The sequence below is a fragment of the Kluyvera genomosp. 1 genome, assembly GCF_001266615.1.
Lineage (GTDB): Bacteria > Pseudomonadota > Gammaproteobacteria > Enterobacterales > Enterobacteriaceae > Kluyvera > Kluyvera cryocrescens_A.
Genome location: NZ_LGHZ01000026.1, coordinates 1 through 42,023, shown reverse-complemented (window position 1 = coordinate 42,023; position 42,023 = coordinate 1). Strand labels below are relative to the sequence as shown.

The 42,023-nt window shown below is 54.5% G+C and carries 36 protein-coding genes and 1 pseudogene; 6 read left to right on the top strand and 31 right to left on the bottom strand.

All coding sequences use genetic code 11. From position 1 onward, the window contains the following. Positions 1-251: 251 nt before the first annotated feature. From cobB to lolC, 5 genes are all read right to left on the bottom strand, one after another. A complete protein-coding gene (gene cobB, locus KP80_RS15115) occupies positions 252-1,073 on the bottom strand; it encodes a Sir2 family NAD+-dependent deacetylase (protein ID WP_052284476.1) in 822 nt (273 codons plus the stop codon). A 12-nt stretch (positions 1,074-1,085) separates the two neighbouring features. After that, entirely contained in the window at positions 1,086-1,997 is a 912-nt protein-coding gene (nagK, locus tag KP80_RS15110) for an N-acetylglucosamine kinase (RefSeq protein ID WP_052284479.1), read from the bottom strand. Positions 1,998-2,136: 139 nt separating this feature from the next. Beyond that, on the bottom strand, positions 2,137-3,381 hold the full coding sequence (lolE, locus tag KP80_RS15105) for a lipoprotein-releasing ABC transporter permease subunit LolE (protein ID WP_052284475.1): 1,245 nt from the start codon (positions 3,379-3,381) through the stop codon (positions 2,137-2,139). Continuing rightward, entirely contained in the window at positions 3,381-4,082 is a 702-nt protein-coding gene (gene lolD / locus KP80_RS15100; protein ID WP_052284474.1) for a lipoprotein-releasing ABC transporter ATP-binding protein LolD, read from the bottom strand. The genes lolE and lolD overlap by 1 nt, the downstream gene beginning before the upstream one ends. Continuing rightward, positions 4,075-5,274 (bottom strand): lipoprotein-releasing ABC transporter permease subunit LolC, encoded by a 1,200-nt coding sequence (gene lolC / locus KP80_RS15095; RefSeq protein WP_072129134.1) that lies wholly within the window; start codon positions 5,272-5,274, stop codon positions 4,075-4,077. Before lolC ends, lolD begins: the two co-directional genes overlap by 8 nt. Before the next feature lie 172 nt (positions 5,275-5,446). Here lolC and KP80_RS15090 point away from each other — a divergent pair, with 172 nt between their 5' ends. Continuing rightward, positions 5,447-6,076, top strand: a complete 630-nt coding sequence (locus tag KP80_RS15090) for a DUF2238 domain-containing protein (RefSeq protein ID WP_052284472.1) — start codon at positions 5,447-5,449, stop codon at positions 6,074-6,076. Positions 6,077-6,135: 59 nt separating this feature from the next. On the opposite strand, the gene KP80_RS15085 is transcribed toward KP80_RS15090, so the two are convergent. From KP80_RS15085 to melA, 3 genes are all read right to left on the bottom strand, one after another. After that, positions 6,136-6,390, bottom strand: coding sequence for a SemiSWEET transporter (locus KP80_RS15085; protein ID WP_052284471.1), 255 nt, complete (start codon positions 6,388-6,390; stop codon positions 6,136-6,138). Between the two features lie 2 nt (positions 6,391-6,392). After that, a complete protein-coding gene (melB, locus tag KP80_RS15080; RefSeq protein ID WP_052284470.1) occupies positions 6,393-7,823 on the bottom strand; it encodes a melibiose:sodium transporter MelB in 1,431 nt (476 codons plus the stop codon). A gap of 85 nt (positions 7,824-7,908) precedes the next feature. Continuing rightward, a complete protein-coding gene (gene melA / locus KP80_RS15075; protein ID WP_156315673.1) occupies positions 7,909-9,264 on the bottom strand; it encodes an alpha-galactosidase in 1,356 nt (451 codons plus the stop codon). Positions 9,265-9,532: 268 nt separating this feature from the next. Here melA and melR point away from each other — a divergent pair, with 268 nt between their 5' ends. Together melR and mfd are read left to right on the top strand one after the other, a co-directional pair. Next, entirely contained in the window at positions 9,533-10,459 is a 927-nt protein-coding gene (gene melR, locus KP80_RS15070) for a transcriptional regulator MelR (RefSeq protein WP_052284469.1), read from the top strand. A 160-nt stretch (positions 10,460-10,619) separates the two neighbouring features. Then, a complete protein-coding gene (gene mfd / locus KP80_RS15065) occupies positions 10,620-14,066 on the top strand; it encodes a transcription-repair coupling factor (protein WP_052284468.1) in 3,447 nt (1,148 codons plus the stop codon). A gap of 44 nt (positions 14,067-14,110) precedes the next feature. On the opposite strand, the gene KP80_RS15060 is transcribed toward mfd, so the two are convergent. From KP80_RS15060 to KP80_RS15020, 9 genes are all read right to left on the bottom strand, one after another. After that, entirely contained in the window at positions 14,111-15,790 is a 1,680-nt protein-coding gene (locus tag KP80_RS15060) for a ShlB/FhaC/HecB family hemolysin secretion/activation protein (protein WP_052284467.1), read from the bottom strand. A 90-nt stretch (positions 15,791-15,880) separates the two neighbouring features. Then, positions 15,881-17,962, bottom strand: a complete 2,082-nt coding sequence (locus KP80_RS15055) for a filamentous hemagglutinin N-terminal domain-containing protein (protein WP_052284466.1) — start codon at positions 17,960-17,962, stop codon at positions 15,881-15,883. A 32-nt stretch (positions 17,963-17,994) separates the two neighbouring features. After that, the gene (locus KP80_RS15050) at positions 17,995-19,152 is read right to left on the bottom strand and encodes a fimbrial protein (RefSeq protein WP_052284465.1); all 1,158 of its coding nucleotides are present in this window, start codon (positions 19,150-19,152) and stop codon (positions 17,995-17,997) included. A gap of 17 nt (positions 19,153-19,169) precedes the next feature. Next, on the bottom strand, positions 19,170-19,745 hold the full coding sequence (locus KP80_RS15045) for a fimbrial protein (protein WP_052284464.1): 576 nt from the start codon (positions 19,743-19,745) through the stop codon (positions 19,170-19,172). A gap of 13 nt (positions 19,746-19,758) precedes the next feature. After that, positions 19,759-20,334 (bottom strand): fimbrial protein, encoded by a 576-nt coding sequence (locus KP80_RS15040; protein WP_197276163.1) that lies wholly within the window; start codon positions 20,332-20,334, stop codon positions 19,759-19,761. A gap of 15 nt (positions 20,335-20,349) precedes the next feature. After that, entirely contained in the window at positions 20,350-20,958 is a 609-nt protein-coding gene (locus tag KP80_RS15035) for a fimbrial protein (protein ID WP_052284462.1), read from the bottom strand. Then, the gene (locus KP80_RS15030) at positions 20,955-23,543 is read right to left on the bottom strand and encodes an outer membrane usher protein (RefSeq protein WP_072129133.1); all 2,589 of its coding nucleotides are present in this window, start codon (positions 23,541-23,543) and stop codon (positions 20,955-20,957) included. The genes KP80_RS15035 and KP80_RS15030 overlap by 4 nt, the downstream gene beginning before the upstream one ends. 36 nt (positions 23,544-23,579) lie before the next feature. Continuing rightward, the gene (locus tag KP80_RS15025) at positions 23,580-24,317 is read right to left on the bottom strand and encodes a fimbria/pilus periplasmic chaperone (protein ID WP_052284461.1); all 738 of its coding nucleotides are present in this window, start codon (positions 24,315-24,317) and stop codon (positions 23,580-23,582) included. An 82-nt stretch (positions 24,318-24,399) separates the two neighbouring features. Then, entirely contained in the window at positions 24,400-24,951 is a 552-nt protein-coding gene (locus tag KP80_RS15020) for a fimbrial protein (RefSeq protein WP_052284460.1), read from the bottom strand. Between the two features lie 908 nt (positions 24,952-25,859). Between KP80_RS15020 and fhuE the strand changes: the two genes are divergently transcribed. Continuing rightward, entirely contained in the window at positions 25,860-28,043 is a 2,184-nt protein-coding gene (gene fhuE, locus KP80_RS15015) for a ferric-rhodotorulic acid/ferric-coprogen receptor FhuE (RefSeq protein ID WP_052284459.1), read from the top strand. A 226-nt stretch (positions 28,044-28,269) separates the two neighbouring features. Here fhuE and ptsG read toward each other — a convergent pair whose 3' ends face one another. The 14 genes from ptsG to yceD form a co-directional block, all read right to left on the bottom strand. Then, positions 28,270-29,703, bottom strand: a complete 1,434-nt coding sequence (gene ptsG / locus KP80_RS15010) for a PTS glucose transporter subunit IIBC (protein WP_052284458.1) — start codon at positions 29,701-29,703, stop codon at positions 28,270-28,272. Between the two features lie 300 nt (positions 29,704-30,003). Then, complete coding sequence (locus KP80_RS15005; protein WP_052284457.1) at positions 30,004-30,798, bottom strand: metal-dependent hydrolase; 795 nt, start codon at positions 30,796-30,798, stop codon at positions 30,004-30,006. A 10-nt stretch (positions 30,799-30,808) separates the two neighbouring features. Beyond that, positions 30,809-31,813 carry a DNA polymerase III subunit delta' gene (gene holB / locus KP80_RS15000; protein ID WP_052284456.1) on the bottom strand — a complete coding sequence of 335 codons (1,005 nt, stop codon included), beginning with the start codon at positions 31,811-31,813 and terminating at the stop codon, positions 30,809-30,811. Continuing rightward, the gene (gene tmk / locus KP80_RS14995; RefSeq protein ID WP_052284455.1) at positions 31,810-32,451 is read right to left on the bottom strand and encodes a dTMP kinase; all 642 of its coding nucleotides are present in this window, start codon (positions 32,449-32,451) and stop codon (positions 31,810-31,812) included. The genes holB and tmk overlap by 4 nt, the downstream gene beginning before the upstream one ends. Then, a complete protein-coding gene (gene yceG / locus KP80_RS14990) occupies positions 32,441-33,463 on the bottom strand; it encodes a cell division protein YceG (protein ID WP_052284454.1) in 1,023 nt (340 codons plus the stop codon). The genes tmk and yceG overlap by 11 nt, the downstream gene beginning before the upstream one ends. A 1-nt stretch (position 33,464) precedes the next feature. Further along, positions 33,465-34,274 (bottom strand): aminodeoxychorismate lyase, encoded by an 810-nt coding sequence (gene pabC, locus KP80_RS14985; RefSeq protein ID WP_052284453.1) that lies wholly within the window; start codon positions 34,272-34,274, stop codon positions 33,465-33,467. Between the two features lie 140 nt (positions 34,275-34,414). Continuing rightward, entirely contained in the window at positions 34,415-35,656 is a 1,242-nt protein-coding gene (gene fabF, locus KP80_RS14980; RefSeq protein ID WP_052284452.1) for a beta-ketoacyl-ACP synthase II, read from the bottom strand. An 88-nt stretch (positions 35,657-35,744) separates the two neighbouring features. Beyond that, positions 35,745-35,981 carry an acyl carrier protein gene (acpP, locus tag KP80_RS14975; RefSeq protein WP_000103754.1) on the bottom strand — a complete coding sequence of 79 codons (237 nt, stop codon included), beginning with the start codon at positions 35,979-35,981 and terminating at the stop codon, positions 35,745-35,747. A 209-nt stretch (positions 35,982-36,190) separates the two neighbouring features. After that, positions 36,191-36,925, bottom strand: a complete 735-nt coding sequence (gene fabG / locus KP80_RS14970; RefSeq protein WP_052284451.1) for a 3-oxoacyl-ACP reductase FabG — start codon at positions 36,923-36,925, stop codon at positions 36,191-36,193. A gap of 11 nt (positions 36,926-36,936) precedes the next feature. After that, positions 36,937-37,866, bottom strand: coding sequence for an ACP S-malonyltransferase (fabD, locus tag KP80_RS14965; protein ID WP_052284450.1), 930 nt, complete (start codon positions 37,864-37,866; stop codon positions 36,937-36,939). A 16-nt stretch (positions 37,867-37,882) separates the two neighbouring features. Then, the gene (locus KP80_RS14960) at positions 37,883-38,836 is read right to left on the bottom strand and encodes a beta-ketoacyl-ACP synthase III (RefSeq protein WP_052284449.1); all 954 of its coding nucleotides are present in this window, start codon (positions 38,834-38,836) and stop codon (positions 37,883-37,885) included. Between the two features lie 59 nt (positions 38,837-38,895). Further along, positions 38,896-39,954: a phosphate acyltransferase PlsX gene (plsX, locus tag KP80_RS14955; RefSeq protein ID WP_072129132.1), complete on the bottom strand. Its 1,059-nt coding sequence runs from the start codon at positions 39,952-39,954 to the stop codon at positions 38,896-38,898. Positions 39,955-40,074: 120 nt separating this feature from the next. Then, positions 40,075-40,245, bottom strand: a complete 171-nt coding sequence (gene rpmF, locus KP80_RS14950) for a 50S ribosomal protein L32 (protein WP_052284447.1) — start codon at positions 40,243-40,245, stop codon at positions 40,075-40,077. 16 nt (positions 40,246-40,261) lie between these two features. Then, a complete protein-coding gene (gene yceD / locus KP80_RS14945) occupies positions 40,262-40,783 on the bottom strand; it encodes a 23S rRNA accumulation protein YceD (RefSeq protein ID WP_052284446.1) in 522 nt (173 codons plus the stop codon). Between the two features lie 142 nt (positions 40,784-40,925). Here yceD and KP80_RS14940 point away from each other — a divergent pair, with 142 nt between their 5' ends. Next, positions 40,926-41,510, top strand: a complete 585-nt coding sequence (locus tag KP80_RS14940) for a Maf family protein (RefSeq protein ID WP_052284445.1) — start codon at positions 40,926-40,928, stop codon at positions 41,508-41,510. Between the two features lie 170 nt (positions 41,511-41,680). Continuing rightward, positions 41,681-42,023 (top strand): annotated as a pseudogene (locus tag KP80_RS14935) (hydrolase); the annotation flags it as partial.

Genomic DNA, 42,023 nt, shown 5'->3' with positions numbered 1-42,023 from the left:
AGATGTGTATAAGAGACAGAGCTGAGGGTACCGCGAAGCGGCGATTCTGCCGCCAGAGCCTGGGGGTGCAGGGGGCGGCGGCGATTGGCCGCCCCCTGCGCGCTCCTTGCGCCATTCAGGTTATATGGCGAAAAATGATCGAGGAGCGCAATAGGCTGGAAAGCCTCGCATGACACCTTCTTACCTCACGAGTTAACTAGCATAAAAAAGCGGAGCAAAGACTCCGCTTTTCTATTTGCCAACACGCTAACTTACAGCCCTTTCAGCAGCTTCTCAACGTAGGCCGGCACCACTTCACTTGCCAAACCGTAATGCTTCTCCTCAAACTCGCTGCCCACCTGGCTCGGCTCGAGGTTAAGCTCGACGGTATGCGCGCCGTGCAGCTTCGCTTCATGGACAAAACCGGCGGCCGGATAGACGTGGCCGGAAGTGCCAATGGCAATGAAGATATCCGCCATCGACAGCGCCAGATAGATATGATCCATCTCGAACGGCATTTCGCCGAACCAAACGATATGTGGACGCAGCGGCGCCGGGAACTGGCAGCAGTGGCAGCGTTCATCGACCGACATGTCACCCGGCCAGTCAAAGACCTGACCGCTCTGAGTACAACGGACCTTCAGCAGCTCACCGTGCATATGCAGAACATCGCGGTTCCCCGCGCGTTCATGCAGATTATCGATGTTCTGCGTCACCAGCATAAAGCGATCGCCGAGCGCATCTTCCAGACGGGCTAGCGCCAGATGCGCCGCGTTTGGCGCAATCTCCGGCTGCTGCAGCTGACGTCGACGCTCATTATAGAATTTCTGCACCAGAGCAGGATCGCGCGCGTAGCCTTCCGGCGTCGCCACATCCTCAACCTTATGCTCTTCCCATAACCCATCCGCTGCGCGGAAGGTGCGAATCCCTGACTCCGCTGAAATCCCGGCACCGGTTAACACAAGTACCCTTGGTTTATCCATTTGCTCTGACATAGCCCTGTCCGTGAAAAAGGTTCGCTGGCGCAGACGCTGGCGCAGCTGACGTTTATTCCGACGAAAACGGCTCAATCGATGTAAGCGGCGCGACTGCATATCTACTCCACGTTAGTTAGTAAGATGAAGGAACGCAGCGCCGCGCATTCCCCCTGCATCTCCGTGGCGCGCGCGTTCAATTCGCGGCGGTCGGGCTACAGGCAATAAATGGCGCGGTAAGCGGTGCGCAAGTCCATCGGCGATCGCTGAAAAATTGGATAACCCACCGCCGAGAACCACTAAATCAGGATCAACGATGGTCAATATGTTGCCAAGACAGACGGCCAGCAGATCCAGATAACGCTCGACGTGTTCGCGGGCGTTAGGATCCTCTTGCTCCCACAGGGCAACGATTTCCGGTGAGGTAAGCGACTGCTGGTAAAAATGGTTATATAACCAGGCAAAACCGCGACCGGATAAATAGTTTTCAATACAACCAAGCTGGCCACAACCGCAGCGGGTCAGTGGGAAATCACGACCGACAACCTCAAGGGCGTCCACCGGCAGGCGAATATGGCCAAACTCACCGGTGATGTAACTGTGACCGGTAATCGATTTGCCGTTTTGCACAATGCCACCACCGACGCCGGTGCCCAGAATCAGCCCCATCACCAGCGGGTATTGGGTAAATTCCTCATCCCAGGCTTCTGAGATGGCAAAACAGTTGGCGTCGTTATCCAGGCGCACGTCGCGGTCTAGCAAACGACTCAGATCGGCACGCAGCGGTTTACCGCTAGCCGCCGGGACGTTGGCGGCGTACAGCAGGCCACCGTCCGTTTCCGGCATGCCGGGAATACCGATCCCGACGGTGCCACGACAATTAAAGCGTTCATCCGCCTCAACGACCAGTCCGATAACGGCCTCAAGAAAGTGCTCGTAGCCCTCTTTCGGCGTCGGAATGCGTTTTTCCCACTGAAGCTGGCGCGATGAATCAAATACGCCCAGCGCGATTTTGCTGCCGCCAATGTCAAATCCATAATGCATCATTGTCAATTCCTCTTATACTCGTCGTCTTTCAAGCAGCAGGAAGATGGCTTCACTCGTTCCCCCTCTTCCTGTAACTCGAAATCCATAGAGTAATCTGACGCGCGCAGCATCAAAGCCGCACGGTCAGGACGTCAAATTACTGGCCACTCAGCACCCTCGCAGGGTCAATACGGCTGGCGCGACGAGCGGGATACCAGCTCGCCAGCAGACTCAGCAACAGTGCCGTGACCAGCACATAAACGACATCCAGCCAGTGCAGTTCAGACGGCAGGAAGTCGATAAAATAAATGTCACCAGACAAGAACTGGTGACCAATAAGTTTTTCAATCACGTTAATAATGCCGGTCAGATACAAGGAGCCAAGCACCCCAATCACCACCCCGCATAGGCTGCCCAGGAGGCCCGCTAACAAACCATACCATACGAAAATTGCGCGGATCAGCCCGTCTTTGGCCCCCAATGTGCGCAGCACCGCAATATCGCTACTTTTGTCTTTGACCGCCATGACCAGCGTCGACACGATGTTAAAGCAGGCCACACCAATCACCAGTACCATCGCCAGATACATAATCGCGCGGATCATTTGAATATCGCGGTACATATAGCCGTAGGTGCCAATCCAGCTCTGGATAGTCACATAGCTGTTGGTCACAAGGCCTGCATCGCGCACCAGTTTATTGGCGTTAAAGACGTCCTGGACTTTGATAGCGATGCCGGTGATGCTCTCGCCCATATCCAGATACTGCTGGGCGTCCTGCATCGGGATCATGGCAAAGCTGTGATCGAGCTGGCCGCTCAGTTGCAGGATCCCGGTCACGTGCAGGCGCACGCGTTTCGGTTGCAATAGCTTATGCTCCGGATTGGAGTTCGGGATCATGATAGAGACCCAGTCCCCCGCCTTCACTTTCAACGCATCAGCCACGCCTTTGCCAAGGATAATTTGCTGCTCACCGGCTTTGAAATTAGCCCAGGCATCGGCCTGCACAAAGCTCGGCAGCGCACTCAGCTTGCTCTCCTGCAGAGGATCAACGCCTTTCACCTGGATGGCGCGCAAATTGCTGCCGCTCTCCACCAGACCGGTAAAGTTGATATAAGGCGCAGCGGCTTCAATGCCCTTCACCGCCTCCACTTTGGGCAGGATAGTGCGCCAATTGTTCCATGGCTGGTTAACCGCTTCAATTTCACCGTGCGGGACGACCGCCAGAATACGGTTGTTCAGCTCGCGCTCGAAGCCGTTCATCGCGCTCAGCCCGACGATCAGTACCGCCACGCCCAACGCGATACCGACGGTAGAAATCACCGAAATCAGTGAGACCATACCGCCGCGTCGACGCCCGCGACTAAAACGCAGGCCAATCAGTAACGATAGCGATGGAGCCATTACTGTGCTCCCATCAGGGTTAATTGATCGCTTAAGCGACCGTCACGCATCTCCAACTGGCGGCCCATACGTTTAGCGAGCTGCAGGTCGTGGGTGACCACTAAAAATGCGGTGCCCTGCGATTGATTTAGCTCACCGAGCAGCTTGAAGATACTGTCAGCATTTTTGGCATCGAGGTTACCGGTCGGTTCATCCGCCAGCACCAGACGCGGGTTATTCACCAGCGCACGGGCGATGGCAACACGCTGGCGTTCGCCGCCGGACAGCTCAGAAGGACGGTGGCTGGCACGGTGATCGAGCCCCACCGCTTTTAGCATCTCCAGCGCACGGCTGTTGATTTCCGCCGGTTTCTTCTTGCCAATCAGCAGCGGCATCGCCACGTTTTCCAGCGCGGTGAAGTCCGGCAGCAGATGATGGAACTGGTAGATAAAGCCCAGCTTCTGGTTACGCAGCTCCGCTTTCGCCGCCGACGAGAGCGAGCTCATCGGCTGGCCGCTGAATATCACATCGCCAGAGGTTGGCGTATCCAGACCGCCCAGCAGATGCAGCAAAGTACTCTTCCCCGAACCGGAAGTGCCGACGATAGCCATCATCTCCCCTTCGGCAATGCTGAAGCTAACATCGTGCAAAACGTCAGTTTGCACGTTGCCTTCCTGATAGCGTTTGCACAGGTTGTCGCATTGCAACAGGATCTTATTCATAACGTAAAGCCTCAGCGGGTTGAGTGGCGGCAGCGCGCCAGGAAGGGTACAGCGTTGACAGCAGCGCCAGGGCCATCGCCACCAGCGCAATCACAATAACCTGCAGCGGCTCGATGGCAACCGGCAGCGCCGCACCATCGAGGAACGCGCCGATAATCGGCATTAAATTGTTGAGCTGGCTGGCCAGCAGCACACCGAGCACCGCGCCCAGCAGCGCGCCGATAATCCCGGCGCTGGCACCTTGCACCATAAACACGGTCATGATCTGCCGGGGCGTTAGTCCCTGCGTTTGCAGAATCGCCACTTCGCCCTGCTTCTCCATCACCATCAGCCCAAGCGAAGTGATGATGTTAAACGCTGCCACGGCAACGATCAGGCTCAGCAGCAGCCCCATCATATTTTTTTCCATGCGCACGGCCTGGAACAGCTCGCCCTTACGATCGCGCCAGTCCTGCCATTTGGTGCCTTCCGGCAACGTTTGCTGGCTTAACGTGTCAACCTGCAGCGGTTTATCCAACCACAGACGCCAGCCGGTAATGTTACCCAGTGGGTAGAGCATCAGACGCGAGGCATCCTGAATGTTGACCAGCATCTGATAGCCATCCACTTCACTGCTGGCAGCAAAGGTGCCGATGACGGTGAACAGACGCTGGCTCGGCAGACGCCCCATCGGCGTAAACTGACTCGCCGACGGCACCATCACGCGGATTTGGTCGCCGCGATTGACGCCCAACTGCCCGGCAAGCTGCTCACCGAGTATGACGTTGTATTTCCCGGCCACCAGATCGGTTTGTTTGACGTTCACCAGATAAGGGGTCAGCGGGTCTTTTTGCGCCGGATCGATTCCCAGCATCACGCCAACCGAGACGCTGCGGGCGCTTTGCAGCACCACATCACCGGTGGTGAGCGGTGCAACGCGGGTCACGCCCTGGAGCTTCACGCTCTGCTCGGGGAATTTTTGCGGGTTCAGGGAGCCTTGTTCGGCGCTCAGAATGGCCTGCGGCATCAGCCCCAGGATGTTGTTTTGCAGCTCGCGTTCAAAGCCGTTCATCACCGACAGGACGGTGACCAGCGCCATGACGCCAAGCGTAATGCCGATGGTTGACAGCCAGGAAACAAAGCGACCGAAGCGGTCCGCTGCCCGCCCGCGCATGTAGCGCAGGCCAATAAATAGTGCGACAGGTTGGTACATGTAATCCGTCTGATTGCTGATAGCAGAAGCACGAGTATATAAGCGAATGCCGGATCGGTAAATGACTGAACCGTAAGCCAAGCCTGACAATCCGCTGACGATACAACACGAACATTGAATTTTTCACCGTTGCGGTCAATAGTGTTGTTTTCCCTTTATTTGCGAATTCATGATGATCCGCACCTTAAATCCGCTATTTTTACCCGCTGGCGCGCTGCTGCTGGCACTGTTTCTGGTTTACACCGGTGTTAGCGCCGCTGAAAAAGTGACCTGGGTGATGGAAGTGACGCCGGTGATTATCATCGTGCCTCTGTTGTTGCTCACCGCCAAACGTTACCCGCTCACCCCCCTGCTCTACGCGCTGATTTTCTTTCACGCCATTATTTTGATGGTCGGCGGCCAATATACCTATGCCAAAGTACCTATCGGTTTTGATGTGCAGGCGTGGTTGGATCTCAGCCGTAACCCGTACGACAAACTGGGACACTTCTTCCAGGGGCTAGTGCCGGCGCTGGCGGCTCGTGAAATTCTCGCCCGCGGGCAGTTTGTCCGTGGACGTAAAATGCTGGCGTTTCTGGTCTGCTGCGTGGCGTTAGCCATCAGCGCGACTTATGAACTCATCGAATGGTGGGCGGCGCTGGCGATGGGACAAGGCGCGGATGATTTCCTCGGCACTCAGGGTGACCCGTGGGATACCCAATCGGATATGTTCTGCGCCCTGCTCGGCGCGTTAACCACGGTGATTGTGCTGGCTGGCATACATTGTCGGCAGTTAAAACGGTATGGCTTGATTAGCGCCTGAAAACGCATTCTCCGGCCAACACCGCATTCGTGTTGGCCGGAAAAAATAGGATTCCCTTCCTATCCCCGACGCAGTTTGATAATCAGAATCGGCAAGGCAAACAGCAGCGTTAGCAGGTTTGCCACACTGACCGCCGTGTCTTCAATCATCACGCCATACACCAGCCACAGGGCCAAACCGCAAACAAACATTACGTACATCAGCCCGGATATTCCCTGGGTGTTGCGGGTGGTAATGACCTTAAACGCCTGCGGTAAAAAAGAGAGCGTCGTCAGGCATGCCGCCAGATAGCCAATCAGCGAGATCCACTCCATGATTACGCCTTCACTTCGCTGACAGCAGCAACAGTTTCTATCGGCGTATCCTCGACCACCACTGGCTGTGGCACTTTGCGATACTTATCCAGCAGGTGAATGTGAATCTTACGCAGCATGTCGCCATTTAAACGGTAGTAGCGGAAATAGAGCGCCAGCGTGATGACAAAGAACAGCGTCGGCAGCGCAATCATAATAAACTGCATGCCCAGTACCGTTTCGGCCGACTGCACACCGTTAGGCACATAGCCAATCACGCCCAGCACCACCGCAATAAAGAACGCCGCAAATGCCGAGCCCCCCTTCACGACCATGGTTTGCACCGCATAGGCGATGCTTTCACAGCGCACGTTAAACTTGTACTCGCCGTAGTCGACGGTGTCGGCCACCATAATGACCTGCAGCACCCAAAACAGCGCCGTGCCGATATTAAGAAATACCCCCGCCACGCAGATAATAAGCAGATTGTGGAACCCCGTCAGCGCCATCATAAGCAGCACGCCGGCGCTCAATATCGGCATCACTGACGCCCCCGACCACAGGATTCGCCGCGATAACGCTTTTGCCAGTCGTGGAAAGAGCACCAGCGTCAGTAGGTTTGCCGCGCCAGCGTAGGACAGGTAATACGGGAACAAATCGGCATCGCCGACGACATAGGTAAAGTAGTAGATAGCAAAGCCGGTAATGATATTCGACGCCACGTTATAGGCCAGCGCCATCCCCAGCAGGCACGATAGCTGATCGTTTTTGTAGATCAGCGCGAGAATGGATTTTAATGAAAGCCGCGAGCTGTCTGCCGTTGCCTCGCTATCGGACGAGAACACCTCATGCACGTTTTTCAGCGTGACAATCGTTGATGCGATAAAGAACGCAATCAGCACCAGCGTGAACATCTGAAAGCCAAAACCGCGATCCGCGCCGCCGACATAGTTCACAAACGGCAGCGTCACGCCGGCAGTCACAAACCCGGCGAGGCTGGCAAAAAAGCGCGGGAACGGCACCAGCTGTTCTCGCTCTTGTTTATCCAGCGTTATCGTCGGCACCAGCGACCAGAAGGGAATATCCATAATGGTGTAGGTCATCCCCCACAGAATGTAGGTCACACAGACGAAGACTATCTGCGCAGTCCCTTCAAAGAGGTGGGCGCTGAACAGTAAAAACAACACCAGCGAGTTGGCCAACGTGCCAAGTAGGATCCACGGCTTAAACTTCCCCCACCGTGAGCGCGTGGCATTGACAATCCAACCCATCACCGGGTCGTTAAAGGCGTTCCAGATCTTAGCCACCAGAAACAGCGAACCGACCACGCCAACCGAGAGACCCACGACGTCGGTGTAGTAATACATCAGATACATGTAAACGATGCCGATCGCGAAATCCTTACCAAATGCACCGAACCCGTAACTTAATTTTGTTTTCAGAGAGATGCTCATAGGGTACCGGGTCGCAGTTACCTGCGCCCGCCTGCTGTTATGTGCGAGGTAAAACGCCGGATACACCGCCCGGCGTCGTCAGGTATTAACGGTGCAGCCAGGCCGGTAGCCAGTCGCCGTGAGCGGCAATCAGGTCATCCACCAGCGCGTAAATCTCCTCAATGCCGAGTACGGCGGCAGTATGCGGGTCCATCATTGTCGCGTGATATACCCGACTGCGGTTTTCGGTCAAAATGGCTTCCGTCAGCAACGTCTGGACGTTGATGTTGGTTTGCATCATCGCCGCCAGGTGGGAAGGAATGGTCCCCACTTTGGTAGGCTGAATACCGTTGGCATCCACCAGGCAGGCCACTTCCACGCAGCTGCCCTGCGGCAGGTTATCGATAAGCCCGTCGTTACGCACGTTGCCGTAAATCACGCTCGGCTCACCGGTCCAGATGGCGTTCATAATGGTGCTGGCGTACTCCCGCGACGGCTTAATATCAATCCGTTCAGCGGTTTTGTACTCTTCCAGCTCTTTATGCCAGTTAGCCAGCTGTTCAACACAGCGTTTCGGATACTCATCCAGCGGCACTTTGTAGCGTGCAATCAGGTCTTCGCGCCCCGGCTTAATAAACCAAGGGGTATATTCCGCAAAATGCTCCGATGACTCGGTCACAAAGTAGCCCAGCTTTTTGAACATTTCATAGCGGACGATGTTCTGACAACGCTCGTTACCGTGCAGATTTGGTTTCGGCGCTTGCCCGGACTCATAGGCTGCCAGCAGTTCCGGGTACAGATTCACGTAGCTGCCGTCGGCGGTTTTACGTTCCAGTTCGAGATAGAACGCCATGTGGTTGATGCCCGCGCTGCGGTAGCGTAACGAGGCGGGGTCGATATCCAGATCGCGCGCCAGTTCCTCCGCGGTTCCCTGCACCGAGTGGCACAGACCGACCTGCTTAATGTGCGGATAGCGCGCGTACATCGCCCAGGTATTCATCGCCATCGGGTTCACATAGTTGAGCATGGTGGCATCCGGGCACACTTCCGTCATGTCATCACAGATTTGCCACAGATGCGGGATGGTGCGCAGCGCGCGCATAATACCGCCAGGGCCAAGCGTGTCGGCAATGGTCTGTTCCAGCCCGTGGCGTTTGCAGACGTCAAAATCGGTCACCGTGCAGGGCTCATAGCCGCCAATCTGGAAGGCGACCACGACAAAATCAGCCCCTTGCAGCGCCGCTTTTTGGTTGGTATGGCAGGTGATATGGCCCGATGCGCCGGCGGAATCCATCAGTTTGCGCACCACAATGTGCGACTCTTCCAGCCGTTTTTCATCAATGTCCATCAGCGCGATATGCGCCGATTTGAGCGCCTCACGATGGAAAACATCGCCGAGGATGTTCTTGACGAAAATAGTCGAACCCGCGCCGATAAAGGTAATTTTTGGTGCTGTCATCATGACTCTCCAGAACAGTAGTGGACAAGGTCATGGTGGCACGCGAAATGGCGAAAAACCTCCAGCTTCCATGAGGAGCATTCCCAGAAACTCAGATCCGATGAGAGCTCAACCACGATCTGAGTTTTTGGGACAAATTAGGCAGAAAAGCAGAGTATCCGGCCTCATATCCGTTCTATTATCAATAGCAGACACCCGATCTGTGTCCGCTTTCGCGGTATCAATGCGTGAAAGCGGGCATGATTCTGACAATTCAGGAAACGGAGTCACCATGAGTATCGATCCGATAACCTTTCTGCCGCCCGACCCGCACATGTGCAACGGCGATGAAAAGCAGACCCGCAGTCCGCTGTCGCTCTATTCCGAATATCAACGCATGGATATTGAACTGCGTCGTCCGCACGTCATGCCCGCCAGCCACTGGCACGGCCAGGTGGAGGTCAACGTGCCGTTCGACGGCGACGTTGAGTATTTGATCAACAACGAAGTGGTGCAGATAAAACAAGGGCACATTACCCTGTTCTGGGCCTGTACTCCGCATCAGCTCACGCGTATCGGCCACTGCCAGCAGATGGCGATTTTCAGCCTGCCGATGCATCTTTTCCTCTCCTGGCCGCTCGACCGGGAGCTGATTAACCATGTGACTCACGGAATGGTGGTGAAATCACTGGCAACCCAGCAGCTTAGCACCTTTGAAGTGCTGCGCTGGCAGCAGGAGATGAGCAACCCGAATGAGCAAATTCGCCAACTGGCGATCGATGAAATCGGCCTGATGCTCAAGCGTTTTAGCCTCTCCGGCTGGCAGCCGATTTTGCTCAACAAAACGTCGCGCACCCATAAAAACAGCGTCTCACGCCACGCCCAGTTTTACGTCAGTCAAATGCTGGGGTTTATTGCCGATAACTACGATCAGGCGCTGACCATTAACGACGTCGCCGACCACGTCAAACTCAACGCCAACTACGCGATGGGCATTTTCCAGCGGGTAATGCAGTTAACGTTAAAGCAGTACATTACCGCAATGCGAATAAATCATGTCCGCGCACTACTCAGCGATACTGATAAAACCATCCTCGACGTCGCCATGACCGCCGGATTCCGCTCAAGCAGCCGTTTTTACAGTACATTCAGCAAGCTGGTCGGCATGTCGCCACAGCAATATCGCAAGCTGAGCCAGCAGCGCAGACAGCTTACTTGATACCTAACGCCGAGTTTTAAGCGGTTGCACTCCCGCCACCATCACGGATAATAAGATCATAAAATTGATATCATTACCGTGTATACACGACGTCACTGATGCCGCCTACAGGTGGCAGACGAACGAATAAACACGGATTTCTGGAGAACGTGCGCTGACCATGCCTGAACATGCTCGTTATGCCCTACCGACCAAACCCGGCGAACAGCGCCTGCTTGGCGAACTGACCGGCGCCGCCTGCGCAACGATTGTCGCCGAGATTGCAGAACATCATTCCGGCCCGGTGGTGCTCATCGCCCCGGATATGCAAAATGCGCTGCGTCTGCACGATGAAATCAGCCAGTTCACCGACAATCTGGTGATGAATCTTGCCGACTGGGAAACTCTCCCGTACGACAGCTTCTCCCCGCATCAGGACATCATCTCCTCGCGCCTGTCCACGCTCTACCAGCTGCCCGCGATGAAGCGCGGCGTGCTGATCGTCCCGGTCAGTACCCTAATGCAGCGCGTCTGTCCGCACAGTTTCCTTCACGGCCACGCGCTGGTGATGAAAAAAGGGCAACAGCTATCGCGCGACGCGTTGCGCAGCCAGTTGGATAGCGCGGGTTATCGCCACGTTGACCAGGTCATGGAACACGGCGAATACGCCACCCGTGGTGCGCTACTCGATCTCTACCCTATGGGCAGCGACCAGCCGTACCGTCTGGATTTCTTCGATGATGAAATCGACAGCCTGCGCGTCTTTGACGTTGACAGTCAGCGTACTCTCGAAGAGGTTGAGGCCATCAACCTGCTGCCGGCGCATGAATTCCCGACCGACAAAGCGGCCATCGAACTGTTCCGCAGCCAGTGGCGCGATCAGTTTGACGTCAAGCGCGATGCGGAGCACATCTATCAGCAGGTCAGCAAAGGGACGCTGCCCGCGGGCATAGAATATTGGCAGCCGCTGTTCTTCAGCGAGCCGCTGCCGCCGCTGTTTAGCTACTTCCCGGCGAATACGCTGCTGGTGAATACCGGTGATATCGATGCCAGCGCCAACCGTTTCCAGACCGACGCCCAGGCGCGCTTTGAAAACCGCGGCGTTGACCCGATGCGTCCGCTGCTGGCGCCAAACCGTCTGTGGCTGCGCAGCGACGAGCTCAATAGCGAGCTGAAAAAATGGCCTCGCGTCCAGCTTAAAACCGAGCACCTGGACAAGAAAGCGGCCCACGTTAACCTTGGTTTCCAGCCGCTGCCTGACCTGTCGGTACAGGCACAAAACAAATCGCCGCTGGAAAACCTGCGTAAGTTTATTGAGAGCTTCACCGGTCCGGTGATTTTCTCGGTGGAGAGCGAAGGCCGTCGCGAAGCGCTCGGCGAACTGCTGGCGCGCATTAAGCTGGCACCGAAGCGGATTCAGCGTCTGGATGAAGCCGTGGGTAACCAGCGCTATCTGATGCTCGGCGCGGCGGAACACGGGTTCATCGATACCCAGCATAACCGGGCGCTGATTTGCGAGAGCGATCTGCTCGGTGAGCGCGTGGCCCGCCGCCGTCAGGACGCTCGCCGGACCATCAACCCGGACACGCTCATCCGCAACCTGGCGGAGCTGCACATTGGCCAGCCGGTGGTGCACCTTGAGCACGGCGTGGGTCGCTACGCCGGGATGACCACCCTCGAAGCCGGCGGCATTACCGCCGAATATCTGATGTTGATGTACGCCAACGACGCCAAGCTGTACGTGCCGGTATCATCGCTACATCTGATAAGCCGCTACGCGGGCGGTGCGGATGAGAGCGCCCCGCTGCATAAACTGGGCGGCGACGCCTGGTCGCGAGCGCGGCAGAAAGCCGCCGAAAAAGTGCGCGATGTTGCGGCAGAATTGCTGGATATCTACGCCCAGCGCGCGGCCAAAGAAGGATTTGCCTTCAAGCACGATCGCGAACAGTATCAGCTGTTCTGCGACAGCTTCCCGTTTGAAACTACGCCCGATCAGGCGCAGGCGATTAATGCCGTGCTCAGCGATATGTGTCAGCCGCTGGCGATGGACCGTCTGGTATGCGGCGACGTTGGCTTTGGTAAAACCGAAGTGGCGATGCGCGCCGCCTTCCTGGCGGTAGAAAACCACAAACAGGTGGCGGTGCTGGTGCCCACCACCCTGCTGGCCCAGCAGCACTACGATAACTTCCGCGACCGTTTTGCCAACTGGCCGGTGCGCATTGAGATGCTGTCGCGTTTTCGCAGTGCCAAAGAACAGACGCAAATTCTGCAGGAAGCCGCCGAGGGTAAAATCGATATTCTGATTGGCACCCATAAACTGCTGCAAAGCGATGTAAAGCTGCGCGATCTGGGCCTGCTGATTGTCGATGAAGAACACCGCTTCGGCGTTCGTCATAAAGAGCGCATTAAAGCGATGCGCGCCGATGTCGATATTCTGACGCTCACCGCCACCCCTATCCCCCGTACGCTGAATATGGCGATGAGCGGGATGCGCGATCTGTCGATTATCGCCACCCCTCCGGCGCGTCGTCTGGCGGTGAAAACCTTTGTCCGCGAATACGACAGCCTGGTGGTGCGCGAAGCAATCCTGCGTGAAACGCTGCGCGGCGGCCAGGTGTACTATCTGTTCAACGATGTCGAAAACATTCAGAAAACCGCCGATAAACTGGCGGAACTGGTGCCGGAAGCGCGTATCGCTATCGGCCACGGCCAGATGCGCGAGCGCGAGCTGGAACGGGTGATGAATGATTTCCACCACCAGCGTTTCAACGTGCTGGTGTGTACCACCATTATCGAAACCGGGATCGATATCCCGACCGCCAACACCATTATCATTGAGCGCGCCGACCACTTCGGTCTGGCCCAGTTGCACCAGTTGCGCGGCCGCGTGGGCCGTTCGCACCACCAGGCCTACGCCTGGCTGCTGACGCCGCATCCGAAAGCGATGACTACCGATGCGCAAAAGCGCCTGGAAGCCATTGCCTCGCTGGAAGATCTCGGCGCGGGCTTTGCGTTAGCCACCCACGATCTGGAGATTCGCGGCGCGGGCGAGCTGCTGGGTGAAGGCCAAAGCGGGCAGATGGAGTCTATCGGCTTCTCACTGTATATGGAGATGCTGGAAAACGCCGTCGATGCGCTCAAAGAAGGCCGCGAGCCGTCGCTGGAAGATCTCACCAGCCAGCAGACCGAAGTCGAGCTACGCATGCCGTCGCTGCTGCCGGATGACTACATTCCGGACGTTAACACCCGTCTGTCGTTCTACAAACGCATTGCCAGCGCCAAAGGCGAAAGCGAGCTTGATGAGATTAAGGTCGAGCTGATTGACCGCTTCGGCCTGCTGCCGGACGCGGCGCGCAACCTGCTGGATATCGCCCGTCTACGCCAGCAGGCGCAGAAACTGGGGATCCGCAAGCTCGAAGGTAACGAGAAAGGCGGCGTGATTGAGTTTGCCGAGAAGAACCACGTCAATCCGTCATGGCTGATTGGTCTGCTGCAAAAACAGCCGCAGCACTATCGCCTCGATGGCCCAACACGGTTGAAGTTCTTCCAGGAACTGACCGAGCGCAAAACCCGCATGGACTGGGTGCGCCAGTTTATGCGCCAGCTCGAAGAGAACGCCGTCGCCTGACCCTGTTCCCGGCAGCGCCTGCTGCCGGGTTCTTTCCGTTTCTCTTAGTATTCCCAGCGCAGGGTCATGCCTAGCACCAGCGGGCTGGCATCAAGTTCATCCGGATGGATGAATGGCGTACCGGCAAAGAAATCGTAGTTAGTTTTCCACAGCATCCCGCGCAGCCCGGCCACGCCACCCGCCAGATAGGTAGTGGAATAGATTTCGCTGCCCTGTCCGCTGACTCGGCCAATATCCACTCCCAGATAAAACTGCGCCGCCAGTGAGGGCAGATTCAGGTTGAGATCGTTACGCAGGAACCAGCCGCTGTCAGCCTGCAACGTGGTATCACCGTCAAAGCCGCGCACCGTCCAGCGGTTGCCGATGGAAAGCTGGTCGGGAAGATTGAGCTTATCCGGCGTGATCTGCTGGCTGTAGTGCGGATGCCAGCTTAACGAGCGATTGAACAGTGAGAACGGCACATTGGCTTCCACGTCAATATTGACAAGCCGTGAACCCACATCGGCATTGCCGGTTTGCTCTTCCACCGACTGTTCGGCCCCGAGCCAGCGGGTGTTGCGCTGGAACGACACTTTAGTATCAATCACCGCCTTTCCCGGGTAAGCCGTATGTTCAAGGGTGGCGCGCCACGAGGCCATGTCGTGGGCCTGGACGAGAATCTCCGTATCATTGAGATCGTATTCTTCGTCGCGCTTCAGCACCTGGAAGCTGGCCTGGAGTTTCTGATAGCCGCTGCGAAACAGCATGCGGTTAAGCGTGGCGCTGAGATTTCGCTCATCGCCGCTGTACTCATAGGTATTGCTGCCGTCCACTACCCGCTGGGTGTACTTATCGCGGCTGGCGTAGAGATCCAGCGACCACCAGCCGAACGGCACCGAGTAATAGGCGGTACCGTACTTTGAATTTTTATCCCCCTGGTTTTGCAGTCCGCCACCCGCCGAGAGATAAATCAAGTCGTCGAGGGTAGTGATATTGTCCAGATACAGCGTGCCGCCACCCTGATAGCGCCCGGTGTATTTGCTCCCCGCATCGTCCACCCACGCGCCGACGCGCCAGCGTTTCGCCTGCTGGCGTGAAATTTCAATATCGCTTTCGCCGTCGTGCGCGCCCGGTTTCAGTTTAATACTGGCGGTTGTTCCCGGCACCCGCTGGAGATTTTCCAGCCCCTGCTCCAGCGCGCGCAGCGACAGCAGATCGCCGGACGAGAGCGGCAGCGTATTGGCGAAAAAGACATTCTGCTGGCTGCCATCGCTCCACTGAACTTTACCCACCTTGCCGGGCTCAAGCCGTAAATGCAGTTCGCCGGTGCGTAGATCCTGATTGGGAATCGCCACGCGGCTGGTGACGTAGCCGCTGGCGATAACCTGGTTTTGCACCGCTCGCGCCAGCAGACTAATCCCTTTCGCCCCCAGGCAGCGGCCCTGCGCCTGTTTAAGCAACGATGTCAGCGTCAGCCACTGCGGCAGCGCCTGACGATTATCAATTACCACCCGGTCAAGGGTAAAACAGGGCGTTTCCTGTGGAAAATCCAGATCTCCGGTGTGCAGCGTGCTTTTGCTCGCCATCACTTCGGTGCCCTGCGGCGTAAGCTGCGTTTGACGGGCTTTTTGGTTGTCGGTTTGGCTTGAAGAGGGGCGGATGGCAGAACCACTGTCGGCCATGACGTGGGGGCAAAACGGAATGAAAATGGAACAGCAGACAAAAGCCACAAGCTGACGTCGCATAGTGGGGAAATCCCTTGTTCTGATAAAGTCAGAATAAAAACTGGCCACCTTCCCGGTGGCCAATGTGATGTATATTAACGATTAAAAGGATCAATAGGGATTTTTGGTATACGCACCATAGATAGACCCTTTATTACTCATTTTGTTGACATAAAACGTCGTATTGTTAGCGTATACAACTCCAGTCTGTTTTATATTGATAGCATCAGATTTCATTACACCATTATTTTCCGTATAAAATTCACCTGCATTATCAATACGCTTTACGGCTTCAACGCTAAAGCTATTAGCACCATAAATATATCCCCCTTTATTGTTCTCAATAGTTGCTGAGGCGTACATATTGAGATCACCATTAGTTGTGATATCACCGTTGTTAGAAATATCTTTGCCGGTTAAAGAAATATTTTTAGTGGTCGTAATTCTGCCATCATTGGATAACTCATCAGCGGCATTAACGGAAATATTGCCATCAGACGACTGGACGATTCCGTCATTATCAGTATAAAAGTCATCGGTCGCATTAATATTGATATCCCCGGTGGCGATCAGGCTCCCATTGGCAATATCAATGTCATTACCGGTGATATTGATGCTATTTCCGGAGATGGCACCGCGGTCGTTATCCAGGTTATCGGCCTTGATCGTGACCTCCGCGCCGTTAATGACTCCGCCGCTATGCTTATCGTAACAATTCGCCGTGTTATCCAGTGTGTTAACGACCAATTGCAGGGAACCGTCGCTGCTAAGCTTACCGTCGGTATTGGTCAGCGTCCTGGTATTGACCAACAGCGAGTGGGTGGTGGCGACTTCACCGTCTTCGTTATCAAAAGCGTGTCCGGCATAAATGCTGGCATCAGCGGCAGCGATTTTGCCATGATTGTCGATGTCGTCAGCATCCACCTGGAGACTATTATTGGCCTGAACGGAGCCGCCATTGCTGACTTTTTTCGCCGTCGCGGAGATATCCTGGCCATAGATGCTCCCGCTGTTATTCAGTGAGTCAGTATTCAGCGTCAGAGTGCTGTTGCTGGCAATCCAGCTGCTGTTATCGATCTCATCGGCAGTGATACTTACCGCGCCGTTACCGGAGATCCCCTGCCCGGCGTTATCCAGCGACTGGCCGTGAGTATCGATGGTAATTGAACCATCGGATACAATCGCACCGTCAACGTTGTTATCGATATTCCCGCTGTTAATGGTCATCGCGCGCTCGGCCTGAAGCGTGCCGTGGTCGTTATCGAGGGTATTTTTGTGGGTATCAATCGCCACTTCACCACCGGCAATCAGGCCGTTATTCTCCAGCTTGCCCTTAGTGCTCAGCGAAAGGGTATCGCTGGCAGAGATAGTGCCGTTATTGCGCACGCCCACGCCGTCTTCCGTGCCGATTAGCTGAATTTTATTGGCGTACATACCGCCAAGGCTGGAGACATCCACCGCCAGAGAAGGTTTGCTGAACACGGAAGACGAAATACCGCGAGTCGCCAACGTGGCGTAATCGACGTGATTACTGCCGGTAACGATGCGCAAATCCTGCGCCTGCAGCTGGGCGTTGACCTTCACCGAGCGGGAGATAATGTCGGTATAGCCGGTGCTGCGGTCATCCATCCCCTTACCGGTGATCACTACCTGACCATCGTTAACGTTAAAGCCGGTCAGCTCACCGTTGCTCATCTCGGCGGTCCCGGTCACCAGCGTGGAGCGGCTGGCGTTAATAAACCCGCAGCCGTCACAGGAAATGCCTGACGGGTTGGCAATGACCACCGCCGCCTGCTGCCCGGCCACTTCGACCATACCGTTCAACTGGCTCGGGTCGCGGGAGTTGACTTCGTTAAGAATCACCGTGGCGCTGCCGCCCGACATATTGCTGTTACCCGCAATATCGCCGCCAAGCGTGGTGCTGCTGCCGGTGGAACTGTTGTTGAGAATCACACCGGTCGGGTCAACGTCGAACTGGGTAAAGGTGTTATGGGAAACGCCTCCTGAACTGGCGCCGCTAATATTCACCACCGTCGCCCCGGTGTCCGCAATCGTGACTTTGGTGTCAGGCGATTTGCGGCCATCCACCACTACGGCGGCGCTCGCCTGGGCAATCGCGCCAAGCCCTAGGCCCACGGCGAGGGACATAGCACTCAGTTTAAAAAGGGTCTTTCCTGCTTTTAACGTTTTCATCGCTGTTCCTTTAGATGAGGGGTAAATTTTGCTTAGTCATAGCTAATATTGAAGGTCGCCGAGGCCTGGAAATCCCCCGGCTGCACTGGGGTACCGTCGCTAACCAGCTGTGCCTGCATAGGCATCTCGCGGTGGTTAACCGTGCCGGTGTAGGGGAACGTCAGCACGCTGGCGCCGTCCGGCGGCAGCGGATTGTCCTGGGTATCGGTGATTTTGACCCCAACGCCCGCAGCGCTGCCGCTCTGCTGGCCCAGCAGCGTGACGTTGTTGCTATCCACTCTGGTGGAGGTCATCTTGACGTAGACATTGTTCAGAGTAGCGCTACAGTTATCGACCACCAGAGTAAAGGGCACCTTGTCGGTGCTGTCCCCTGAGAGCTGCTGCGGGGTGATACCGTCACCGAGATTGATGACCGCGGAAGGGTTGCCCTCGACGCTGATATGGGTGTCGCAGGTCGGCGTTATCGGTACCAGATGAACATCGAAATAGTAGGAAATATTATGTTTTATAGATGAACCGAACCGCATAGAAAACAATCCATAACGACTACCGACGAAATCGCTATCGAAAGGAAATGGCTGCCATGAAGGAAGCTGCCAGAAATAGACATTAAGCTTAAAATTCATCCCTGATTTCTTGGAACCAATCGCCTTCATGTTATCCCAAGGGTGACCATCCTGGTTTAACCAGGTGGCCGTGCTGTCAACAACAATCGGAATCGTGTCCCCGGAATGCCCCTGGCACTCACCTGACTCATCCCCCCCCTGACAGATAATTTCCATGGAGTAGGCAATGCCTGGCATATTCTGATTAACCAGATACAGCGTGCGACCGCTCGAATCAGTACCGGCAATCCCGCTGGCTGGCACGTTACTCATCCCGAAGACAGTAACGCTGTTATCGCCAGAACTGTCTGAGCACTCCAGATCGTCATCGTGATCGAACAGACCAATGGTCTTCATCCCCAACAGCACATCGCTTGCCGGGGCGCCGGTGATGCTATCGAACATCCCCGTAACGTCCCCCAAATTAAGGGTCTTTCCCCCGGCATATTTATTGATAAAGCTGTTACTCACATAGCAGTCATTCACCTTCGCCTGCGCACTCGCGAGGTGAAACAGGAATAACGCCACGCCCAGCGAGGCCATCAGCATTCGGCGAATTAACCCCATCTTGTTGAAAAAACTCACGGCATTTCTCCTTTGCATCACTGATACTCCACGTCGACCATCAGCACCGCCGACACCAGTCCGGCGCTGACGCTGCCGATTTTTTGATAGCGCACGTCAAAGGCGTAGCTTTGGCGATAGTCGTTCTCGGTGGTGGGTATCACCACATCGGAGGTGCCATCGCTTTTCAGCACGTTCTGCTGCCCGTCGTGCCAAAACACCACCACCCCCACGCCCCCGGCACCATGGCCGTCAGCCGGAAGATCGTTGGCAAATACCTGTTTAAAATCTTCGGGCCTGACGCCGCTGACGGGCTGGATTGAAAAGTGCAGCGCAGAGAGCTGATCGACGTTGTCGCACTCATCAACCGCCACGTTAAAGGAGGCCTGCGAGCCGTAATCCGTTGGTGTTTGGGGATCTTCCTCAAGGGTGCGCACCTCGACGGTGGGTAATATCACCGTGGCGGGTTCAATCTGAATGGCACAATGGTCGTCAATCAGATTGGCAGTAATGGTCATATCCAGCGCCTGGCTTGCCGCCGCAGGGCGGAGGACAGCCAGCAACAGCATGCCGATGAGCGATATCGCGCTCGTTTTTGTGGCAGCGGCAATCATCTTAAGGCTCCCGTTATTGGTAATTGACGGTAAACGTGACCGGCGCACTGAAACTGCCGCTGTGCAGATCGGCACTGTTTTTTCCTGGCGCGACCACCAAACGGGTGGAAAACGGCATATCGGCGCTGGCGTTGGGGTCGAAAGTCTGCGCGGAAGAGATCGTGTCGCTACAGTTCAGCAGCATCCCGCTGCCGTCGGCATCGCGGTAAATTTCAGCGGCGGCACCGGTCGCCTCTCCAGCCCCGCCGAAGGTGACGCCGTTGCAGAGCCCATTGGCACCGGCGGATGCCTGCACCGTGGCGCTGCTTACCCCCTGGCAATGGCTGAAGCTTACCGCGAAGTTTTGCCAGGCATTTCCCTGCTGCACCTGGCTTTTATAGACGTCGCCAAAGGCCAGCGTGCCGTCGGTAAGAAGCGCGCCGCTGCTGGTTTTCAGCTCTGCTTGACAGGTCCCCGCAACCACAGTAGAGGTAAAGTTGACCTGGACATCATCAATCGCCCAGCTGGCTGGGGCGTAAAGCGTCGTCAGCAAGGCGGCGGAGAGCATCAGCGATAAAGTACGAAGAAGTACTGCCGAATTTCGGTTCATGGGCTGCATCGTCCGCTAGTTGTAATCGAAGTGAAAAATGGCCGTCGCCTGCACGTTGCCCGCTTTGGCAAGGGCGGGATCAACGGTGGCGGCAATCCTGGCAATCAGCGGAACCTGTACGGACTGGGTAAAGTTGTCTTTAACAAGCTCCTGCCAGCCAAAGGTGCCATAGTCGATTTTTTGATTAAGGGTCAACGGCGTATCCGGGCTGTCGGCCCGACTGAGCGAAATACCCAGCCCCTGCGCAGCCTGTAGACCTTCTGCCTTGTTGAGCAGCATATTGCCCGCCTGCGGATCGACATCGGCTTCGATCGTGGTGAAGAAGTTCGGCGTGCCTGCTGCCGGGCATTCGGTCGCCTGCAGGCTGAAGCTGGCCGTCGCTGCGCTATCGCCGCTGATGATCGATTCCAACGGGACTTCCCCGGCGCTGTCGCCAATCACCACTGTTTGGTTTTTGCCGTCGCCGCTGCCGCCGACCACGTTAACCATACAGGTGGTATCAGCAACGGTGGCGGTGAAGGTCACATCAATACTGCCACCCACTACCGGCTCTGCCTTGACGGTTAATGAGTACAGGCCGCAGGCCAGGAGCAGACTGGTTATCGATAACGAGTAAGACTTCATTTGACGCTCCCAGGCTGTGGTTTCACACCAGCATGTATCTGACACCGCTGACCAGAGAGGACAATCGTTTTCGCCGCCTTTTGCGGATCGGGAGGAATGCGGTAGCTCACGGCGCACATTTCAGAAGAACTGGCCCCCCAGACCACCTGCAACGTGCCGGTATCGGCGATGCCGCGAACATAGGCATAGCCGGACTGGCCGACGTTGCCGACCTCATCACCTTTCTCATTGCGTACCGATGCGCCGAGTGGAATGTCGCCACCATCGTCACGCGCCAGCATCAGCAGCACCGACTGTCCCTGATCGGTTTCGAAATTAACGCCAACCACTGCGCCACTGGTTGGGACAACGGTGGTGCTGGTGCTTTTTATCTCGACGTCGTTCTCCAGTCCTTCGATATTCAGGCCAACACGGTTTTCCCGGTACGGCGACAGATAGGTCGACATGCCGTAACCGGAGCGACCAATTTCACCATCCCCCATCGTCAGCTTCGCGCCTTCGGCACCCTCGGCATGCACCAGCGCGATGGCGCTATCGCTACCGATACTGTCGGGTGCGAAGGTGATACCACCGGGATGCACAATCACCCCGCCGCTGTTGCTCAGTGAATACTGGCTTCCCTCACCGTCGGTCGCCGAAGCCGAGGCGTTGACCGGGCCGTAAGGACCGTTCCATGTCAGATAAGTGCCTACCGACGAAGTGGTTGAACTGTCGCCACCACCAAATCCTGTGGCCGCGTTGACGCTGTAGCTAAATTTATTGTCTTCCGTCGCCCCGCTGGCGTTGGTATTCAGCTGAGTGCTGCCGTGGCCGCTATTGCTGATGCCGCCGCTGAGCATGTTGAAGCCTGCCGGATTATGCTTATCGTGGGTAAAGGCGCTGAACGGCACGGAAAAGTTGAGATAGACGCTGTCGTCCTTTTGCCCTTCGTTGTCATAGCTGCGCTGGGCCGAGACGCTGTAACTGACCGCTTTCCAGCTGTTGCTGTAACCGGCTGAATACTGTTGTGTATCGGCGTAGCCGCCCCAGTAGGTTTGCCAGGTTCCCGACAAATAGAATGAGCCATGATCCTCGCCATCCCAGCGCAGCGGCTGGCTGATGTTCAGCTGGAGCTGATCGCGCAGGCGCTGGTAGTGGCTCAGATCCTCAAGCGTGCCGTTGCGCAGATCGTCGTTGAGCGAAGCCGCATCTTTTAAGGTCAGATAGCCGCGCGTTGAGAAGCGATAGGCGGCAAGGCTAAACGAGGTTTGCGTCGCCGACAGCAGGCTGCTGTAAGTCAGCCGATAGCTCTCACCGGACTCACTGTTATGCGCGTCATCGTCAAATTCTGCACGCGAATGGGTAATGTCCGCCGCAAGCGCCCCGAACGGCGTGTTAAACGCCAGTCCGCCCAAGGCAGCGAGGTAGTTCTGGTCGCTGGCCTGCAACCCGCCATAGCCGGTAATGATATCGCTCATACCGTAGTAGCCGTTGAGCTGTGCCACCTTCGGCTTGTGGTTTAACGAGTTATCATGGAGTTCGCCGGCAGCGACTTCCCAGCGTCCATGTCCCCTGCGCATCAACTGCGGCACCGAAGAGTACGCCACCACGAAGGTAGTTTTGCTGCCGTCCGCCTCTTCCACCGTGACGTCCAGATCGTTGCCATAACCGCTGGGCACCACATCCGTCAGGGTAAAGGGCCCTGGAGGTACCGTGGTCTGGTAAATCGTCGAGCCATTTTGCTTTACCGTCACTTTGGCGTTGCTGTTCGCCACCCCTCGGATAAGCGGTGCGTAGTTATTCACGCTGGAGGAGTACATCCGCGTGTCGGTGTACATACGCAGGCCGCGAATTTTCAGGGTGTCGAAGGCATCACCTTTGGTGCTGGAGTCGCCCATGATCATCTGTGCACGCAGCGCCGCGATATCGCGCTGCAGGTAGATATCCTGGCTGTCGTATTCCGTTTTACCGTTGTCGCTGTCCCAGTTAAGTGAACCACGAGCACGCAGGCGCCATGGCCCCAGGTTGGCACCATAGGACAGCCCAGCGTAGGCCGTATCGGAGTCATTGCTGCTGCTGACCCGATGGTAATAGTTGGTGTCGTAAGCCAGTAATAATGCCGGCATACCGTTGTCCCAACGCGATGGAGGAACCGTACCGTTCGGAATGTGCCGTAAGAAAATCTGCGGAACAATGATATCCAGCCGAAGATTCAACGGATCGTAGTTCACCGAGGAACCAGGAAAATAGCGAGCTAAGTCGTCAAGACACTTCTCTTCTGTCGGGAGTGGCGTAACCGCTTTGCTACTATCGATTTCAAGCCGCTCAAGTAAGGAAGGCATCAGGCATGGATCGGCCTGCACCGTGCCGTTATCCTGAAAATGAAGGCTAAGTTCATTGAGGATTTGCTTATTATTCAGATATACCTGAACCTGATATTCACCCGGCGCGACAGGGTTGCCTTTCGCATAACGGGAAGTATCAATTTTATTGCTGCCCATTAGAAAGTTGCTGTTAAACTCCACCTCTTCCTGCGCCGAGGACAGAATCGGATAACAGGCGAGCGTAATAAGCAGAAGCCGCCAGCGGGACGTCGTGCAATCCATGTTCTATTTCCCATATGCCAGATGAACAACGATGAATTATTTAATTTTCTGATTGTTATCCAGCGTATTTCCCAAATCACCAATGGCGATGTAGTGTATTTCCGCCGAACCCGGTGCCGACTTCAGCGAATTAATGGACAGCGTTTCTTTCGCAAATGGTGGGATCATTTTGGGTGTTACCGCCCACGTCGAGGAACCGGATTTCACCTCTGCCCGACTGAGCGAAACATAATAAGGCGAGGTATTGTTAGCCATTAGCGTCGGCTTGCCGCCTTCACTGCTCCACTGCCACTGCAGTTTTTCCGCCGCTTCGCTCGCCGAGCCAGCGAGATTATCCGGTCGCCAGAACAGCTTAATGCGGGTACGCAGCGCAACCTGCAACGTACTGGCATTGGCTGCGGTTTTTGATTTCGCCGGAATTTCCAGCATGCTAAGCCAATACACCGATTCGCGATCCTGTGGGAAGCTGTTATTCAGTGCGGTAATTTTGATGGTCTGCTCACGGCCCGGATCGAGACGCCCAACGGGCGGTGTGACCATAAACGGTAAATTGAGCTTATCGGGAGACTGCGATTCCCGCCCATCGTCAATCCAGGTCTGAACCAGTACCGGAGCGGTGCCGCGATTAGTGGCTTTGATCGTTTTCTCATGCGCTGATTGCGCGTAAATCACCCGAGTGGATGACAGCACCACGCCCGATTGCGCGGAGAAAGACAGAATAAATAAGCCGCAGAGACCCGCAGCGATGAGAGTTTTACCGGTAAACAACGACATAAGCACTTCCTTGCTGAGCTCAAACGTAGCGATCGTTTAATCTCTGCCATCTGCCAACGCAGATGGCAGAGCGTCGTGCTTATTAGACGTAGTCGACGGTGAAGGTCACCATGCTGTTAACCACGCCAGGACCGACCTTAGTGGTGTCCGTAGCAACGTACGCGGCATACATACCCAAAGCGCCTGCACCGTTATCAAGAGTGACATCCAGTGAATCCGCATCCAGCTTCAGCACGGTAGAGTCTGATGATTCCAGAGCAACCTGCACGCCCGGAGCACCATGGTTATCTGGCTTCGTTGAGTTATTCAGATAGCCAGTGATTGCATCGATATCGGTACCCTGTGAAACAAACTTGATGGTACCTGTTTTGACGTCAGCCGGGCATTCAGAGAACTTGATAGCAAAAGCGGTTGCATTATATGGGGTGCTATTTGCAACAAATTTTGCCGTTTCGATTTCGTCCAGAACTACGGACGCGCCATTATTGACAGCAATCTGACAAGTCCCAGAGGTGACGGTGCCACGCACGGTAATCGTGCTAAGGTCCTGGCCATAAGTTACGGTTTCTTCCGCCAGCGCGGAACCTGAAGCCAGTAATACCGCCACAGACAATCCTAATAATGCTTTTTTCATTTGTAAAAACTCCTGTTAAAAACACAATAATTCCATCTACGAATGTTCACGCTATTTAAATAACGGAAACGTCATTTCTAAAGCACGATGAAATAAGAAACCCATTAACTGTTCCACTAAGAAAGTTAATTATTCAGATTAAACAAATTTCAACGGGGAAAAGAATAGTAACTGCCCTGACACTCGTCTAATTGTTAATAACGATCGATAATGTGGTTATCGATCGTTTGCACTGATCAATCAATAATTCTTACCCATCAATTATTTCAATAAATAATGTCCACAAAGAATCACCAGGTCACAAGAAATGTCCAAAAAGAGAGTTATTTTAAATAATAACAGGCCAATGAATTCAATATTTTTATTGTCAGAAAAACGATATTGTGAAAGAAAACGCCATTAATAATGGCGGCATTAATAAAATATTTTTACACCCCTGTTTTTAATATATTCACTTCAACTATTGGGGGCTGAATATGATTGATGAAGAGCAATATTAGCGACCGTCAGGGGCGATTAGCCGCCATTTTACGCACTAACATCCCTGCGAACCGCCGCTCAAAAGCGTTCCAAGCATGCGGTAAAGCTGTCCGTATCCGCATGTTTGTCTCCCTTTTCAGGATCCTATCGACAGCGGAACACCCTCTTCATGTCATCACCTTTCGCTAATCATATGATTACTCTAGGTAAATGTAGTTCTTCTTTCTTCTGGAAAAAAGCATGTCCGATTTTATTAATTGAAAAGCTATTTCATTACCTCTGGAATCTGTTCCTTACCTCTGTTTACATTTCAATAAAAATGCGTATATTTCTCATTTGCATTCACAACAATGCATTTGCACGTGGCAAATCTCGACCGGGTCCGCAGAGTCCCGGAGAAAAATAACTATCATTGATAAGGACTTACCATGTCTTTCACTTCCACCACCCGGGATGGTCGCATCGCGCCGTCGCTGGTTGCTATTGGTATTGCCCTGGCGCTCTACCCTCAGCTCAGCCAGGCCGCCGATAAAACCGAAGATACTATCATCGTCGAAGGATCCTCAAGCTCCAGCAGCGACACGCAACAGCAGGACTACAGCGTCAAAGCCACCACCGCTGGCACCAAAATGCAGATGATCCAGCGTGATATTCCACAGTCGGTGAGCATTATCAGCGAGCAGCGCATGCAGGATCAGCAGCTGCAAACCCTGGGCGATGTGATGAACAATACCATCGGCATCACCAGCAGCCAGGCTGACTCCGACCGTACCAGCTACTACTCTCGCGGTTTCCAGATTGATAACTATATGGTCGATGGCATTCCGACCTATTTTGAATCACGCTGGAATCTGGGTGATGCGCTTTCCGATACCGCCCTGTTCGAGCGTGTGGAAGTAGTCCGCGGCGCGAGCGGCCTGATGACAGGGACGGGTAACCCTTCCGCTTCAATTAACATGGTCCGCAAGCATGCCACGAGCCAGGAATTTAAAGGCAATGTGTCCGCCGAATATGGCTCGTGGAATAAGCAACGTTACGTCGCCGACTTGCAAAGCCCGCTGACTGAAGATGGAAAAGTGCGCGCGCGTATTGTGGCCGGTTATCAGAACAATGACTCCTGGCTTGACCGCTACAACAACGACAAAACCTTCTTCTCCGGTATTCTGGATGCCGATCTGGGCGATACCACCAGCCTGTCCGTGGGTTATGAGTATCAGCGCATCGATATCAATAGCCCGACCTGGGGCGGCCTGCCACGCTGGAATACCGATGGCAGCACCAATCATTACGACCGTGCGCACAGCACCTCTCCCGACTGGGCTTACAACGACAAAGACATCAATAAAGTCTTCATGTCTCTGACACAGCGCTTTGCCGATACCTGGCAGGCAACGCTGAACGCCACCCACTCCGAGGTGAAGTTCGACAGTAAAATGATGTACATCGATGCCTACGTGAATAAAGCCGACGGTTCGCTGGTTGGCCCGTACGGCAGCTATGGCCCTGACTATGAATATGTGGGCGGAACCGGCTGGAATAGCGGTAAGCGTAAAGTGGATGCTTTAGATCTTTATGCCGACGGGAGCTACGATCTGTTTGGTCGTCAGCACAACCTGATGCTGGGCGGCAGCTACAGCAAGCAAAACAACCGCTACTTCAGCTCCTGGGATAACGTCTTCCCGGATGCGGTTGGTAACTTTGCCAACTTCAACAGCGCCAGCTTCCCGGAAACCAACTGGAACCCACAAAGCCTGGCGCAAGATGACACCACGCGTATGAAGTCGTTGTACGCCGCAACGCGCATCACGCTGGCTGACCCGCTGCACCTGATTGTGGGCGCACGCTACACCAACTGGAGCGTCGGCACCCTGACCTACAACATGGAGCAAAACCATACCACGCCGTACGCAGGTCTGGTGTTTGATATCAACGATAACTGGTCCACCTATGCCAGCTATACCTCCATCTTCCAGCCGCAGAATGAGCGTAATAGTTCGGGCCAATACCTGAAGCCGATTACGGGTAACAACTATGAGGTGGGCCTGAAATCCGACTGGATGGATAGCCGCTTAACCACTAGCCTGGCCGTCTTCCGTATTGAACAGGACAACCTGGCGCAGTCTACAGGGGTTCCTATTTCAGGTACGAACGGCGACATCGCCTACACCACCGCGGATGGTACCGTCAGTAAGGGTGTCGAGTTTGAGATTAACGGCGCGCTGACCGATAACTGGCAGATGACCTTTGGGGCTACCCGCTATGTTGCTGACGATAACGAAGGCAACGCGATTAACCCGAATCTGCCGCGCACCACCGTGAAGCTGTTTACCCGCTATCGCCTGCCAGCGATGCCTGAGTTGACCGTTGGCGGCGGCGTTAACTGGCAGAACCGCGTTTACAAAGATACCGTGACGGCATTTGGGACCTTCCGCGCTGAACAGGGCAGTTACGCGCTGGTCGATTTGTTCACCCGCTATCAGTTCACCAAGAACTTCTCGGTGCAGGGTAACCTCAATAACCTGTTCGACAAAACCTACGATACCAACATCGACGGTTCAATTGTCTATGGCGAACCGCGTAACGTCAGCGTGACCGCAAGCTATCAGTTCTGATGTAAAAACCTGCTATGCCACAGGAGCCTTCGGGCTCCTTTTTTTTGCCTTGATGCCAGCCCTCGTCTAGCATCAAACGCGGGAACAAGCTCCCCCGTGGATGATGGTCTTAGGGTCACCCGCTCGGGCTCCACGCCGCCTGGAACGACTCTTAAACGACAGACGTAAAAAAGGCAGCCATTCGGCTGCCTTAGTCTCCCCAATACTACGTACGACTTCGAATAACTTAGTTATTGCGAATATAGTCGTCCATCTCGGTTTTCAGGTTATCGGATTTAGTACCGAAGATTGCCTGAACGCCGGAACCTGCGACCACAACACCCGCAGCGCCCAGTTTCTTCAGGCCAGCCTGATCCACTTTAGCGACATCGGCCACGCTCACGCGCAGGCGGGTGATACATGCGTCAAGGTTAGTGATGTTTTCTTTACCACCGAAGGCTGCAATCAGCGCCGGAGCCATTTCGCTGGTCGCGGTAGCTTTAGCATCTTCAGAAGTATCTTCACGGCCTGGCGTTTTCAGATCCAGTGCTTTAATCAGCACGCGGAACACCACGTAGTACACGATCGCATAGCAGATACCGACAATCGGGAACAGCCACAGCTTGCTGCTGTTACCGGACAGAACGATAAAGTCGATCAGACCGTGAGAGAACGAAGTACCGTCACGCATACCCAGCAGAATACAAATTGGGAATGCCAGACCTGCCAGAATCGCGTGGATGATGTACAGGATCGGCGCAACGAACATGAAGGAGAACTCGATCGGCTCGGTAATACCGGTCAGGAACGAGGTCAGCGCTGCGGAGATCATGATACCGCCCACTTTCGCGCGGTTTTCTGGTTTAGCTGAATGCCAGATAGCGATAGCAGCAGCTGGCAGACCGTACATTTTGAACAGGAAGCCGCCGGACAGTTTGCCCGCAGTTGGGTCGCCTGCCATGTAGCGAGGAATGTCGCCATGGAAGACCTGACCTGCTGCGTTGGTGTATTCACCGATCTGCATCTGGAAAGGAACGTTCCAGATGTGGTGCAGACCAAACGGCACCAGGCAGCGTTCAATGAAGCCATAAATACCGAACGCCACAACGGGGTTCTGGTACGCGGCCCACTGAGAGAAGGTCTGAATAGCAGTACCGATTGGTGGCCAGATGAAGGACAGCACGATACCCATGAAGATAGCAGTCAGACCCGAGATTATCGGAACGAAGCGCTTACCGGCGAAGAAGCCCAGATATTCTGGCAGCTTGATGCGATAGAAACGGTTGAACATGTAAGCTGCAATCGCACCTGCGATGATACCACCCAGAACACCGGTATCAGCCAGGTGTTTTGCGGCGATTTCTTCAGCCGGTAAATGCAGTACCAGCGGCGCAACCACAGCCATGGTTTTAACCATAATGCCGTAAGCGACGACCGATGCCAGTGCGGATACACCGTCGTTATTGGTGAAACCTAATGCCACACCGATAGCGAAGATAAGCGGCATGTTAGCAAAAACAGAACCGCCTGCTTCTGCCATAACATGAGAGACGACGGCTGGCAGCCAGCTGAAGTTTGCGGAACCGACGCCCAGCAGGATACCTGCGATAGGCAGCACGGAAACCGGCAGCATCAGCGATTTACCGACCTTCTGCAGGTTAGCAAATGCATTCTTAAACATAATTAGGAGTGCTCCTGAGTATTTGTACTTTTCTCTACGTTTTCACGCATTAGTGAGTGGGGAGAGACTCACCAGGGTCAGGGCATCTACAGTGCCCTTTATTTATTACACAGAGTAAAATAATTCACTCTGATTTTGTTTGACGGTTATCACGTTTCAAAGAGCTATGGCTGAAAAACTTAATGTTCTTTACATAATACGTGTCTGTATGTTGCAAGATTAACATTCACCGCCACTTTTACGGCGGTGAACTGTACTCGCTTTGACCATTAATTACGAGCATTAAAATAAACCAAAAAATCAGCAGGATTGCAGGCGGGCGGGATCGATATGGAAGAGGTTTGCGAAGTTATCCGTCGTCTGCTGCGCCAGCTGTTCTATGCTTACGCCCTTCAATACGGCCATGTATTCTGCAACGTCACGCACCATCGCAGGCTGGTTCTCTTTACCACGATGCGGCACGGGTGCCAGATAAGGTGAATCAGTCTCAACCAGTAGCCTATCCAGCGGGACGTAACGAGCGGCCTCTCGCAGCTGTTCCGCATTGCGGAAAGTCACAATCCCGGAGAACGAGATATAAAACCCCATATCCAGAAGTTTGCCCGCCGTCTCAGTATCTTCTGTGAAACAGTGTAGTACACCGCCGCAATCCATCACGCTTTCTTCACGCAGGATAGCCAGCGTATCGGCACGCGCATCACGGGTGTGCACAATAACCGGCTTATTCAGCTCACGGCCGATTTGAATATGCTGGCGGAACGACAGCTGCTGCTGCGGTTTGGTTTCCGGGGTATAGAAGTAATCCAGCCCGGTTTCCCCCATTGCCACAACGCCCTCTTCCGCAGCCATGCGGCGCAAGTCTTCCACGTCGTACGCTTCATCCTGATTCAGCGGATGGACGCCGCAGGAGAAGACCACTTCTGGACGTACACCCACCAGCTCACGCATCTGGCGATAGCCGGGTAAGGTGGTGGCCACTGCCAGCGCGAAACGGACGTCACGCGCGGCGGCTTTTGCCATTACATCGTCTACGTCTTTATGCAAGGATTGATAATCAAGGCCATCGAGATGGCAGTGCGAGTCGACTAAAAACATGATGTCTCTCTTAGAAATGAGGTGCTGGCAATACTGCGCCAGGTTGCAAATACTGTTCCCAGCGCAGCAGACGCTCGGTGAGGATTAATTCGCGGTTCAGACCCGTAACGCTCAGCAACTGTTCACGGCAAACGCAGGCATCGGCGACGATAGCCTGCAACCGCGAAGCCGACAGCGTACGGGCCAGTTGGTCCACCAGCGCAAGATTATCGGCATTGGTCAACCGGCTGATGCCCTGCTGCTGTTTCAGGGCGTCGAGCAGCAGTGAAGACAGCCAGTGCAGACGCTGTGAGACTGAATCATGGTTCAGTGCAGGTAGAATGGCCAGCCAGTCGCCGCTATTTAAACTCTCACTTAGCGCCTGGCACAGTTTTTCTCGGGCCGCCCAGGTATCCTGCCCCAGCAGCTCCAGCGCTGCTGCGGGCGCATGATCGCACAGGCGTAACGCGGCCAGCAGCGTATCGCGGGAGGACGTAATTTCCCGCTCCAGCCACGCCAGCGCATACTGTTCGCTCGGCGGTGCCAGGTGATGAGAACGACATCGGCTACGCAAGGTTGCCAATAAACGCGCAGGCTCCTCGCAAGCGAGGAAAAACCAGGTGTTTTTCGGGGGTTCTTCCAGCGTTTTCAACAGCGCATTGGCGGCAGCTTCGGTAAGCTGCGCCGCGTCGGCAATCCACACCACTTTGGCACCGCCCAGACGGGCATGCTCATAGAGTTTTTCGCTGACGCTGCGTACCGCATCAATACCGAGCGTACTTTTGCCTTTTTCCGGCTCCAGCACGTAATAATCCGGGTGCGTTCCCGCCTGCATCAATTGGCAGCTATGGCACTGGCCGCAGCTTTTATGACCGTCCGGGTTATGGCACATGAGCAGACGAGTCATGGCATAGGCCAGTGAATCAGCGCCCATCCCCGCACGCGCCTGAATCAGCAGCGCGTGGTGACCCCGTCCGGCCTGATAGCTTGCGGTAAGCTGTTCAAACGGTGGGCGTAACCACGGGTACCATTTCATGCCTGCTGCTCCGCAACCCACTCAGCCACCGCGGTGCGGATATCGCTCATCACGTTTTCCAACGACTGAGTCGCATCGACGGTAATAATGCTGTCATCAGCCGCCGCCAGCTCCAGATAACGTGCGCGCGTGCGGTTAAAGAAATTCAGCGACTCTTGCTCGATGCGATCGAGATCGCCACGTGCACGCGCGCGCTTGAGGCCAACTTCCGGCGTGACGTCGAGATAAATAGTCAGATTGGGACGGAAATCGCCCAGCACGGCATCACGCAGGGTCGCCAGCATCTGGCGATCGATGCCACGTCCGCCACCCTGATAGGCCTGCGTCGACAAGTCATGGCGGTCACCGATAACCCACTGGCCTTTCGCCAGCGCCGGTTTAATCACGGTATCGACCAGCTGTACGCGTGCCGCGTAGAACATCAGCACTTCCGCTTTATCGGTAATCACTTCATCGCCGACTGACTTAATGTCCAGCACCAGGCTACGCAGTTTTTCTGCCAGCACGGTGCCGCCCGGTTCACGGGTAAACAGCAGATCGTTCACGCCAAGCTCACGCAGCGTTTCAACGACAACATCCCGCGCGGTGGTTTTACCCGCCCCTTCTAGTCCTTCAATGACGATGTAATTACTGCGCATTTTTATCCTTTAGCACTTTCAGGTAATCCTGCACCGACCGGTTATGCCCTGCAAGATTGGTATTGAACGTATGTCCGCCTTTGCCGTCCGCAACAAAATAGAGGTACGGCGTTTTTGCCGGATGTGCGGCCGCATTCAGTGATGCTTCCCCCGGACTGGCAATGGCGCCCGGCGGCATGCCGGAAATGGTGTAGGTATTATACGCGCTTGGCGTCTCAAGGTCTTTACGCGAGAGTTTGCCATTGTAGCTTTCGCCCATACCGTAGATAACAGTCGGATCGGTTTGCAGACGCATGCCGATACGCAGACGGTTAATAAACACCGAGGCGACGCGATCGCGCTCTTCCGCTACCGCCGTCTCTTTCTCGATAATCGACGCCATGGTGACCAGCTGGTTTTTATCATGGTAAGGCAAATTATCCGCCCGCCCTTCCCAGACTTTATCAACCTGAGTCACCATCTTCTGGTGTGCGCGTTTAAGGATCGCCACGTCGCTGGTATTGGCGGTGTACATCCAGGTGTCGGGCCAGAACCAGCCTTCAACCCACTCTGGGTTATCCAGCTTCAGCGCCTGCGCCACCGTTGCGTATTGGTCATCGCTCAAGGTGTGTTTAATGTATGGCGATTCGCGCAGCTGCTTGAGGTAATCGCTCAGGCGCATCCCTTCAACAAAACGCAGCGGGAACTGCGCTTCTTTGCCGCTTGCCAGCAGTTGCAGCATTTCACGAACGGTCATTTGTGGCGTTAAGCGATAGGTGCCGGCCTTAAAGTGCGACAGCTCCGGCTCCAGGCGCAGCAGCCACTGGAATACGCGCGGGCGGTTCAGTACTTTTTCTGCGTAGAGCTGTTCACCGAGCGCCATACGGCCTGTGCCGGGTTTCAGCGTAAAGATGGTTTCGTCTTTAATCAGCAGCGCGCTGTCCGCCAGTTGGCGAACTTTCCACATACCCGCGCCGGCAGCGATACCGAGGACGATGATTACTAACAGGACAAAGCGTAACATTTTCTTCATGCTAATCAGGCAACTCACAAAGTGGGGCTAAAAATTGGTAGAGTTCGCGGTCAGGCCACTGCTGCTCCGCGTAGCGCTGAACAGGTACCACCGGCATCAGCGCGTTGCAAATCAAAACCTCATCGGCCTGACTTATCTCTGTAAGCCGGGCATTCACTTCGACAACGCGATACGGCGAGCGTGCCAACGAGGTGAGAATAAACTGACGCATGATCCCGCTCACCCCTGCGCTATCGAGCCGCGGCGTATAGACGTTCTGCCCGCAGCGCCAGAACAAATTAGCGGCACAGCATTCCGTAAGCCACCCGTCGCTGTCAAGGACAAGGGCCTCATCGGCGTCCGTCTGCTCAAGATGAGAACGAATCAGCACTTGCTCAAGACGATTGAGATGCTTAATACCAGCAAGATACGGATTGCGCCCCAGCGTCACCGGGCTTAGCGCAAGATTTACCCCGCGTTGTTTCCACTGAGTATAGTGGGCGGGCGCGGCGAAAGTAGAAAGTATACGAGTGGGTGAATCACAGGTGCGGCCGCTGTAGCCTCGGCCACCCGGCCCGCGGCTGATAATCACCTTAAGAACGCCATTAGCTTGCTTCACGGCCAGCGTCGACATTTCCTGGGCCAGAACAGACCAGTCGCTAAAGCGAATGGAGAGGCGTTCGCAGGCTTGCTGTAAACGTTCAATATGGGCGTTTAGCAGCTGTACCCTCCCCTCAACGATGCGCGCCGTGGTAAAGCTACCGTCACCAAACTGCGTGGCACGATCATTGACCGCCAGGGTATTTTGTTCGAGGCCATTAATTAAGAACATAGCGGCTCCTTATCGATGGTCGGGTAGTTTCGCAAGTCGGAAGACGTTGAACAAGCAGAGAAAGCCGAATAAAAAAAGGCCCGACAAGCGGGCCTTAATATTCGTTATCTGCCAGCGAAAATGCCGTCAGATAATCAGGCTCAGACCTTTTTGAAGATCAGAGAGCCATTGGTACCACCGAAGCCGAAGGAGTTACACAGAGTGTACTCCAGACCGCTAACCTGACGCGCTTCATGAGGCACGAAGTCCAGGTCACAACCTTCATCCGGGTTATCCAGGTTGATGGTTGGCGGGACAGCCTGATCGCGCAGCGCCAGGATGGAGTAGATAGATTCTACTGCACCCGCAGCACCCAGCAGGTGACCGGTCATCGACTTGGTAGAGCTGACCATCACGCGGCTTGCGGCGTCGCCAAAGACAGATTTAACGGCCTGTGCTTCTGCTTTATCGCCTGCTGGGGTAGAGGTGCCGTGGGCATTCACGTAGCCAATCTGGCCCGCTTCAATGCCTGCGTCACGAATGGCGTTAACCATTGCCAGCGCTGCACCTGCACCATCTTCCGGTGGTGAAGTCATGTGGTACGCATCGCTGCTCATGCCGAAGCCAACGACTTCTGCATAAATTTTCGCGCCGCGTTTTTTCGCGTGTTCGTACTCTTCCAGCACGACCATGCCTGCACCGTCGCCCAGTACGAAGCCATCACGCTCTTTATCCCACGGACGGCTTGCCGCCTGAGGATTATCGTTACGCGTTGACAGCGCACGTGCGGCACCAAAGCCACCCACGCCAAGCGGGGTACTGGCTTTTTCTGCGCCACCGGCGACCATCGCATCCGCATCACCATAAGCGATAATACGCGCAGCCTGTCCGATGTTGTGCACACCAGAAGTACATGCGGTTGCGATAGAGATGCTTGGACCACGCAAACCGAACATGATGGTCAAGTGACCTGCCACCATGTTAACAATCGTTGATGGAACGAAGAACGGGCTGATCTTACGCGGGCCACCGTTTACCAAAGAGGTATGGTTTTCTTCGATAAGACCGAGGCCGCCAATACCGGAGCCGATAGCGGCGCCAATACGGTGAGCATTCTCTTCCGTAATCTCAAGGCCAGAATCCTGCATGGCCTGCCAGCCTGCAACAATTCCATATTGAATGAAGGCATCCATCTTGCGCTGTTCTTTGCGCGAGATAATGTCATCACAGTTAAAATCCTTTACTAAGCCAGCAAATTTGGTTGCATAGGCGCTAGTATCGAAATGGTCGATCAGGCTGATGCCACTCTGACCGGCAAGGAGAGCTTTCCAGGTAGACTCTACGGTATTGCCGACAGGAGACAACATGCCCAGTCCGGTCACAACTACACGACGCTTAGACACGTTTGTCCTCCAGGGAGGGATAAAATAGATACTTGTGGGACAAAAAGATAAAACTCAGGCGGTCGAATGACCGCCTGGAGATGTTCACTTACGCCTGGTGACCGTTGATGTAATCAATGGCAGCCTGAACAGTAGTAATTTTCTCAGCTTCTTCGTCCGGAATCTCAGTATCAAACTCTTCTTCCAGAGCCATTACCAGCTCAACGGTGTCAAGAGAATCTGCGCCCAGGTCTTCAACGAAGGAAGCATTGTTGGTCACTTCTTCCTGCTTAACGCCCAGCTGTTCGCCGATGATTTTCTTAACGCGTTCTTCGATAGTGCTCATACTCTTAAATTTCCTATCAAAACTCGCTTTCGCGATGGTTTTCGTAGTGTATAAAATGTTGAAAAATTTGCAACTAAATCCCGGCAGGTCATACCACGATTTTACGCTATTTTGCGGGTGTTTGCCCTCATAACGCAAATCATTTTGCACTAATCATACTCAGACATACGTAGATTGCCCGTTGTCTGAGCACTTTGTGCAAAACACGGTCAGACCATATACATCCCGCCGTTAACGTGCAACGTTTCACCAGTGATGTAACTTGCTTCGTCGGAGGCCAAAAATGCAACCGCGTTAGCGATTTCATTTGGAGAGCCGAGGCGCCCCGCTGGCACAGCCGCCAGAGTACCCGCACGCTGCTCATCAGTCAGCGCACGCGTCATGTCCGTTTCAATAAAGCCCGGAGCAACAACGTTTACAGTAATACCGCGTGACGCAATTTCACGCGCCAGAGATTTACTGAAGCCGATCAGACCCGCTTTCGCCGCAGCGTAGTTAGCCTGACCCGCATTTCCCATGGTACCAACCACAGAACCGACAGTGATAATACGCCCATGACGCTTTTTCATCATAGCGCGCATTACCGCTTTTGACAGACGGAAAACAGATGACAGGTTGGTTTCGATGATATCGTTCCACTCATCATCTTTCATGCGCATTAACAGGTTATCACGAGTAATCCCGGCATTATTGACCAGAATGTCGACTTCGCCAAATTCCGCACGAATTTTTTCCAGAACAGTTTCAATAGATGCCGGGTCGGTCACATTCAACATCAGACCTTTACCGTTCGCACCCAGATAGTCGCTAATCGCCTGCGCACCGCTTTCGCTGGTCGCAGTACCGATAACTTTTGCGCCGCGTGCGGCGAGAGTTTCAGCGATTGCGCGGCCAATACCGCGGCTTGCACCTGTTACCAGGGCAATTTTTCCTTCGAAGCTCATGCTTTCCTCTTTTATTGCGCAAGTGCCGCTGACAGCGCAGCCGGCTCGTTAATCGCCGATGCTGTCAGGGTATCTACAATACGTTTCGTCAGACCGGTCAGAACTTTACCTGGCCCCACTTCATACAAGTGCTCTACGCCCTGGGATGCCATAAACTCAACGGTTTTGGTCCACTGAACGGGGCTGTACAACTGACGAACCAGCGCATCGCGAATCGCGTCGGCGTCGGTTTCGCTCTTCACATCGACGTTATTCACAACCGGAATCGTCGGCGCGCTAAAGGTGATTTTCTGCAGTTCAACCGCCAGTTTCTCCGCCGCAGGCTTCATCAGCGCGCAGTGGGATGGCACGCTGACCGGCAGAGGCAGTGCGCGTTTCGCGCCCGCAGCTTTACAAGCAGCGCCCGCACGTTCAACCGCCTCTTTGTGGCCGGCAATAACCACCTGGCCTGGGGAGTTGAAGTTGACTGGGGAAACAACCTGCCCTTCGGCAGATTCTTCACAGGCTTTGGCGATAGAGGCATCGTCAAGACCGATGATAGCTGACATACCGCCGGTGCCTTCTGGAACCGCTTCCTGCATGAATTTGCCACGCATTTCAACCAGACAAACCGCATCAGCGAATGGGATCACGCCCGCGCAAACCAGCGCAGAGTATTCGCCAAGGCTATGGCCTGCCAGCAGCGCAGGCGCTTTGCCACCCTGCTGCTGCCACAGACGGAACAGCGCAACGGAAGCCGTCAGCAGCGCCGGCTGAGTCTGCCAGGTTTTGTTCAGTTCTTCAGCCGGACCCTGCTGGGTCAGCGCCCAAAGATCGTAGCCCAGAGCCGCAGAAGCTTCATGAAAAGTTTCTTCAATAACCGGGTAGGTCGCTGCCAGTTCAGACAACATGCCTACCGCTTGAGAACCCTGTCCCGGGAACACAAAAGCGAATTGCGTCATTTTTTTATCCTTGTACTTAGAAACGAACCAGCGCAGAGCCCCAGGTGAAACCACCACCGAAGGCTTCCAGCAGCACCAGCTGACCGCGCTTGATGCGGCCATCGCGGACGGCTTCGTCAAAGGCGCACGGTACGGAAGCAGCCGAGGTGTTGCCGTGACGATCGAGCGTCACCACCACGTTGTCCATCGACATACCGAGTTTCTTCGCCGTCGCGCTGATAATACGTAAGTTCGCTTGGTGTGGCACCAGCCAGTCCAGTTCAGAGCGGTCCATATTGTTAGCCGCCAGCGTTTCATCAACGATGTGCGCCAGTTCAGTGACCGCTACTTTAAAGACTTCGTTACCGGCCATCGTCAGATAGATGGAATTGTCCGGATTAACACGATCGGCATTAGGCAGCGTCAGCAGTTTGCCATAGCTACCATCAGCGTGCAGATGAGTAGAGATAATCCCCTGCTCTTCTGATGCGCCAAGAACGACGGCACCCGCGCCGTCGCCGAAAATAATGATCGTGCCGCGGTCGGTAGGATCGCAGGTACGTGCCAACGTATCAGCACCAATGACCAGCGCATATTTCACCGCGCCAGATTTCACATACTGGTCAGCAACGCTCAGCGCATAGGTAAAACCGGCGCACGCAGCGGCGATGTCAAACGCCGGCGCGCCTTTTACGCCCAGCATGTCCTGAATCTGGCAGGCCGCGCTTGGAAACGCATGGGTCGCCGAGGTCGTTGCCACCACAATAAGCCCCAGCTCGCTGGCTTCGATGCCGGCCATGTCCAAAGCACGCTTAGCGGCTTCGTAACCCAGCGTAGACACGGTTTCATTAGGGCCTGCGATACGACGCTCGCGGATACCTGTACGGGAGACAATCCACTCGTCAGAGGTATCAACCATTTTTTCCAGATCGGCGTTAGTCCGCACCTGCTCAGGCAGATAGCTGCCGGTACCAATAATCTTCGTATGCATGTACGCTCAGTCACTTTTCGCTAATATAGCCGCACTACTCGACCGCTGCGAAGCTGGCTTTATGACTTGCCGACTTCATGTGCGTCAAATCCTGCGGGGTATACGGATTCCAGGCGAGCGGCAATTCTCTGTGGAACTTGTCGCTGCACTGCCTGCACTGCCTGTTCAATCGCGATCGCGAACGCTCGCTGATTGGCTGCACCATGACTCTTAATCACCGTACCGCGCAATCCTAACAGACAGGCGCCATTATACTGGTCGGGGTTGAGGTGACTGAATCGCCTTGTTAGGCTTTTTTGTAACCAACGCTTTAATAAAATCAGCCACCACGACCGTTTTTTACCCTCGCTCTGCGATTTCAGCAGCGAGAGGAAGACTCTGACAACCCCTTCCATCGTCTTTAAGGTGACGTTACCTGTAAAGCCATCGCAAACCAGAACATCGGTTTTACCCGTCAACAGTTCATTGGCTTCAAGATAGCCGATATAGTTGAGGGAGGAGATTGTTTTTAACACTAATGAGGCATCACGAATACTATCGTGCCCCTTAATCTCTTCTTCGCCGATGTTGAGCAGCGCCACGCGCGGGTTTGCAATCCCCAACACGTCTTCTGCCATCACCGACCCCATGACGGCAAACTGCACCAGCATGGTACTGTCACAATCCACGTTAGCGCCCAGATCGAGCACGACCGTTTTGCCCTTTTGCTGATGCGGTAACACCGTCACCAGCGCAGGACGCTCAATCCCGGTTATCGGTTTGAGCAATAATTTTGCCAACCCCATCAGCGCACCGGTATTTCCTGCGCTGACGCAGGCCTCAGCCCGCCCTTCTTTTACCATCTCTAGCGCCACACGCATCGAGCTTCCGCGACTATGGCGAATAGCGTGCGAGGGCCGTTCATCACTGGCAATAACCGACTGGGCAGGGATTATCTGCAAACGCGAACGTTGTTCAAAGTCAGCTTTGGCGAGTAATGGCGTAATGTCGTCGGGATTGCCGACTAAAAGAAGTGAGAGTTGCGAATTAGAATCCAGTGCCTGCAATGCTGCAGGCACTGTCACAGAAGGGCCAAAATCGCCCCCCATGACATCTAACGCCAGGGTTAGACGTGTCAAGGTATCGTCGCCGCTCGGTTTGGTGTTTCCCCAGTTACCCGGGGAAATTCCTCACTAAGCTTCACCACGCTTTAACTCTTTGGTCTTCACACGAATGCGAAAACCTCGAGCATCGCGTGATTACTTAGCGATTACCTTACGGCCACGGTAGAAACCGTCGGCAGTGATGTGGTGACGCAGGTGTTTCTCGCCGGAGGTTTTGTCTACAGACAAGTTTGCTGCGGTCAGAGCGTCATGGGAACGACGCATGCCACGTTTGGAACGGGTTGGTTTATTCTGTTGTACGGCCATGGACCTTACTCCTCAATTACTTTTGCTTTAAGCTGGCTAATACGGCAAATGGATTTGGCTTCTGTGCCTCTTCAGGCAATTCACCAAAGACCATGTCCGCCTCGGACACTTCACAGTGTTCAGAATCATGCACCGGAACTACCGGCAAGGCGAGGATGATTTCATCTTCGACCAACGCCTGCAGATCGATTTCACCGAATTCGTTAACCTCAATCGGCTCATACGCTTCCGGGAGTGCTTCAACCTGGTCATCATTCTTGACCGGACTGAAACAATACGTTGTGTGAACATGATGGGTAAACGATTTGCCACAACGCTGACATTCCAGCGACACCGTCACCTTCGCATCACCGGTAATCACCGCGAGACGTTGGTTGTCGATGGCGAAGGAGATCTCGCATTCCACATCAGTATCCACACTGACTACGGACGCGGCGACGCGCTCCACCTGATCGCGGGTATAGATACCTGCATAATCAAGGCGTTTTTGAGCCGTACGAACCGGATCGAGAGTCAGGGGTAATTTTACGTTTTGCATAGGGCGCGCATATTAACTTTGTAGCGTCATAGAGTCAAAGAAAAAGGCAGCCTCAGGTTGCCTTTCGCCATTTATTCGCACACATTGCGGCCTATAGTTTAAAATGTCGGAATCTAATTCGCTACACTCTATTTGAAAAATTATGCCTGAATTGATTCTTGCCTCCACCTCCCCCTACCGCAAAATGCTGTTAGAGAAGCTGGGACTGCCGTTCGAATGCGCCGCGCCAGAAGTTGACGAATTGGCGCTACCGGGAGAAACGCCGCGCAATCTGGTGCTACGCCTGGCCCAAGCCAAAGCTCAGGCGCTGGCCGCGCGTTACCCTAACCACCTGATTATTGGCTCCGATCAAGTTTGCGTATTGGATGGCGAGATAACCGGCAAACCGCACACCGAAGACAATGCGCGGCTGCAATTAAAAAAAGCCAGCGGCAATGTGGTGACCTTTTATACCGGGCTAGCGCTGTATAATTCGGCTAATGGGCAGCTGCAAACCGAATGTGAGCCCTTTGATGTTCATTTCCGTCATCTGAGCGAGCACGAAATCAACGTTTATCTGCGTAAGGAAAGTCCACTGAACTGTGCCGGCAGCTTTAAAAGCGAAGGGCTAGGTATCGCGCTGTTTGACCGCCTTGAAGGGCGCGATCCGAATACGTTGGTTGGATTGCCCCTGATTGCGCTGTGCAAAATGCTGCGCCGCGAGGAGTGTAACCCGCTACTGGATTAATCTTTATTGCCTGACACAGCGCTCTGGTGTCAGGCAACCCTCAAACATATTGCTTATTCCTTCCGCGATCACAGTTTATTTTTTCGTCGCCGCTAAAATTCCTCAATCCATATTGAAACATTGTTTTAATTTAAGGGGTGAGAATGCGTGGCAACGGTAAAATATTATTTATGTTAGCAATGGTAGCCGCCTCATACAGTTACGCCGCCGACAGCTGGCAGCATCAGGGCGTGGTGGAAGGTAATCTCCCGGCGAGTTGGCAACAGATGAAAAGCCAAATGACTTACCCCGACTCCTGGCTATCCGGGCACTATTCTGATTTCAAAGGCTGGCAGGAGCACGCTCGTCAGCAGCTACGCCAGTCGCTGTTGACGCCGGATGCTCACAAACCGTTTGATGCGCGGAAAATCGCCAGTGAAGATCGCGGCAGCTACACTGCCGAAAAGCTGGCGCTAAATATTACTGATGACAATCGCATTGCGGCTTTAATGCTCACCCCTAAGACTGTCTCTT

Bases quoted from the DNA above. Each gene is read 5' to 3' on its own strand.
- cobB (WP_052284476.1), bottom strand. From the start codon at position 1,073: ATGCAGTCGCGCCGCTTACATCGATTGAGCCGTTTTCGTCGGAATAAA.
- nagK (WP_052284479.1), bottom strand. From the start codon at position 1,997: ATGCATTATGGATTTGACATTGGCGGCAGCAAAATCGCGCTGGGCGTA.
- lolE (WP_052284475.1), bottom strand. From the start codon at position 3,381: ATGGCTCCATCGCTATCGTTACTGATTGGCCTGCGTTTTAGTCGCGGG.
- lolD (WP_052284474.1), bottom strand. From the start codon at position 4,082: ATGAATAAGATCCTGTTGCAATGCGACAACCTGTGCAAACGCTATCAG.
- lolC (WP_072129134.1), bottom strand. From the start codon at position 5,274: ATGTACCAACCTGTCGCACTATTTATTGGCCTGCGCTACATGCGCGGG.
- KP80_RS15090 (WP_052284472.1), top strand. From the start codon at position 5,447: ATGATCCGCACCTTAAATCCGCTATTTTTACCCGCTGGCGCGCTGCTG.
- KP80_RS15085 (WP_052284471.1), bottom strand. From the start codon at position 6,390: ATGGAGTGGATCTCGCTGATTGGCTATCTGGCGGCATGCCTGACGACG.
- melB (WP_052284470.1), bottom strand. From the start codon at position 7,823: ATGAGCATCTCTCTGAAAACAAAATTAAGTTACGGGTTCGGTGCATTT.
- melA (WP_156315673.1), bottom strand. From the start codon at position 9,264: ATGATGACAGCACCAAAAATTACCTTTATCGGCGCGGGTTCGACTATT.
- melR (WP_052284469.1), top strand. From the start codon at position 9,533: ATGAGTATCGATCCGATAACCTTTCTGCCGCCCGACCCGCACATGTGC.
- mfd (WP_052284468.1), top strand. From the start codon at position 10,620: ATGCCTGAACATGCTCGTTATGCCCTACCGACCAAACCCGGCGAACAG.
- KP80_RS15060 (WP_052284467.1), bottom strand. From the start codon at position 15,790: ATGCGACGTCAGCTTGTGGCTTTTGTCTGCTGTTCCATTTTCATTCCG.
- KP80_RS15055 (WP_052284466.1), bottom strand. From the start codon at position 17,962: ATGAAAACGTTAAAAGCAGGAAAGACCCTTTTTAAACTGAGTGCTATG.
- KP80_RS15045 (WP_052284464.1), bottom strand. From the start codon at position 19,745: ATGATTGCCGCTGCCACAAAAACGAGCGCGATATCGCTCATCGGCATG.
- KP80_RS15040 (WP_197276163.1), bottom strand. From the start codon at position 20,334: ATGAACCGAAATTCGGCAGTACTTCTTCGTACTTTATCGCTGATGCTC.
- KP80_RS15035 (WP_052284462.1), bottom strand. From the start codon at position 20,958: ATGAAGTCTTACTCGTTATCGATAACCAGTCTGCTCCTGGCCTGCGGC.
- KP80_RS15030 (WP_072129133.1), bottom strand. From the start codon at position 23,543: ATGGATTGCACGACGTCCCGCTGGCGGCTTCTGCTTATTACGCTCGCC.
- KP80_RS15025 (WP_052284461.1), bottom strand. From the start codon at position 24,317: ATGTCGTTGTTTACCGGTAAAACTCTCATCGCTGCGGGTCTCTGCGGC.
- KP80_RS15020 (WP_052284460.1), bottom strand. From the start codon at position 24,951: ATGAAAAAAGCATTATTAGGATTGTCTGTGGCGGTATTACTGGCTTCA.
- fhuE (WP_052284459.1), top strand. From the start codon at position 25,860: ATGTCTTTCACTTCCACCACCCGGGATGGTCGCATCGCGCCGTCGCTG.
- ptsG (WP_052284458.1), bottom strand. From the start codon at position 29,703: ATGTTTAAGAATGCATTTGCTAACCTGCAGAAGGTCGGTAAATCGCTG.
- KP80_RS15005 (WP_052284457.1), bottom strand. From the start codon at position 30,798: ATGTTTTTAGTCGACTCGCACTGCCATCTCGATGGCCTTGATTATCAA.
- holB (WP_052284456.1), bottom strand. From the start codon at position 31,813: ATGAAATGGTACCCGTGGTTACGCCCACCGTTTGAACAGCTTACCGCA.
- tmk (WP_052284455.1), bottom strand. From the start codon at position 32,451: ATGCGCAGTAATTACATCGTCATTGAAGGACTAGAAGGGGCGGGTAAA.
- yceG (WP_052284454.1), bottom strand. From the start codon at position 33,463: ATGAAGAAAATGTTACGCTTTGTCCTGTTAGTAATCATCGTCCTCGGT.
- pabC (WP_052284453.1), bottom strand. From the start codon at position 34,274: ATGTTCTTAATTAATGGCCTCGAACAAAATACCCTGGCGGTCAATGAT.
- acpP (WP_000103754.1), bottom strand. From the start codon at position 35,981: ATGAGCACTATCGAAGAACGCGTTAAGAAAATCATCGGCGAACAGCTG.
- fabG (WP_052284451.1), bottom strand. From the start codon at position 36,925: ATGAGCTTCGAAGGAAAAATTGCCCTGGTAACAGGTGCAAGCCGCGGT.
- fabD (WP_052284450.1), bottom strand. From the start codon at position 37,866: ATGACGCAATTCGCTTTTGTGTTCCCGGGACAGGGTTCTCAAGCGGTA.
- KP80_RS14960 (WP_052284449.1), bottom strand. From the start codon at position 38,836: ATGCATACGAAGATTATTGGTACCGGCAGCTATCTGCCTGAGCAGGTG.
- rpmF (WP_052284447.1), bottom strand. From the start codon at position 40,245: ATGGCCGTACAACAGAATAAACCAACCCGTTCCAAACGTGGCATGCGT.
- yceD (WP_052284446.1), bottom strand. From the start codon at position 40,783: ATGCAAAACGTAAAATTACCCCTGACTCTCGATCCGGTTCGTACGGCT.
- KP80_RS14940 (WP_052284445.1), top strand. From the start codon at position 40,926: ATGCCTGAATTGATTCTTGCCTCCACCTCCCCCTACCGCAAAATGCTG.